55 protein-coding genes and 1 pseudogene (2 of these 56 only partly in view) are annotated in these 57,671 nt (G+C 51.2%); 27 read left to right on the top strand and 29 right to left on the bottom strand.

Features of this window, described 5'->3' with window-relative positions:
- The 4 genes from HFD87_RS08740 to HFD87_RS08725 all read left to right on the top strand — a co-directional run.
- Positions 1-3,623, top strand: the 3' portion of a protein-coding gene (locus HFD87_RS08740; protein ID WP_167423245.1) for a BapA prefix-like domain-containing protein. Its footprint begins 502 nt before the window's first position; only the last 3,623 of its 4,125 coding nucleotides appear in the window; the start codon falls outside the window, past its left edge; the stop codon is at positions 3,621-3,623.
- A 352-nt stretch (positions 3,624-3,975) separates the two neighbouring features.
- On the top strand, positions 3,976-4,323 hold the full coding sequence (locus tag HFD87_RS08735) for a cupin domain-containing protein (RefSeq protein WP_033761129.1): 348 nt from the start codon (positions 3,976-3,978) through the stop codon (positions 4,321-4,323).
- A gap of 200 nt (positions 4,324-4,523) precedes the next feature.
- Positions 4,524-5,129, top strand: a complete 606-nt coding sequence (locus HFD87_RS08730; protein WP_124890465.1) for a hypothetical protein — start codon at positions 4,524-4,526, stop codon at positions 5,127-5,129.
- A gap of 371 nt (positions 5,130-5,500) precedes the next feature.
- Complete coding sequence (locus tag HFD87_RS08725; RefSeq protein WP_167423244.1) at positions 5,501-6,505, top strand: DKNYY domain-containing protein; 1,005 nt, start codon at positions 5,501-5,503, stop codon at positions 6,503-6,505.
- A gap of 220 nt (positions 6,506-6,725) precedes the next feature.
- Here HFD87_RS08725 and HFD87_RS08720 read toward each other — a convergent pair whose 3' ends face one another.
- The 3 genes from HFD87_RS08720 to HFD87_RS08710 all read right to left on the bottom strand — a co-directional run bounded on the left by HFD87_RS08720 (position 6,726) and on the right by HFD87_RS08710 (position 10,057).
- Complete coding sequence (locus HFD87_RS08720; protein ID WP_060678909.1) at positions 6,726-7,139, bottom strand: hypothetical protein; 414 nt, start codon at positions 7,137-7,139, stop codon at positions 6,726-6,728.
- A 187-nt stretch (positions 7,140-7,326) separates the two neighbouring features.
- Positions 7,327-7,857 (bottom strand): GDYXXLXY domain-containing protein, encoded by a 531-nt coding sequence (locus HFD87_RS08715; RefSeq protein WP_060678911.1) that lies wholly within the window; start codon positions 7,855-7,857, stop codon positions 7,327-7,329.
- Entirely contained in the window at positions 7,850-10,057 is a 2,208-nt protein-coding gene (locus HFD87_RS08710) for a DUF4401 domain-containing protein (protein WP_167423243.1), read from the bottom strand. The genes HFD87_RS08715 and HFD87_RS08710 overlap by 8 nt, the downstream gene beginning before the upstream one ends.
- A 241-nt stretch (positions 10,058-10,298) precedes the next feature.
- Between HFD87_RS08710 and HFD87_RS08705 the strand changes: the two genes are divergently transcribed.
- Positions 10,299-10,391, top strand: a complete 93-nt coding sequence (locus tag HFD87_RS08705) for a hypothetical protein (protein ID WP_371742424.1) — start codon at positions 10,299-10,301, stop codon at positions 10,389-10,391.
- 347 nt (positions 10,392-10,738) lie between these two features.
- On the opposite strand, the gene HFD87_RS08700 is transcribed toward HFD87_RS08705, so the two are convergent.
- The 4 genes from HFD87_RS08700 to HFD87_RS08685 form a co-directional block, all read right to left on the bottom strand.
- On the bottom strand, positions 10,739-11,302 hold the full coding sequence (locus tag HFD87_RS08700; RefSeq protein ID WP_033786788.1) for a TetR/AcrR family transcriptional regulator: 564 nt from the start codon (positions 11,300-11,302) through the stop codon (positions 10,739-10,741).
- A 250-nt stretch (positions 11,303-11,552) separates the two neighbouring features.
- Entirely contained in the window at positions 11,553-12,254 is a 702-nt protein-coding gene (locus HFD87_RS08695) for a glutathione S-transferase family protein (protein ID WP_010670628.1), read from the bottom strand.
- Positions 12,255-12,776: 522 nt separating this feature from the next.
- Complete coding sequence (locus HFD87_RS08690; protein ID WP_163852227.1) at positions 12,777-13,823, bottom strand: bifunctional transcriptional activator/DNA repair enzyme AdaA; 1,047 nt, start codon at positions 13,821-13,823, stop codon at positions 12,777-12,779.
- The gene (locus HFD87_RS08685) at positions 13,807-14,583 is read right to left on the bottom strand and encodes an isocitrate lyase/phosphoenolpyruvate mutase family protein (protein WP_033768691.1); all 777 of its coding nucleotides are present in this window, start codon (positions 14,581-14,583) and stop codon (positions 13,807-13,809) included. The genes HFD87_RS08690 and HFD87_RS08685 overlap by 17 nt, the downstream gene beginning before the upstream one ends.
- Before the next feature lie 581 nt (positions 14,584-15,164).
- On the opposite strand from HFD87_RS08685, the gene HFD87_RS08680 reads away from it, so the two are divergent.
- The 7 genes from HFD87_RS08680 (at position 15,165) to HFD87_RS08650 (ending at position 22,613) form a co-directional block, all read left to right on the top strand.
- Positions 15,165-16,790, top strand: coding sequence for an ABC transporter substrate-binding protein (locus HFD87_RS08680; RefSeq protein WP_371742425.1), 1,626 nt, complete (start codon positions 15,165-15,167; stop codon positions 16,788-16,790).
- Between the two features lie 44 nt (positions 16,791-16,834).
- Entirely contained in the window at positions 16,835-17,794 is a 960-nt protein-coding gene (locus tag HFD87_RS08675) for an ABC transporter permease (protein ID WP_167423242.1), read from the top strand.
- Positions 17,794-18,741 carry an oligopeptide ABC transporter permease gene (gene opp4C, locus HFD87_RS08670; protein ID WP_033780026.1) on the top strand — a complete coding sequence of 316 codons (948 nt, stop codon included), beginning with the start codon at positions 17,794-17,796 and terminating at the stop codon, positions 18,739-18,741. Before HFD87_RS08675 ends, opp4C begins: the two co-directional genes overlap by 1 nt.
- The gene (locus HFD87_RS08665) at positions 18,738-19,718 is read left to right on the top strand and encodes an ABC transporter ATP-binding protein (RefSeq protein ID WP_157353320.1); all 981 of its coding nucleotides are present in this window, start codon (positions 18,738-18,740) and stop codon (positions 19,716-19,718) included. The genes opp4C and HFD87_RS08665 overlap by 4 nt, the downstream gene beginning before the upstream one ends.
- Positions 19,715-20,689, top strand: coding sequence for an ABC transporter ATP-binding protein (locus HFD87_RS08660; protein WP_033773706.1), 975 nt, complete (start codon positions 19,715-19,717; stop codon positions 20,687-20,689). Before HFD87_RS08665 ends, HFD87_RS08660 begins: the two co-directional genes overlap by 4 nt.
- A gap of 371 nt (positions 20,690-21,060) precedes the next feature.
- Complete coding sequence (locus HFD87_RS08655) at positions 21,061-21,987, top strand: hypothetical protein (protein WP_167423241.1); 927 nt, start codon at positions 21,061-21,063, stop codon at positions 21,985-21,987.
- A 173-nt stretch (positions 21,988-22,160) separates the two neighbouring features.
- Complete coding sequence (locus HFD87_RS08650; RefSeq protein WP_033760123.1) at positions 22,161-22,613, top strand: GNAT family N-acetyltransferase; 453 nt, start codon at positions 22,161-22,163, stop codon at positions 22,611-22,613.
- A 339-nt stretch (positions 22,614-22,952) separates the two neighbouring features.
- Here the strand turns inward: HFD87_RS08650 and HFD87_RS08645 are convergent, their stop codons facing one another.
- From HFD87_RS08645 to HFD87_RS08635, 3 genes are read right to left on the bottom strand one after another with little or no spacing between them, the layout of a single operon-like run.
- Positions 22,953-23,390 carry a hypothetical protein gene (locus HFD87_RS08645; RefSeq protein ID WP_364109860.1) on the bottom strand — a complete coding sequence of 146 codons (438 nt, stop codon included), beginning with the start codon at positions 23,388-23,390 and terminating at the stop codon, positions 22,953-22,955.
- A gap of 49 nt (positions 23,391-23,439) precedes the next feature.
- On the bottom strand, positions 23,440-24,828 hold the full coding sequence (locus HFD87_RS08640) for a HAMP domain-containing sensor histidine kinase (RefSeq protein ID WP_029519286.1): 1,389 nt from the start codon (positions 24,826-24,828) through the stop codon (positions 23,440-23,442).
- Positions 24,828-25,505: a response regulator transcription factor gene (locus HFD87_RS08635; RefSeq protein ID WP_010259845.1), complete on the bottom strand. Its 678-nt coding sequence runs from the start codon at positions 25,503-25,505 to the stop codon at positions 24,828-24,830. Before HFD87_RS08635 ends, HFD87_RS08640 begins: the two co-directional genes overlap by 1 nt.
- A 206-nt stretch (positions 25,506-25,711) precedes the next feature.
- Between HFD87_RS08635 and HFD87_RS08630 the strand changes: the two genes are divergently transcribed.
- Positions 25,712-26,548, top strand: coding sequence for a MipA/OmpV family protein (locus tag HFD87_RS08630; RefSeq protein ID WP_010259842.1), 837 nt, complete (start codon positions 25,712-25,714; stop codon positions 26,546-26,548).
- A 782-nt stretch (positions 26,549-27,330) separates the two neighbouring features.
- Here HFD87_RS08630 and HFD87_RS08625 read toward each other — a convergent pair.
- From HFD87_RS08625 to HFD87_RS08595, 7 genes and pseudogenes are all read right to left on the bottom strand, one after another.
- Positions 27,331-27,768, bottom strand: coding sequence for a GNAT family N-acetyltransferase (locus HFD87_RS08625; protein ID WP_064690675.1), 438 nt, complete (start codon positions 27,766-27,768; stop codon positions 27,331-27,333).
- 189 nt (positions 27,769-27,957) lie between these two features.
- Positions 27,958-28,362: pseudogene (locus HFD87_RS08620) on the bottom strand (GNAT family N-acetyltransferase).
- 392 nt (positions 28,363-28,754) lie between these two features.
- On the bottom strand, positions 28,755-29,390 hold the full coding sequence (locus tag HFD87_RS08615; RefSeq protein ID WP_029519731.1) for a DUF2268 domain-containing putative Zn-dependent protease: 636 nt from the start codon (positions 29,388-29,390) through the stop codon (positions 28,755-28,757).
- A gap of 252 nt (positions 29,391-29,642) precedes the next feature.
- The gene (locus HFD87_RS08610) at positions 29,643-30,065 is read right to left on the bottom strand and encodes a surface-adhesin E family protein (RefSeq protein ID WP_243207468.1); all 423 of its coding nucleotides are present in this window, start codon (positions 30,063-30,065) and stop codon (positions 29,643-29,645) included.
- Positions 30,066-30,114: 49 nt separating this feature from the next.
- On the bottom strand, positions 30,115-30,732 hold the full coding sequence (locus tag HFD87_RS08605) for a hypothetical protein (RefSeq protein WP_033760035.1): 618 nt from the start codon (positions 30,730-30,732) through the stop codon (positions 30,115-30,117).
- Positions 30,733-31,049: 317 nt separating this feature from the next.
- Complete coding sequence (locus tag HFD87_RS08600; protein WP_022624620.1) at positions 31,050-31,553, bottom strand: GrpB family protein; 504 nt, start codon at positions 31,551-31,553, stop codon at positions 31,050-31,052.
- A 31-nt stretch (positions 31,554-31,584) separates the two neighbouring features.
- Entirely contained in the window at positions 31,585-32,007 is a 423-nt protein-coding gene (locus HFD87_RS08595) for a DUF4440 domain-containing protein (protein ID WP_371742422.1), read from the bottom strand.
- Positions 32,008-32,152: 145 nt separating this feature from the next.
- Here HFD87_RS08595 and HFD87_RS08590 point away from each other — a divergent pair, with 145 nt between their 5' ends.
- Together HFD87_RS08590 and HFD87_RS08585 are read left to right on the top strand one after the other, a co-directional pair.
- On the top strand, positions 32,153-32,773 hold the full coding sequence (locus HFD87_RS08590) for a LysE family translocator (protein ID WP_167423240.1): 621 nt from the start codon (positions 32,153-32,155) through the stop codon (positions 32,771-32,773).
- A gap of 191 nt (positions 32,774-32,964) precedes the next feature.
- Positions 32,965-33,306: a hypothetical protein gene (locus HFD87_RS08585; RefSeq protein ID WP_022624624.1), complete on the top strand. Its 342-nt coding sequence runs from the start codon at positions 32,965-32,967 to the stop codon at positions 33,304-33,306.
- Between the two features lie 134 nt (positions 33,307-33,440).
- Here the strand turns inward: HFD87_RS08585 and HFD87_RS08580 are convergent, their stop codons facing one another.
- Entirely contained in the window at positions 33,441-34,355 is a 915-nt protein-coding gene (locus tag HFD87_RS08580; protein WP_243207467.1) for a LysR family transcriptional regulator, read from the bottom strand.
- 106 nt (positions 34,356-34,461) lie between these two features.
- On the opposite strand from HFD87_RS08580, the gene HFD87_RS08575 reads away from it, so the two are divergent.
- Positions 34,462-35,187, top strand: coding sequence for an SDR family NAD(P)-dependent oxidoreductase (locus HFD87_RS08575; RefSeq protein WP_167423239.1), 726 nt, complete (start codon positions 34,462-34,464; stop codon positions 35,185-35,187).
- 408 nt (positions 35,188-35,595) lie between these two features.
- Here the strand turns inward: HFD87_RS08575 and HFD87_RS08570 are convergent, their stop codons facing one another.
- A complete protein-coding gene (locus HFD87_RS08570; RefSeq protein WP_167423238.1) occupies positions 35,596-35,943 on the bottom strand; it encodes a helix-turn-helix transcriptional regulator in 348 nt (115 codons plus the stop codon).
- Positions 35,944-35,994: 51 nt separating this feature from the next.
- Between HFD87_RS08570 and HFD87_RS08565 the strand changes: the two genes are divergently transcribed.
- Both HFD87_RS08565 and HFD87_RS08560 read left to right on the top strand, forming a co-directional pair.
- Positions 35,995-36,987 (top strand): threonine/serine dehydratase, encoded by a 993-nt coding sequence (locus HFD87_RS08565; RefSeq protein WP_181955674.1) that lies wholly within the window; start codon positions 35,995-35,997, stop codon positions 36,985-36,987.
- 205 nt (positions 36,988-37,192) lie between these two features.
- Positions 37,193-37,633 carry a GNAT family N-acetyltransferase gene (locus HFD87_RS08560; protein ID WP_167423237.1) on the top strand — a complete coding sequence of 147 codons (441 nt, stop codon included), beginning with the start codon at positions 37,193-37,195 and terminating at the stop codon, positions 37,631-37,633.
- 103 nt (positions 37,634-37,736) lie between these two features.
- Here the strand turns inward: HFD87_RS08560 and HFD87_RS08555 are convergent, their stop codons facing one another.
- The 3 genes from HFD87_RS08555 to HFD87_RS08545 form a co-directional block, all read right to left on the bottom strand.
- A complete protein-coding gene (locus HFD87_RS08555) occupies positions 37,737-38,042 on the bottom strand; it encodes a cupin domain-containing protein (RefSeq protein WP_010259813.1) in 306 nt (101 codons plus the stop codon).
- Between the two features lie 321 nt (positions 38,043-38,363).
- Positions 38,364-38,984 (bottom strand): protein phosphatase CheZ, encoded by a 621-nt coding sequence (locus HFD87_RS08550; protein WP_010259809.1) that lies wholly within the window; start codon positions 38,982-38,984, stop codon positions 38,364-38,366.
- 328 nt (positions 38,985-39,312) lie between these two features.
- Positions 39,313-39,996: a hypothetical protein gene (locus HFD87_RS08545; protein ID WP_167423236.1), complete on the bottom strand. Its 684-nt coding sequence runs from the start codon at positions 39,994-39,996 to the stop codon at positions 39,313-39,315.
- 310 nt (positions 39,997-40,306) lie between these two features.
- On the opposite strand from HFD87_RS08545, the gene HFD87_RS08540 reads away from it, so the two are divergent.
- Positions 40,307-40,618: a cupin gene (locus HFD87_RS08540; protein WP_010259799.1), complete on the top strand. Its 312-nt coding sequence runs from the start codon at positions 40,307-40,309 to the stop codon at positions 40,616-40,618.
- Here the strand turns inward: HFD87_RS08540 and HFD87_RS08535 are convergent, their stop codons facing one another.
- Together HFD87_RS08535 and gstA are read right to left on the bottom strand one after the other, a co-directional pair.
- Complete coding sequence (locus tag HFD87_RS08535) at positions 40,619-41,356, bottom strand: alpha/beta fold hydrolase (RefSeq protein ID WP_022624634.1); 738 nt, start codon at positions 41,354-41,356, stop codon at positions 40,619-40,621. It abuts the gene before it with no gap.
- A gap of 171 nt (positions 41,357-41,527) precedes the next feature.
- Positions 41,528-42,133: a glutathione transferase GstA gene (gstA, locus tag HFD87_RS08530; protein ID WP_163641467.1), complete on the bottom strand. Its 606-nt coding sequence runs from the start codon at positions 42,131-42,133 to the stop codon at positions 41,528-41,530.
- A gap of 129 nt (positions 42,134-42,262) precedes the next feature.
- Here gstA and HFD87_RS08525 point away from each other — a divergent pair, with 129 nt between their 5' ends.
- Positions 42,263-43,153, top strand: a complete 891-nt coding sequence (locus HFD87_RS08525) for a LysR family transcriptional regulator (protein WP_181955673.1) — start codon at positions 42,263-42,265, stop codon at positions 43,151-43,153.
- A gap of 196 nt (positions 43,154-43,349) precedes the next feature.
- Here the strand turns inward: HFD87_RS08525 and HFD87_RS08520 are convergent, their stop codons facing one another.
- From HFD87_RS08520 to HFD87_RS08505, 4 genes are all read right to left on the bottom strand, one after another.
- Positions 43,350-44,867, bottom strand: a complete 1,518-nt coding sequence (locus HFD87_RS08520) for a hypothetical protein (protein ID WP_167423235.1) — start codon at positions 44,865-44,867, stop codon at positions 43,350-43,352.
- 247 nt (positions 44,868-45,114) lie between these two features.
- Positions 45,115-46,083 (bottom strand): YiiG family protein, encoded by a 969-nt coding sequence (locus HFD87_RS08515; RefSeq protein ID WP_167423234.1) that lies wholly within the window; start codon positions 46,081-46,083, stop codon positions 45,115-45,117.
- Between the two features lie 135 nt (positions 46,084-46,218).
- Positions 46,219-48,096, bottom strand: coding sequence for a M48 family metallopeptidase (locus HFD87_RS08510; protein ID WP_167423233.1), 1,878 nt, complete (start codon positions 48,094-48,096; stop codon positions 46,219-46,221).
- 358 nt (positions 48,097-48,454) lie between these two features.
- Positions 48,455-48,892 (bottom strand): DUF2628 domain-containing protein, encoded by a 438-nt coding sequence (locus HFD87_RS08505; RefSeq protein WP_167423232.1) that lies wholly within the window; start codon positions 48,890-48,892, stop codon positions 48,455-48,457.
- 401 nt (positions 48,893-49,293) lie between these two features.
- Here HFD87_RS08505 and HFD87_RS08500 point away from each other — a divergent pair, with 401 nt between their 5' ends.
- Positions 49,294-49,635: a hypothetical protein gene (locus HFD87_RS08500; protein ID WP_167423231.1), complete on the top strand. Its 342-nt coding sequence runs from the start codon at positions 49,294-49,296 to the stop codon at positions 49,633-49,635.
- Positions 49,636-49,665: 30 nt separating this feature from the next.
- Entirely contained in the window at positions 49,666-50,265 is a 600-nt protein-coding gene (locus HFD87_RS08495; protein WP_031594078.1) for a hypothetical protein, read from the top strand.
- A 244-nt stretch (positions 50,266-50,509) separates the two neighbouring features.
- Here HFD87_RS08495 and HFD87_RS08490 read toward each other — a convergent pair whose 3' ends face one another.
- Complete coding sequence (locus HFD87_RS08490; protein WP_010259154.1) at positions 50,510-51,628, bottom strand: ABC transporter ATP-binding protein; 1,119 nt, start codon at positions 51,626-51,628, stop codon at positions 50,510-50,512.
- 323 nt (positions 51,629-51,951) lie between these two features.
- Here HFD87_RS08490 and HFD87_RS08485 point away from each other — a divergent pair, with 323 nt between their 5' ends.
- The 5 genes in view from HFD87_RS08485 to HFD87_RS08465 are tightly spaced (at most 41 nt apart) and all read left to right on the top strand, a layout consistent with a single transcriptional unit that may run on beyond the window.
- Positions 51,952-53,172, top strand: a complete 1,221-nt coding sequence (locus HFD87_RS08485) for an extracellular solute-binding protein (RefSeq protein WP_010670651.1) — start codon at positions 51,952-51,954, stop codon at positions 53,170-53,172.
- 41 nt (positions 53,173-53,213) lie between these two features.
- Complete coding sequence (locus HFD87_RS08480) at positions 53,214-54,521, top strand: carbohydrate ABC transporter permease (RefSeq protein WP_060679388.1); 1,308 nt, start codon at positions 53,214-53,216, stop codon at positions 54,519-54,521.
- A 10-nt stretch (positions 54,522-54,531) separates the two neighbouring features.
- A complete protein-coding gene (locus HFD87_RS08475; protein WP_010259151.1) occupies positions 54,532-55,383 on the top strand; it encodes a sugar ABC transporter permease in 852 nt (283 codons plus the stop codon).
- Positions 55,384-55,386: 3 nt separating this feature from the next.
- The gene (locus HFD87_RS08470; protein WP_167423230.1) at positions 55,387-56,580 is read left to right on the top strand and encodes an arabinogalactan endo-beta-1,4-galactanase; all 1,194 of its coding nucleotides are present in this window, start codon (positions 55,387-55,389) and stop codon (positions 56,578-56,580) included.
- 41 nt (positions 56,581-56,621) lie between these two features.
- Positions 56,622-57,671, top strand: the 5' portion of a protein-coding gene (locus tag HFD87_RS08465) for a beta-galactosidase (protein ID WP_158132219.1). 1,026 nt of this gene lie beyond the right edge of the window; 1,050 of the gene's 2,076 nt are visible here — the first part of the coding sequence; its start codon is at positions 56,622-56,624; the stop codon falls past the right edge of the window.

Genomic DNA, 57,671 nt, shown 5'->3' with positions numbered 1-57,671 from the left:
CTGATTCAACCTTAACGCTTACGCCCCAGGTTGAGTCAGCAACAGCTTCAGATGCCCCCGCCACCTCCGACGCTATGAAGGCCAGCGCCATTCCATTACCGGCGCTGACTCTTGATCCGGTTACCGGCGACAATGCGGTCAGTTACCAGGAGGGGATATACGGCATTATCTTCACCGGCTCCGCCGCCCATCTCCCCTCCGGCACGCCGGTTGAACTGACCCTTGACGGCAGAACCTGGCAGGGCAGCGTCTACCAGGATCAGTGGCAGGTTCAGCTCTCTGACAGCGACGTGAAAACTATCAAGGATGGCAACTATACCATTCAGGTCAGTGCAACGGATCTGAATGGAAACAGTACCAGCCTCAGCCAGAATCTGCTGCTGATTACCCACTACAACAGCAGCAACCCAAAAGTCACCGTTAACGACATCACACTGGCGGATGCGGTCCAGCATGACGGTCAGACCTGGTACGTTATCAGCGGCACGCTTGAAGCGCCGCTGCCGCTTAAGACTTTTGCGGTGCAGGTTTCTGATACCTTCCACTGGAATTATGCCGTGGTAGAGGCAGATGGCAGCTGGCGCGCGGAAATCAGCGCGTCGGAGCTTTCCCAGGGCGGCAACTTCTTGTCGTTTGGCGTGCTGGATGGTGCCGGAAACTGGTTTGAGCAGAGTGGCAATGTCACAGCCGACCTTATTACGCCCGTTGAAGGCGGCAATGGGGTTCCGCCGGTTATCGATGACAATCCAACGGATGGTGGCAATACGCCACCCGCCGATGGTGGCACGCCGATTCCGCCTGTCAGCACGCCCCCTTCTTTAACCATTAACAGTTTTACTGGTGACGGCGTGTTAAGCGCTGAGGAGAAGCTCTCCCCACAGACGTTCAGCGGCACCACAGCGAACCTCGCCGCAGAGAGCACGCTGACCATAATGCTGAACGGTCAGACCTATACCACAACGCTGGCCGCTGACGGCAGCTGGAGTGTTACCCTGCCGTCTGCCGATCTGCAGGTGCTGCCGGAAGGGTCTAACCACATCAGCGTAACCTTTGAAAACAGCGTTGGCGGTACGACCACCGCAAACAAAGTCATTACCGTAGAGGCGTCAGCACCGCCATCAGACGCTATCCCGCCACAGCCGACTATAGACACGCCGTTTGTCGACGGGTTTATGAACGCACATGAACGCTTCGAGCCTGTTACGCTGAGCGGCTCCACTGGTGTGACCGGGGCGGGCCAGAAGATCGATCTGACCGTAGATGGTGTTCACTATGCGGGCGCTGTGGACAGTCTGGGCAACTGGCTTGTCTCACTCTCCACCGGGCAGCTGATGGAAGCAGATTTAGCCGAGGGGAGTCATTCCGTTACGCTGACCGCCACCGATCGCTGGGGCCAGTCCGGTATTACGGAGACGACGTTTATTACCGATACGCAGGATCCTCTTGTCACGATTAATACACTGGCAGGGGACGGGGTGATCGATAGTCATGAAATCAGCAGCCCGCTGGTGATCTCTGGCAGAGGCGAAGCCGGCAGCACGATTGAAGTTAATTTTGGGGCCTCCCACTGGAGCGGCATCGTCGATCAAAATGGCCAGTGGCAGTTCTCAGTTCCCGCGGAAACGCTGCAGGGAATGGAGGAAGGGAGCTACCGTGCTATTGCTGAAACAACCGACGAAGCGGGAAACAAAGGTTATGCCTCAGCAGGCGTGCAAATCTTCGCTACTGAGGCGTTGCCGCAGCTGACCCTTGATCCGATCACCGGCGACAATGCGGTCAGTTACCAGGAGGGGATATACGGCATTATCTTCACCGGCACTGCCGCCCATCTTCCCTCCGGCACGCCGGTTGAACTGACCCTTGACGGCAGAACCTGGCAGGGCAGTGTCTATCAGAATCAGTGGCAGGTTCAGCTCTCTGACAGCGACGTGAAAACTATCAAGGATGGCAACTATACCATTCAGGTCAGTGCAACGGATCTGAATGGAAACAGTACCAGCCTCAGCCAGAATCTGCTGCTGATTACCCACTACAACAGCAGCAACCCAAAAGTCACCGTTAACGACATCACGCTGGCGGATGCGGTCCAGCATGACGGTCAGACCTGGTACGTTATCAGCGGCACGCTTGAAGCGCCGCTGCCGCTTAAGACTTTTGCGGTGCAGGTTTCTGATACCTTCCACTGGAATTATGCCGTGGTAGAGGCAGATGGCAACTGGCGCGCGGAAATCAGCGCGTCGGAGCTTTCCCAGGGCGGCAACTTCCTGTCGTTTGGCGTGCTGGATGGCGCCGGAAACTGGTTTGAACAGAGTGGTTACGTCACAGCGGATCTGACTTCTCCGGTCAGTGATAACAGCGGCGATCCGTTGCCACCGGTCACCCCCGATAATCCCACCGATGGAAGCAATACTACGCCAGTGGTCGATATTCCAGGTCAGCCTGCACCTGAAATTGATACGCCATTTGGTGACGGCTGGCTGAACCGTGCGGAGAAAAAAGAGGGCTCGATGCTGACCGGCACAACGGGCGTCACCGGCAGCGGTCAGACGGTATCGGTGATTATTGGTGGTAAACATCACAATGCGGCAGTAAGCGACGACGGTCACTGGAGCCTGCCACTGGCGCCGGGGACGATGAAAACAGGTTTCGGCAAGGGGCAGCATGACATTGTCGTGACTGCTAGCGACGCGGCTGGCCATACGGCTACGATAACGACCAGCTATCAGGTGGATGTCTGCGCACCCAAAATCGCTTTTACTCACCTCACAGAGGGGCAGCAAATCAACCTTGCCTCCAGCCATGATCAGCATGTATCAGGTACGGGTGAAGCCGGTGATATTGTTACTGTCAGGCTTGGCGACCACCAGTGGCAAACCAGTGTGACCAGCAAAGGCACGTGGGCCGTGCAGCTTGAAACGCTGGACGCACTCACGCCTGAACCGGGCGAGCACAGGATTACCGCAACTATTCGTGATGCTGCCGGAAACGTTAACCACGTTTCGCAAAACGTCGAGCTTTATATGGCCGAGCCGCAGCCGAAGCTGAGTATTGCAACCGCAGCGCAGGACAACCTGATCAATGCCACAACTGTGAACAGCAGCAACACAGAAGATGGCAGCAATTCGGAAAGCCATAGTGCTATCACACTGGAGCACGCGTCTCTTCATCCTGATATGGCTGACAATCTCCATCTCTCTGGAACAGTAAACAGTGAAACGCTCTCGCTTTTATATTCAAATCTGCACACCAGCCTGAACGGTGCTGCCGATGACGATTCGTTTCAGCTGAATGGTGCGCATGAGGCGTTTGATTTTGCCACGCTTGGGCTGAGATCAGGCAACGCTGAGGTCATTAATCTGGGCGCTTTCAGCAGTAATAGCGTCAATCTGGGGCAAAAAGAGCCGTTGCCAATGAACGACAATGCGAGTGAGGCGCCGACGATAAAAGACGCGGACGGCAATGTGGTTACGCTAAGTAACATTGAAGGCGGCGTCTGGAGCGAGGATGGGCAGCGTATTAGTAACGGTCAGCAGTACGACCTGTATCACAATGCCTCTGCCAGCCATGAAGGTTCGCTGGCTGATATCCTGATGCAACATAATCTTCACTTACAACTGGCTTAAATCAGATGGCCGGGGCGGATTTTCTTCCCTGGCCATTTTCCGCAATTAAGATTGCCAGTGAAGCGCATACGAGTGCCCAGCGTAGCTATTCTCTAATGGCGTGCGAACCTACGCTGCCGGTATAGGGAAGACTGACGTCAGGCTAATTTCCGCTATGAGCGAAAAGCGGACATTATAGGCAGATAAAATTCTGCTTTCCCAATACATTGATAACTACCAGATATATTGAACGATGCAGTTCAGATCTTTAGGTAAATAATCAAAAGCATAACCTGTTGAGAATCGATACTACATCTCGGTATCACTTTCTTAAGATGTTGATAGATGGGCGCGTGTAAACAGGAGAAGGATGATGATTTCAAAGGAAAATGCAGAGCATTATTTCTGGGGCGACAATTGCGATGGTTGGTATCTGGTAAACCGTCAGGATATGCTGGTTATTCATGAGAAAATGCCTGCCGGCACTTCTGAAAAGCGACACTTTCACTCCGTTTCCAGACAATTTTTCTTTGTTCTCGATGGTGTTCTTTCAATGGAACTGGAGGGTAAGATGCATAATATTAAAGCCCTGCAGGGGCTAGAAATTCCACCGGGGTCAAAACATCAAGCCAGAAACGACACTGAGTTTCCTGTAGAGTTTATTGTAATTTCGCACCCAACGACGCGAGGAGATCGTTCTGACCTTCCTTCATCCTGCTGACGAATTATGAACACCGCAATGGCTTGTCTTAAGGTAAGGCCTGCGCGCCAGGTGTTAACTTAACTGAGTATTTGCAACGCCTGCTTCAGGCACAAACCTGACCTGCATTCCGGTAGGTCCGCTATGAGCGAAAAGCGGAACATTAAAAATAATGACATTGCTCAGACCCCATTTCCGCAGCTGACTAAAGTGAAAATAAAATGAACAAAAGCAGTCTTAAAGCGTTTTCCCTGTTACGTGTTCTGACGTTGACGTGTGTGCCCATGTTTTTACTGGGTTGCGCCAGTGCACTTTGCCCTTTTGGCACCACTGAAGGCACGGTACCGGACTTTAAAAATAGTTACTGGAGATCCACAGATAAAAAACCGGCTAAGACTAATGAACAAGTCCTGGAGGAATGCACCCATGCTGCCGATGCTGAGGAGCAACGGCTTTCGCAGATCTATCTGCAGATGTGTAAAACCGGACGTTTAACCGCAGAAAATCAACAATTTGCACAGAAATTACTCGGCAATCCACTCTATTCTGGCCTGGAACCAGTAAAAGCCGTCCCCCAGCATCAATCAGATGATTCAGTTGAAGCTCAGCTGAAATGGTCGATGTCTTATAGCGATAATCCTCAGGAGTTCAAAGAAAATTGTGGCTCTTACATTGAAAATAACGCAGCGGAACGGTCCAGCACCATGCTGGGTTTACAGGCGGGCCGTTACAAAGAGCAGGTTTTTAAACAGTGCATGGCAGAAAACCATATGGCGCTCATTGTTCCAAAAACTGAATTCAGTCAGTGCAAGTCGATAGGGTGGTAAGCAACCACAGGCCTGACCTCTATACCAGGCAAAATATAATGTGTCCGCTAAAACTCATCATCTATTTATGTCTGTAAACCGGGTTCATTAGCCGTGCCCAGCACACCGGGGTTTTTAAACCTGCGCCACCAGACAAGGAAGCATGGGAAGATGAGAAAATGATTACACTGAAGATTTACGCTCCGTACCCCAAAGAAACAGTGTTATGTGGGCAGATATAAAATTAAATGCGGGCTATGCTGCAGAATGCATGATCCCGGAAAAGCATTAATTATGTTGAATAGCGTTCATGCCAGGCGGCGCGCTTGCCGTTTACCTTCGGTCTGCACTATCTGATGTGATACCAGGATAGCGGTTAAAGGGAATAACACATGAAGTCAAACCATAGTATCTTTGTCAGGATAGGGTTAATTATTGGAGTGTTTCTGATTTTTATTTTCTTAAAATATATTTTCGATGCAAGTCGGCCAATGCAAAGCGATGTGCGTGGCAGGCCTGTCCTTAATGTCTGTAGCGAATCTGTTCATGGTAAATTTAACCAGAATGGTGAGAGAGATAACTTATTTCAGGTAAGTCAGCAATGTTCAAATGATATACGGCCTGTTTTCAGTAACTATGTATCCATTAAGAACAATATTTACTGGGTGAGTAAAATTAATTACGAACACTCTCCCTGCATTACTGGGACGGGCGATACTTCAGGTTTAATTTATAACATCACTTCCTGGGGTTGCTTAACAGCAAAGCCCATGCAGTTCAATAAAATAGAAAAGCGCGATCTTTATTTAGTGGCTAAATACTCCTCTACGTTTCGACCGGTTAATTACGTTAAGACTACCCGGCCATACTGGCAATCGGAACAATTAGCGAGCTACGCGCAAGATGAATCGTCTGTATATTTCCGGAGCGAGAAGATAAAAGAGGTTAACCCGGAAGATTTCCAGGTTATTTTTCCATTTGGAAAGGATGATAAATGGCGTATTTACAATGTCTTCAAAAGTAATGGCTCAACCTATGTCGGTGGCTATAATGTTAGTGATTTAGATCTGAGTAAATTTCATCTTCTTTCTGTTGTCTCCTGTCCGGAGCATGGGCTCACCAGATGCACGGGATATAGCAATCCAGATACCTTTTTTCGTGCGGGAAACTGGGGGCGCGGAGTGATTGGTCACATCGGGAATGATGTCATCTTTTTACAGCCTGAAGTGATCAGTCGCTTCTCAAATATGGCTTCACCAGACATGTTTATGTTTGCGTCATCCGAGCGTATTTATCTTTATAGTTACAGTAAATTTTACGAAGTGGTTGAAGGTGAGACAGGATTACAAAAGAAACTTGTCGAGATGGATAAACAGTATTTCGAGCAGAATCCATGATTATCTGGCAGGCAAAATGTGATCACGTGCTGCCACGTAAACATTATCTAATTAATATCCAGATGAGTCTGTAATTAAAACTGCTCACAGGGGGGCTGGAAAACATGGGGATTCCGACACCCTGGACTCACCTGTTTCCATATGTCTGGCTGAAAAATGATACCATTAGCTCTTTTCATTAACGGTCCTACTGCACCGATCCTGATTGATATAATACGCATTAATCCCAGTAAACCAGATAAGCAAGTGCGGCAGCTGAACAGAAGGCATAGGGGCTTAAAAGCAAAATATCCGAATAAGGCGTTTCACATATCCTGATAACAGGCCATGCCAGTACAACCAGCCACATGAAGAGCGCAGAGCACACGATAAAAAAGCTCCCCTTCAGGGCAGCGTCAGGATAAAATCGCTTTGAAATCATCGCTAATGGCATGCCGATTATCATTGAGCCCATCGTGGTGCCAATAATACTCACCATAACGATGAAAAAATAAGTAAAAATTAAACCCATTACGGGTGTACTGCTTTTTCCCAAGGAAAGATAGGTTAAAACCAGTAATGAACCCACGACACTACTAAATATTGCTGATATCACAGATATCCTAATCCAGTTGTCGTCAATAATGTTCGGCATAATTTTCTCTATGTCTGAGCAGCTATATTGATGCAGCTTACTCGCTTAAATTTTCGGCACGAGGCTTGATCGCAAAACAGGATGCCGGCGCAGCATCCTTTTGCCGACCTGTGACGGGCATCCGGCAATTAGGACATTAAGGCCGCCTGCCAGGTTTTTGGGGCAGGTCAGTGAGCGTCTCACATCCTTAAGGCTGAATCACCTTACCCTGCTCATCAAGCAGATCCGTCAGGAGTGCTGTGCCATCGCTTCCCACCCGAAATGCCCCGTAACGCGCCTGCGCGAATCTGTCGGCATGACCTTCCTGAAAGAAATAAGCGTTAGTACCGACGGTCAGCGAGCCATAATGTTGATGGTATTTTACCCGTAGCTGATTCGGCTGCAGAGGTTCACCCTGATCAAAACGGGCCTGAGTCGCATGACGCTGCGCATCGAGGTCAACAATCAGGGTTCCGCTGGTGGGCAGGCATGACGCTGACAGGGTCGCGCCACAGGACTCAGCCTGTTGATACAACGTCAGTTCCAGTGGGCGGGTGAGGGCATAATTCAGCGCCATGTAATCACCCTGCATCAGGGATCGCGGATCAACCGGGGCAAGAGGCAAAATCATGACCGCACCTTGCTTCAGCAACTGCTCTTTTTGCCAGATGCTGACATTGACGGCTATCAGCGCCAGCGCTATCACAGCGCCAGCCAGCCATCGGCTCTGTTTATGCATTCTCACGGGCACCTCCGATTTGTGCAGGTAATACTTTTTTGACTCCCCATGCCAGCCCCAGTAAAACCAGACCGCTGACCAGCAGCAGCAGGGATTTCTGCAGCAGAATTACCTCCAGGAAGTAATACCAGCCAATGACATACAGCACCATGAAACTGCCACTGACCACCAGCAACCCCAGACTTCCCTGATAACGTGCCATCAGAATTAACCACAATCCCAGCCCTATACCCGGTGCATAGAGGGCGGCAGCCCCGCAGATAAGTGCAGCGGGCAGCGTGATAATCGAAAACAGCGGCTGGTTGTGCCTTTTCTGACTGAGCGCACTCAGCACTAAGCCAGCCGCGATCCCTGGGCCAGTCGCAGACTGAATCGTGGAAAATTGCGATGCTGACCAGAGGAAATCCGTTAGATACGCCGCGTTTATACCGAGGAAACTCAGCAACATCAGACCACACGGGATGCCATACAGCAGAGGATGTACCGCGTCAGCATACGGCCCTGCCTGTAAACTCAACTGATGACTGACAGTCCACGTCCACAAAAATATGACCGCCGCCACCAGTACGGACACAACAAGGCGTGCAGCCATCGGAGACAGGCAGATCCGGGTCAGAGAGTAGCCCGCCAGCACCAGGAAAAAGGTCAGGGCAGTGATGGCCATAAACCGAAAAGTGCGGTCGGGCATAGCCATCGCCATTGCGGCCAGGATCGGCAAGGCAGTCAGTGAACTCAGCATAATAAAGCTGACGTCATTGCTCTGAATTTGCAGCAGAACACCGGTTATCAGCCCGCACGTTGCCGCAATCGCCCATGCCAGCCCGAGGTGATGTTTACCGTCACGCTGACTGCTTAACAGGCCACGTGCAATGGCGGCAAGCAGCAGCGAAGGAATAATAAGGGTGGCAGCATTCGGGTCTTCCAGCAGATCAGTGGCATAGAGCATCAGTATCATCAGTAACAGAATGATGATCGCTGCCACCCAGCCTCCGACGCTTAGCGCCAGCCTCAGATACCAGGGCAGGTCGGATGCGTGACCGCGTTGCTTAATTTCCTCAACCTGCGAGGCGCTCAGCAAACCGTGCTGACGCAAAGTGTCTGTCAGTAAGGTCAGCCTGGCCGGAGCCAGATCAATTGGCCCCTTTTCAACCAGTTTGCGTTGCCATTTCAGCAGAATTGAACCATTTACCGCCACCCAGAACGCCATCAGGATGCCGGTCAAAAACAGATCACCCGTATCGTAGGCTAAAAGAAATAACTGCATAATTAGCGCACAGCCAACAATGGTCAGGCTGGCGATGCCCAGCGTCAGCATGCATAGATCCGGATAGCGGTAACGGTACAGGTAATAACCTGCCAGCAGGGTGATCACCCAACCGCCCGTGATATAAGGAAGGTGGTCACCGCCGGCCCAGTCAGAGAGGTTCCCGGCCACAATGGCGGTCAGCTGAAGCAGTAAAAATCCCGCCATGACTCGCGAGAACCAGCGGCTTGCCAGCCAGCTCTCGGGCTGATGCGTTATCGCGCGCCACGCCAGCGCTTCCCTGACAATCAGGCAGGCTGCCAGCAATGCCAGATATCCGCAGAGCACAGCGGTCGGAAGCCTGGTTAAACTGTCAGACGCGGCGAGATCCAGCAGTGACGACGGCAGGGTGTTGTAATAGAGCTGGAATGCCAGGTTAGCGACCAGCCAGCTGCAAAACCACAGGCTGTTTTGCCGGGCAATCAGCGCCAGCGGCAGAAGAACGTATAACCAGGCCCGGAATAGCTCCCAGCTGTCAGCACCGGTCTGATAAATCTGTCCATACAGCGCAAAAAGGGCACCGAAGCTTAGCCCTGTCGCCAGTAATGCGTTGCGTGCCAGCGTGCTGTACCAGCGCCACCAGACAATCACCGCCAGCGCGACGATCAACAGCTCGGCCAGGGCAAATTTCGCCATTTTCGGCAGCCAGGCCCAGTTCCAGGCAATAAAGAACACCGCTCCGGCAACCAGTGATAGTAATCCCAGACAGGAAAGAACCGGGATAAGAAACTGACGCCACTGAGCATCTGACGGTCTGATTCCACAGAAAGCAAAGATACGCTGGCAGGTCTCCGGGGTCAGGTTTCCTCCTTTCAGCAGGCGTGCGATCTGGCGACAAAGATACTCTGCCGTCCGTGATGGCATCCCGGTGATGCCATCGGGTGCAAGCTCCCTCATTCTTTCCCTGCCTCTGTTAACGGTATGACTTTGATGATGAAGTTAACGGCTGTTCTTCCCTGCGATCAATCCGCGTGTCGGTCAGTGACGCTCTGCTGAGCGGCCGATAATTTTGCTGAACAAATGTAAACATCTTTTCCAGGATATAACAGCGTAAATTAAAGGCGAGGGGGGAACTCTGCGCAATCTGCCGCATTATTGTGATCAAGTAGTGTCGCGGCCGTATTTGTGCTGCGTGAACATGACATCCGCCCCCGACGAACGCGATCCCCGCAGGCAGGCTTTACTGCTGTACTCTCAGAGGTACCGCATCACCCGCATTGCTGAAAGGTAAGAAGCGTAAAGATTATCGGGTGACCGAGCAGGGGACGCTTACGGTTGATGATAAGTTGATTGCCAAGACTATTGGCCAGAAGCCTTTAAAGAAACCGCAGTCGGACAGCAAATTGTGGATTGTTAGCTGCCTGAACCGCTGAAATAAACGATTTCCTGAACCGAGGTTTCACCCCTTTATCGCAGGTGATGATGAGACACGGCGTAATACTTTTACCCTGGCCCGTCGCGCATTGATTCAAAGGGGTGAGTTCCTGAGTGGAAAAGCGCATACGCTACCGGACGCCGCGCCGTATTGGGCGAGCGTGCAGAAAACCGCCCATTCGCTGAATCGGATTGCGTCAGTTGCTATGCTGGCAGAGGTCCAAAGGCGCGGTATGAATCCACCAGTGAATCAAAAAGCGAGATATCTGAGCGACTTCTGGCGATAAGCTGGGCACCAGCAATGGCCGTGAAAATTGCACGTGCTCTGGATTCACTCTCACCTGAATCGCACACCTTCGCAGCCACCAGCAGTTTGTTCAGCCATGCAATGTTCACATCAGCAAACTTCTGTATTTCTGCATTCATTTCAGGAGGTAAGGTATCTTTTTCAGCGCCCATGAAACTGCCCAGGCAGAGACGATTTTCGGCCTCAAGTGATCTTCGGAAGATTTCAGGAAAGCGACGCAGCGCGTCAATGGGTGATGGGCTTTCTGATTCGATCATCTCGAGTGCGAGCGCACCGTCCTCCCAGTATCGTCTGGCAACGGCAATACCCAACTCGGCTTTGCCTGGAAAATAGTAGTAAATACTCGCCGCTTTGATACCCACATCCTGCGCGAGGTCGCGGAAATTCAAACCGTTATAGCCCTGAGATTGGGCAATTTTCCTGGCCGCCTGCAAAATGGCTTCCCTGGTGTTGACGCTCATCTTGATGCCTTTGGTATTGGGATGATCTCTTAAATAGAGAATGCTAATTTACAGCAAACGCTTACCGGGTGACAGGGTGATTGCCATGGAAAACAGTAAGTTCAATGCATCCAGGGTGCTCAGGCAGACGTCATTGCATCATGGTTTAGCAAGTAACATCGACAGCCGACGCTATCATAAGCACTCTGGTCACCGGGAAAGTCAGTAGATAACGAACCCGGCGTACCGGAGTTTACATCGAGTGGCGCTATTACCGGGCTGGCGAATCCAGCTCAGGAATGCCGCTGTTGCGATCGGCGTAGGCCGCCTGGAAGGCAGGACGTTTTGTCCAGCGCTGCCAGTAGGCATCTAAGAACTCAAAACGCTCGTCCAGTGGAGTGGCATTGACCGGGAATTTCGAGAAGGCGATCGCGGTTGCCAGAGTAATATCCGAGAAGGTCGGCGCATCGCCGCCGAGCAGCCATTCGCGGCCGTCTGACAGATGGCGATTAACCAGCGCGGCGTGAGCCAAAGCTTCTTTACGGCAGTGTTCACCCCAGGCCTCATTTTTGGTCAATTCCAGCTTGAAGCCGAGGCCGGTGTGCAACACGTGGAACGCTGTAACGATGCGGTACAGGATATGCACCCACACCCGGTTATCCCACATATTATCCAGCCCCTGTTCCAGTGCTGTTTCTCCCATAATCTTGCGGCCCGGATACTCCTGATCAAGATAGCGAACGATGGCAGCCGTTTCAGAAATATAACTCCCGTCAGCGAGTTCAAGGGTAGGCGTTTCGCCCCACGGATTCATATTTAAATGTCGCCAGCCACGCTGCTCTCCTCCAGGGGACATGTCATAGATGGTCTCGGCAAACTGGTCAGCGATGCCCTTTTCATGCATGAAAAGCCGCAGGCGCTGTGGATTAGGAAAGGCAGAAGGTGATGTAAAAAGCTGAAGTTTAGCAGTCATGGTCGATCCTACAGGTTGATGGTTGGGATATCTAACTAACGTTAGGTAGACAAACATTAGCGGGCAAATCAACACCCGTCAACCCCGGTCTAACACTTGTTAGTTTAATTTTTTGGTGACCTTCATGCTTGATACGTTATTTCAGCGGAGGCATAGCTGAAGGAGGGGGAAAATGACGCCGGAAGGTTGAAAAATGCAAATGAGTGGAGAGGCTCGATTCAAACGGGTTTTCAGGTGAGTTGCATTTTTGCAATTAATGTCGACTGGTTGCCATTCGGGCTGCTGGCCAACAGGAAGAGCCGGCTGATAGTCCGGAAGCGCAAGGGCCACGGGGTGAGTTAGTAGCGGTTAGATCAACCCATGAAGCCGACTGGTGTCGGCATCATCACTGGTCACAAAAATGAGCGGCCGCTGTGAGCGAAAAGCGGACGTGGGGATTTCAAATACCTTAAAACTGCATGTAAAAAGTAACAGGATCGGAAAAAGACTGTTTCATACAGCAAGCATTCTGTATTGACTCACTTAACTCTGATTTCTTTCATGTTCGATAAGCCACTCTTTACGCGATATGGCTCCACCATATCCGGTCATTTGGCTATTTTTACCGATAATTCTGTGGCACGGAATCACAATCGCAATCCGGTTGGCACCATTCGCAGCGGCAACTGCTCGTACAGCGCCAGTTTTATTCAGTCGCAGCGAAATATCCTGATAGTGTGAGGTCTCCCCATAAGGAACAGTACGTAGTGCATCCCAGACGGACTTTTGAAAATTACTGCCCGGGGCGTCCAGTAAGAGATCAAAGTGACGACGTGTTCCGGCAAAATATTCGCTGATTTCTTTTACTGTCTGCCGGGTATGACTGTTTTCTCCTGTGACAATCCTGGCGTTAAGTAAACTCTGAATGTCGCGAAATTCAGTTTCTAACATCCGGCGATCGGTAAACTCCAGCAGGCAGACTCCCTGCTCTGTGGCACATACAAACATAGGTCCCAGCGCAGTAGTAAACCGGTGAATGACTATTACCTGAGTGGTTCGAGTCGGAGCTGCGCCAGTTAGCCGCTTGTAGATGTAACCAAAGCCGCTCAGGGATTCGTAGCCATTGTCCAGCGCGACGTCAGTTGCTGCACGTCCGCTTTTCAGCTCCTGAAGGGCAATATTGACCCGCTGCATTCGCTGGAAGGCCTGAAAAGTGATGCCGTGATGTTGCAGGAACCATCGCCGCACTCGCTCCGGGCTGATTCCATGCTGACGAAGATCCGCGTCGGATACACGGGATTTAATATCGTGCCTGACAAGCGCAAGCGCCTGTTCGACAAATAATGGCGCGCTGTGCGCGTTTTCAGCAGGTCTGCAGACTTTACAGGGGCGAAAGCCGGCCGCCAGGGCAGATTTGGCATCTTTATAAAACTCTACATTTTCACGTTTGGGCTTTCGCGCCCGGCATATCGAAATGCAGAATACGCCAGTCGTTCTGACGCCAGCAAAAAACACACCCGTATATTCTGAAGCGCGTTCAAGTAATGCCTGATACCAGACGTCACAAAGATTCTTATCGATAACCTTCATTAACAAAAAGTCCTTCAAATGTCTGATGCAACCGGATCGCATGCATTAAATCAGTCAGCTTTGACTGAATGGCCGAATGAACAAAATTACCCATAGAAATGCGGCTTACCCCGGCCAGTTTCAGTCTATCGAACAAGGGAAGATCGGGCATACACATGACATTCAGAGGCAGATCAATAGCATTTGCAATAAGGCTGATATCTTTCTCTGAGGTCAGACAGGGAACAAACAGGCCGTCAGCACCTGCAGCTCTATAATATTGACCCCGTAATAATGTCTCCTCTAACGCTCTTTCATGCCCGAGCAGGTAAGCATCAGTCCGTACGTTCAGAAACAGGTTATAACCATCACTTCTCAGCGCATCGCATACTGCTCTCAGATTACGCGAAAATTCAGACACATCATCAAGCTGTCGAACCCGATTAATGACTCTGCTGTCTTCAAGGTTAACGCCTGATACACCTATCTGAGCAAGGCGCTTGAGATTGACTATTATCTCTTCGGCTGAATCACCATATCCTGCTTCCATATCAACACTTAATGGCAGGCTGCTAACTGCCCGGATACGAGTGACAATAAAAAATAATTCATCAAACGGCATGCCCTGGCCGTCTTCATATCCCAATGTGGCCGCTATTGCTGCGCTGGACGTTCCCAGAGCCTGATAGCCAGCTTTTTGCGCTGCGACAGTACTGACGACATCCCAGACGTTAGCGATAAGAAGGGGCTCATACTGGTTGTGGAGTTCTGCGAAGTTCATATCCATATCCTCTCAATTAGATTGAAAATGAATCTAAGCATTCAGCAAAAACGGCACAACCGAAAATCAGACGACCATTTTTTTAGCAAAATTTTATCGGGTCAGTCTGATATGCAGAGTGATACGGTCGTAGTGTTTCAGGGTCTGCCTCTGGCAAAAAGCGAACATTCCTAACCGCCGGATATAAGTATCAACGGGGAGCAAAGCAGATAGGTTTGTATGGTCATTTTGAGAAAAGGTCTTGTCAGAATTAATTTCTGATACTGACTGGCGTGGTTTTTCACATTATTGATTGTCAAACCCCTTACGATATCAGAACTCTTCGACTGCCCCGCGTAATGTCTCATCTTCTTTAGATAAAATTAAGCATTGCTTTCTCATAAATCTACTAATGATAATTTGCTATAAGCCAGATTGTTTCGTTGTTAGACAGGGTGCGGTGCGGCTTTTATCTTTCGTCATGATTTGTAAATTCCACACAAACATTTGATGAGGGAGCCGTTTTGTCCATCCTACTGAAAAGCATAAAAACAAAACCCACGCGTTTTACTCTGGCGCTTAAAATCGCGTTACTCAGCAGTATGGTGGCTTTCTCTTCAGCCTCTTTCGCCGATTTACCCTTAAAAGAGGGCATTACACCAGCCACCGATGCCAGCCAGATTCCGGCAGTGGCTAAGCTGCGTAAAGACACGGTGGTGGCTGGTATCTCTGAACCGCAGGGTATTTTTAACCCTTATTTCTTTGTTAACGGCTGGGACGAAAACGTCACCAACGTGATTTTCTCACGTCTGATTGACTGGGATAGCCACGGCAAGCTGGTGCCAGGCCTGGCCGAGAGCTGGAGCGTTAGTCAGGATAACAATGTCTACACCATTAAGCTGCGCCCACACCTGACTTTCAGCGACGGCTCGCCCCTCACCGCCGAAGATGTGGCGTTTACCCTGACCGTGCTGCATGACCCGAAATATGATGGCGATACTGACATCACCCTCGCCAACATTGTGGGCGGCGCGGAGTATAAAGCCGGAAAAGCTGATAGCGTCAGTGGCCTGAAAGTGATCGACCCGCTGACATTACAGGTCACCACCGGGCAGCCTGGCGCGACAACGCTGGCGAAAATTGGCGGGCCGGTGTTGTCGAAAGCGTATTATGGGAAAGGGTATCAGCGCGGCAATCTCGACTATCTGCGCATGTTGCACGGTAAACCGCTGGGCAACGGACCGTATGTCTATGACAAATATATTCCGGGCCAGGAGATTCGTTTCCACGCCAATACCCATTTTTACCGTGGCACACCACCGACGCCGCGCTTTATCTACCGCGTAACCAACCCGTCCACTAACTTCCAGTTGTTCCAGACCGGCGAAACCGATTACGACTCGTTTACTTCTCGCCCTGATGATATCGAACAACTGAAAATGCTGGGCTTCGCCAATATCAACCTGTTTGGCTCCAGTGACTACAGCAAAGTGGAATTCAACGTACGTCGCCCGGCGTTGCAGGACGTGAAAGTGCGACAGGCGCTGATTTATGGTCTCGACCGCCAGAAGTTGATTGATGTGGTTTATCAGGGCTATGGAAAAGTGGCAATTGAACCTATTGCCCCGATTTCATGGGCGTATAACACAGATGGCGTGAATCCATACAAATTTGACCCGGCACAGGCGAAGAAACTTCTTGATGAAGCGGGCTGGAAACCGGGGCCTGATGGCATCCGCGTGAAGGACGGTAAACGTCTGGAGTTGACGCTGCTGGTGAGCAAGAAAGTGCTGAATGATGCGCTGATCCCAATCGCCAAAGAGAACTGGCAGCAGATTGGCGTGCTGTTGAAGCCGCAGGTGGTGGATTTCAACGCCCTCATGGCACAGCGTAAAGCCGGTAACTATGACCTGGCCTCTTTCAGCACCAGCACACTCAACGATCCACATGATGGCGTGTGGGATTACTACAGCACGGAGGCGAAAGAGTCCGGCTATAACAATCCGCAGGTTGATAAGCTGATCAACGAAGGTAATGCGGTGCTGGATGTGGAAAAACGCAAACCGATTTATCACCAGCTGTATAAAGTGCTGGCGGACGATCCGCCGGTGATTCTGCTGGGTAACCGCGAGATTTTGTCGGCCAGTAGTGCCCGCGTCACCGGCTTTAAACCGGATATCTACAACGGGCTGACCGGTAGCCTGCCGGATGTGAAAATCATTAAATAACAGTAACAACTGCCGGGTCTCCCGGCAGTTGTCATGAGAAAGCTATGCGAAATTTTATCCTCAGGCGACTGCTGCAAACCCTGCCAATGCTGCTGCTCGCATCACTGATTATTTTTATGCTTTTCGCGAAAACGCCAGGCGACTTTATCGACGGTAACATTACCCTCACCGCTGCCCGCGCCGCCGAACTGAAAGCTATTTATGGACTCGATCAACCGATCCTTACCCGCTATCTGCATTGGCTCGGCCAGTTGCTGCGCGGCGATTTGGGGTTCTCGCTGCAATACCAAATTCCGGTGAGTCAGCTACTTAACCAGTACATCTGGAACTCTTTCCTGCTGGCAAGCGTTGCGCTGGTGTTTTACTGGAGCATCGGGCTTGCGGTGGGCATTGCCTCGGCGCTGAAACCCAATTCGCTGTTCGATCATCTGGTGAGCGTGTCGGTGTTTGCTGCCATGTCTTTCCCAACCTTCTTTCTCTGCCTGTTGCTTATTAAGTGGTTCGCAGTCGATCTGCACTGGTTGCCAGTGGGCGGCATGACCAACACCGGCAGCGACGATAACGGCTGGGTGTGGGTGATGCAGGTTGCGGCGCATCTGGTGTTACCGGTCATGGCGCTGGTGATGTTGCAGGCGGGCAGCCTGACGCGCTATTTCCGTGCCAGCATGCTTGACGTAGTCAAGATGGATTTTATCCGCACCGCGCGTGCTAAAGGGTTGCGCGGACGTACAGTGATCCTTAAACACGCGCTGCGCAATGCGTTGCTGCCAATCATCACCCTGTTAGGTTTTGAGCTGCCGGGGTTGTTTTCCGGCGCGATCATCACCGAAAAGGTGTTTAACTGGCCGGGCGCAGGGCATATTCATATTGATTCTCTGGCCGCCCGCGATTATCCGGTGCTGATGGGGTTCACCCTGTTTCTTGCGGTATTAACCATTGTGGGCAACCTGATTGCCGATATATTGTACGCGTGGGCCGACCCGCGCATTCGCGTGAGGTCGTGATGTTCGGTTCCCTTTTCTCTACGAATCGCCGCTTACGCAAGGCGGTAATTCCGGCGATGGCGCAGGCCACACCTTCTCCGTGGCACCAGGCGTGGAAAGCGCTGCGCCACAATCATCTGTCGATGCTGTGCCTGGTTCTGCTGGTAATCATGACCATCTGGTGCGTGCTGGGCCCGGTGTGGTCGCCGTGGAAAGATGACGCCACCGATGCGCTGATGATCAACAAACCGCCTGGCGCAGAACACTGGCTGGGCACCGATTTTCTTGGCCGCGATATTTATACCCGCCTGCTGCTTGCCGGTCGTATCTCGCTGATTATTGGCCTGATGACCATGCTACTTTCGGTGGCTCTGGGCTACCTGCTGGGTGCGGTATCCGGCTATGCCGGCGGCTGGACGGACAAACTGATTATGCGCATGGCGGATCTGGTGATGACGATCCCCAGCCTGCCGCTGCTGATTGTTGCCGGAGCGATGTTGTCTGAGCTGGATTTTTCGTCTGATTCGCGCATCTACATGGTAGTAGTGATGCTTAGCTTGCTGGAGTGGCCGAAGCTGGCGCGGCTGGTGCGCGGGCAAATCCTGTCACTGCGCGAACGCGATTTTATGCTGGCGACGCAGGTCCTGGGCCTCTCTTCGCGCCGCCGCCTGTTCGGTCATCTGTTGCCGAACACCATACCCATTCTGGTGGTGATGGCGACCATGGCGGTGGCCAACGCCATCCTGATGGAATCCGCGCTTAGCTACCTCGGCCTTGGCGTCGTACCGCCAACGCCCTCATGGGGCAATATGATGGACGCGGCCAACAGCCTGATCGACTTTCAGCGTCGCCCATGGCTGTGGATGCCGCCGGGCATTGCCATTTTTCTGACCGTCATCGCCATTAATGTGCTGGGCGATGGCCTGCGCGATGCGCTGGATCCGAAGATGAAACGGAGCCTGAAATGAGCGAGCCGCTAATTACCTTTAATAACTTATCCATCTCCTTCGCCAGCGAGCAGGGGCGTGTGCGCGCTGTACAGGATGTCTCCTTTACCATTCAGGCAGGGCAAACCATTGGCGTTGTTGGTGAATCTGGCTGCGGCAAAAGCGTTACCGCCATGTCGCTGATGGGACTGTTACCGCCGCAGGTTGCGCGTATCGACGGCGGAGAAATCCGCTTTGAGGGCACCGATCTGCTTGCTCTGAAGCCGTCGAAAATGGCCGATCTGCGTGGTAATCAATTAGCGATGATCTTTCAGGAGCCGATGACAGCGCTCAATCCGGTGCTGACCATTGGCGAGCAGCTTTGTGAACCGCTGATACGCCATCGCGGCGAAACACCAAAAGCGGCCTGGACGCACGCCACGCAAATGATCAACGATGTCGGACTCGGGCGTGCGGAGAGTCTGATGGGTTGCTATCCGCATCAGCTTTCCGGCGGCATGTTGCAGCGCATCATGATTGCCATGGCGTTAAGCTGCCAGCCGAAGCTGCTGATTGCCGACGAGCCAACCACGGCGCTGGATGTCACCGTGCAGGCGCAAATCCTGCGCTTACTGCGCGACCAGGCGCGGGCGCAGCAGATGGCGCTGATGCTGATCACTCACGATTTGGGGGTTATCGCGCAGATGGCGGAACATGTCGTGGTGATGTACGCCGGGCGCATCGTTGAGCAAGGCCCGACTGCCGATGTGCTACACAACCCACTGCACCCTTATACCAAAGGGCTTATCGCATCGCGCCCTGTTCCGGGCGAGCGCCGACGCCGCCTCTACTCCATTCCCGGACAGGTGCCTGACCTGGCCGAACTGCCGCCGTACTGCGCGTTCTATGATCGCTGCGAACGCAGAACCGCGCAGTGCCACGCGGTCATTCCGCCGCTGATCGGGCATACGCGGCAAGCCGCATGTATTCACAGTGAGTTAGCGGAGCCGATCGCATGAGCCAGCAATATGTTATTGAAGTGGACGAGTTGAAAAAGCATTTCTCGCTACGCGACGGGCTTTTTGGTCAGGAAACAGGACAGCTACGCGCTGTGGACGGCGTCAGTTTTAACATTCGACCTGGCACTATTTTTGGCCTGGTGGGCGAATCCGGTAGCGGTAAAACCACCGTAGGACGCACGCTGCTGGGGCTTTATGACAAAACGGCAGGTAGCGTGAAGTATCGTGGTCAGGAGTTGCAGGATCTGACGCCGAAACAGATGCGCGCGCTGCGCCCGAAAATCCAGTTGGTATTTCAGGATCCTTACAGCTCGCTGAATCCACGCATTCGAATAGGTGATGCAATTGGGGAAGCAATGCTGGAACACACGCTGTGCAGCAAAGAAGAACTGCGCGACAAAGTGCTGGAGGTAATGAAAATCTGTGGACTGGCGCCGCAGCATTACAATCGCTTTCCCCATGAGTTTTCCGGCGGCCAGCGCCAGCGTATCGGCATCGCCAGAGCGCTGATTCTCAACCCGGATTTTATTATTGCCGACGAACCCATCTCGGCGCTGGATGTCTCTATTCAGGCGCAAATCATTAACCTGTTTTCCGATTTGCGTGATGACCATGGCGTCACCTTCCTGTTCATCTCTCACGATCTCGGTGTCGTGGAGCATTTGTGTGATGACGTGGCAGTTATGTATCTGGGGAAACTGGTGGAAACTGCCAGCCGCGATGCGCTGTTCAGCCAGCCGCTTCACCCCTACACCCAGGCGCTGCTAGCGGCGGTGCCAACGCTTGCCCCTGGAAGCTTATCCGTGCCGGTGGTGCAGGGGGAAATTCCGGATCCTTCGCGCCCGCCCTCTGGCTGTCGCTTCTCTTCTCGCTGCCCGCAGGCAACAGTACGCTGCCGCACAGAAATTCCGGAACTTCGCGAAATGCGCCCCGGCCATCAGGTGGCGTGCCACTGGGTGCAGCTGACGTAATAAAAAAGAGAGGATTCATCCTCCCTGGTTGATGGAGTCTGACGTTCAATGATGTAAAAAACCACGCCTGTCAGTATCAGAAATCAATCCTGATACGACCCTGTCTGAAAAGGTCATAAAAACCCTATCTGACCTGCTCCCAGCAAACTGACATAGCAATGTAAGCAAGTTCCGCTTCTGGTACAAAGCAGCCGGTTTTGCCTTCTTGACTGAAGGGGTAATTATCTAAGAGCCTTCTCAACTTTTTTAGACTAACGCCCTACAATCGTTTTATCATTTTTAAACTTATCGGGCCGTAAGTTTAGCAACGCTCAGGTGTGGAAAAGCGTAAAACAAGCAAGATACATAAGGAATGAAGATAAGGGACAGGCATGACTGCATATTCAAACTCTGATGCGGCAAGGGACTTACGCCCGGCATTAGACAAGGCACCCATTGGCGCTGTGAACGGTGAATGGTTCTTTATTACGGAACAGGCTGGTGTTTCCTCGCAATATGGAGGTTACATGTATGCTGATGGGAGTCACGTTACTGCTGGTGACCATGTTTTTCAGAGGGTCTGCAACGTTGTAGATAAACTCGAAGCATTACAGATACAGTCCTTTAATAAGGTTATTGTTCGCTGGACTAAGTCTAAAATACCGTTCATGCGCGGGCGCGTTACGGTTGACACAATTTTCGATGAGACAATAGTGCCGCGCGGTCCTCTGAGTCCGATGTATGAGGCTGCCGCTGTCGCAAGGCGAGCATTCTGGAAAAGGTATGGCGACGTGTCAGATAGCTTTATTGCTGAACGAAATGACGCAAACGTACACAACCAGACGAAGTGGTTCGGGCCCCATCGCCGGGTACTCAGTACCAAAAGCAGCACCAAATTAACGCTGGCTACCGATGGTCTCTCGACGCCCTGGGCCGGCATTTCAGACCCGGAAAACGGCGTAAAATGCGAACTTTTCATGGAGCTGGATGCTTCAGATAATACCAGCCAGGAGATTGATGATTGGGCTCATTTGTTAATTAGCTTGGGGGATCTCGTTGCCGACGGCTATCAGGTCGCTGCCGATGTTGAAAAATATAGAGCCATACTGTTTTGCTCTCTTACCGACGACTATAAACCTATGTCCCGCATCATTCTCAGCCGTGATGCTCGTCAGATTGAAGGTTTGCCTTTCGGTTCAGTTCCGCTGATCCGTGTAACGCCGATAGCAGAGGCAGAGATTGAAAATCATGACCAGTCAGATGGATGGGCATCAAACGCAGCAAGGCATGCACTCGCGGAACGGCGTATAGAAACGTAGATAATTATCACATGGTTATTAACGTCTTCTACAGAGAAGAGTGAACCGGTCACCTTTGTTGAGGAAGATCAGCATCAAATTATCAAAATTTGTTCTGCTTTAAGTAAAGAGCAGACGTTTCACACAATCATAATTCTGTCCAGACTATGCAGATTGAAATCACTGGAAAAATCATGGATATCCAACTCATAAGCGTCACCCCGGACAGCCCAGGATTTGCTGAGTTAAGATCGCAGAGCATGGCTGAAGGATTTAACATGTTACGCCGACTGGAAGATAACTGGCTTAGCGGACAGAACCGCTTTGATAGACCCGGAGAAAAACTAATTGGGGCTTCAGTAGATGGAGTAATCGTTGGCGTTGGTGGACTCAACATCGACCCGTTTACGCTAAAAAATGGCATCGGACGTCTGCGACATCTCTACGTAGACTCAGGATGGAGGAAAAGGCAGGTTGGCAGCGCCCTGCTCAGTGAGATACTTAAGGATTCTGGCCACTGGTTTGATTTTATCAACACAAACGCTCCTCAATCGGCATTCACTTTCTATGAACGAGCTGGCTTTGTTGCTTTGACGGGCATAGAAAAAGTCACGCACCATCTATGCCTCAGAGACCCAGCGCGTTGATATAGTCACGTCATGGATAGACCGCATTTTCTGTCCACTGAACCACTTTTCAGGAACGCCTGCCGAGATACAGCCCTGACTTAACCAAACCGAACCAATTTCAGGGAAATCAGAGCCATTACAGTTAAATCCGCACCGCCCTGGACACACTGCGTTTCTGACCAGGCATTCAGAACGGCGGCTTAAACATCTTCAGGAAATCAAAGGAACTGACTGGCAGCTTTGAGCGAATAGCGGAAGTTTGAAGTGGCTCTCACCTCTGATGAAGGTATTACTTAGAATTGCGGTGTTAATCAATGTGGCGCAAGTCATATAACTGGAATGCTTCGCGGTGTCGCGCTAGCACGTTTTATCGCCGTCAGCCCAGCGCTTGATATCAATTATCTTTGGTGACCGGATTCCCGTGCTCAAGACGTTCTTGGTTGTATAAAGGGAGACCTGTGCGTTGTCACCATGCCGACTTTCGATCTCAATTAGCGTGTTATTTATCAACAATCCCTGTGAAAGGAACTTTTGATTAATCTCCCCTGCTTTGCGTTCACCATCAAATTCGCTCAGTACGATGACCGGATTTCCTGAATATGCCTCATATTCGAGGCACTGTCTTGCCATGTACCTTAGGGTTCGATAAGTATCAGATGAGCCTGCCTTGCTCACGAAACTGCCGTCAAAAGAGGATTGGCTGCTTTTTAGTTCACTGACCGTAATAGCGCACCCGCTTAGTGAGAGCGAAATTAACAGGCTTGCAAGAACAACGTATTTCACGTTTAACTCCATCATTCAGGTAACGGCCATTCGCCGGGGCGGATCAACGTTGTCCTTGCTTTCAGGCGGACTTGTGATTTGGGAAATCAACCGAAACCATCAGCCCACCTTCTGCCGACGTACTGAGGCTTACGCTGCTGTTGTGTTGCTGCGCAACGGCTTTAACGATGGCAAGCCCCAGCCCACTCCCGCTTTGCAGCTGGTTAGGATCACGAAAAAATCTGTCAAACACGCGCTCCCTCAATTCAACGGGAATGCCAGGCCCTGCATCTGAAACACGTAACTGCGTGGATTGATTTAAGGATCGTAATTCCACCTCAATCCTCCCGCCCCAGGGGCTATACTTCACGGCATTTTCGACTACGTTATCGATAAGCGACATTAACCGTTCCCTGACGCCAGTCACCCAGATTTCCTCTTCGGCGTAAAATTCAAGTTCAATCCTGCGTTCCGCCGCGAGCGGTGCCAGCCCGGCCATACGTTCTTGTATGAGCGTTGTCAGCGGCAAAGGCTCCATAACCATGTCAATGCGCGCTTCGCTGTGCATCAGCAGCAGCAACTGATTGACCAGACGAGCCGCACGGCTGTTGCTGCGAACAATGCCCGCAAGCAACTCTTTTTGGCTGTCACTGCTCACATAAGATTCCAGCGCCTCAACATTGATTCGCATCGCCGCCAGGGGGGTACGCAACTCGTGAGCGGCATCGGCAATGAAAACGCGTTCCCGTTCAGTGCTTTCCCGCACCCTGGCAAGAAATCCATTAACCGCGTCAACCATCTGGCGAAGCTCCCTGTGCTTTGGCACTGCTTTTAAGGGCGAGAGATCGTCCGGCGTGCGTAAGGACACTTCATTTACCACTTTATTCCATGGGCGCATTGCTATGCGGATCGACAGCCAGGCAGGGAACAAAAGAAAAGGAATGCATACCAGCAGCGGCATCACGTAGTAGCCACGCGAGTTCAGATAGATAAAGAAATTCCAGCCTCCAGCAGGGGTGATAAGCGTGACCTCTGTGTCGGCGTTCCCGGACTTTAAGGTACGGCTGTTCCAGGCGCGACCATCACTCTCCACGCGCTCAATTTTTCCATAACGGCTGTTTATCACTCCGACTGGCGCACCATCAGAGGCATAAATTATCTCTTTATTCTCGCGTACGATAAGGCTGATTGAGAGTGCTGGATCTTCACCGCCGCCATAATTTTCCCGTACTGCCTTACTTAATGCAGCCAGCACATGCGTTCGCTCCTGCGGGCGATCGTCCATACTCTTAACCACAGTAAAAATGGTTTCGTACGTCTTGCTGCCCGTTAATATCGCCGGACTACGTAAGTCCTCCCACAAAACGTAAGTCAGAAAAAGACACCAGAGCAGAGTGAGCAATAGCATCTGCGCTACCATAATTCGCCGCACGAACGTTGGGGTTCTCAGATGGCGCCAGACATTTCGCATCAACCTGCTCCCTTCTGAATGGGTACGGTATCAATGACATACCCAACGCCCCTCACCGTTCGTACATAGCCTTCGCCGATTTTGCGACGCAAATTCCCCATATGCACATCAAGCGCATTACTCATATTTTCTTTTGCGCCGAAGATCCTTTCTTCCAGAAAACTGCGAGTAAGCACGCGGTCAGTGCGTAACATCAACGTTTCAAGCAGCGCGTATTCACTTGCCGTCAACTCAATATGCCGTGCATTCACGGTCACGCGTCGTGTGGGCACAAAAAGTGATAATCCCCGAAGTTCTATCGCCTCGTTTTGAAAACCATAACTGCGGCGCGCAAGCGCTCTCACCCTCGCCAGCAACTCGGCGAGAACAAACGGTTTGACGAGATAGTCGTCTGCACCCGCGTCCAGCCCGGAAAGGCGATCGTGCAGTGTGCCTCGCGCCGTCAGGATGATCACGGGAATGCCCTTGTGCTGCTGACGCAGGCCCACCATCAGACTCATGCCATCGCCGTCGGGTAATCCGAGGTCGAGCAACACAAGTTCAGGCACGCAGACATCAAGCTGATGCAGCGCATCCTCTTTGCGGCGAACCCATATAACATCAAATCCTTGATCTGCAAGGGCAATACGTATGCCGTTACCGAGATCCAGGTCGTCTTCAATCAGGAGTATTTTCACAATGGTTACGGTATCAGCAGTGAATGAAGAACGTCTGAAGAAAAAAACGGTATCAGGAAATCTATCAGCTTTGCAGCATCTGTGGTTGCTTCACCCTTTCTTCATTTTTGGCTCATGAGAACTTTAGCGGGCGCATTCAAAATGAACGTTCTGGCGTTTACAACCCGCTTGCATCGTAATCATTTGAATGCATAAGGACTTCTTTAATGAGAAATAACACACTGCGTCATAAGTTCCCCCTTTCACTCACGGGGTACAGCCTGAAAAAAATGTTGTCGGGCGCAGTCCTGGCGTTACTGACCACCCCGATACTGGCGGCAGCACAGAATCAGGGCAACGCGTTGACGGTGGGAGGCGGCGCGAACGTGACGCCACGTTATTCTGGTTCGGACAAAAGCCGCGTCACGACTTCCCTGGTGCTTGATTACACCATGGAAAATGGTTTCTTCGTCAGCTCCACGCGGGGCATCGGTTATGGCAATAACATCGGCAAATTCGATTACAACGCTGCGGTGAGCTATCGCGCAGGCCGTAAGGATCGTGACGTGGACAGTGACTCCCTAAGCGATGGCAGCGACTATTTGCGAGGTATGGGGGATGTCAAAGGCTCGGCTCTCGGTGTATTTGGCTTGGGATACGGGGTGACCGACTGGCTTAATTTGCAATTGCAGGCTGAAGTGCCATTTTCTGAGCAAAACAATGGCACGGCATTGCATTTTGGCATTAATAGCCCGCTCTATACCTCACCGAATAATACAGTAACGCTGGCGCTGACCGGCAGCTGGGGGACGGACAAATACATGCAGACTTACTACGGAGTCAGTGCATCTCAATCGGCTGCATCAAGGTTTATCCGATATGATGCCGGATCGGGAATTTATGCCTGGTCGATGAATCTTGACTGGACACACAAGTTCAATGAGGACTGGAGCGTGATTGCCGCAGCAGGCGTTACGCAGTTAACGGGAGATGCGCGCAATAGCCCGATTGTGCAACGAGAAATATCACCCACAGGAAGCCTGCTGGTGACATACCACTTCTGATCGTTATTCAATGTGTGTTTCCCGCCAGCTTATGGCTCTTCTATGCCAATAAACACGCTTTCTAATCCACCCTCTTTTCAGCTAACGGGGCAGTACGCAACAGATTGCAAAACCTAAAGCTTCAGCCCCGAACATGTATAACATCTGTTCACCTCCGCTGGCGCAACAGCAAAAGCGCGCGCGCCGAAGAACATGCCTACCTTGCTGGTGTTGCGGAATTCGCCAGCAATGCATCGGCGATATCCAGTATGGACCGCAGCGATCGATATGCCGGAGATAATAGTGACATCCCTCGGCGGCATTTGAATACTCTGCAATCCGGCGATGGCGTCGCCATGAGTCCCTGGCAGCATGGCGGCAATCCCTATTCCCCGATGGCACATCTGCGCCTGAACGTCCCGACAGGTGCTGGTGAACATGCACCGCGATTGAGGGAATCTATCGGGCAACCAGGCGACGTAAAAAAAGCGGGATGTACCGTATTAATAAGAATAAGCCCAGTGTCGTACCTACAATGAAGCGAGCATGCGATAGAGCGAGTTGCCTGCCTCCGCCACGGTGATGGATTAAGACTCGGAGTAAAGACGGTCACAAGGATAATGCCGACTACTTACTTTTTGAGAACAGTCTCGGACATAAGCTTAACTATACCCACTCAGAAAATGATATGGCTGTAGATTGCTCCCTGCATATGAGTACATCTTGATGTCAGTAATGTCAGCTTATGGCACCAAGCGGACTAACGGCCGGCTGATGTCCGCTATGTGCGAATAGCACACTTTTTATAAAGACTTTTTCATAAAGATACGGCTTGTTCCTTCGGGTTTGCAGTCAATACGTCCGAATTCTTCCCAACCATGCTTTTTGTAGAAGTCAGGGGCCTGAAAGCTAATTGTGTATAAAAATGCTGCGGTACAGCCCCTTCTTCTTCCTTCCTCCTCGAAGTGTAAAAGGATTTCTGTACCAATCCCTTTACTCCGCAATTCCGGTGGAAGATAGAACAGATCTATAAAAAGTAGACCCAACGAAGAACGCCCCTGCATCCCTCCGAGTACCTCACCGTTTGTCTTTGATTTTATTAATACAGATAATGGCAGACGATCACTCATTCCCGTCATTAAATCATTGAAATCGTTAAGACCTTCTTCAATCGGAATCAATTGCTTAGCGTTAGGATTTTCGCAGACCTCTAAATTTAACCCTTCAAAAATGCCATTCATTTGAAATGTCCTTAAAAATTAAAGTGGTGTTTAAATATACAGCTCCTTGATACAGGCACAAGAGTCTTGTCATTTATGGTTTGCGTTCAAGCCGCATGGTCAACTTCCGCTTCTGGCACAGAGCGGACACGGCATCAACATTCTGCAGATTTCCTCTGCCTCCCTGGCAAGCCAAATCAGTGCGATAGCTTAACCAGTACAGCCGCTAGGCTCTGCCGAACTGTCGGAAGCTAGTTTACGCAGGAGTTCACCATGAAGATAATAATTCACAATACCGTCATTTATTGTGCCCCCTAAAGACTGATAAAAACGGTTTGCTCCGGCGTTTGATTTCTCGGCATTCCAGCTGAGGCTACGACACTCATGTTCAAGAGCGAGTTTCGCCATAAAACGCATTATGGATTACCCTATGCCTTTACCTCTCTCACTCTGGGAGACATAAAGCTCTTTGATATGCAGCTGGCCACTGTACCGGGGAGAAGGGTAGAGAATACTGCAACACGCCAGCCCAACGATATGAGCGTCGTAGCGAGCCCTGAGCACCAGAGTACCGGAGAGCTGACTGAACAGTCGATTGCGGAGGTAATTCTTCAACAGTGGTTCCTGAATGATGCCCTTACCATAATAGTGTTCTTCCATTTCGGTAAAAATTTTCACCATGGATTCCCATTCATCTGGCGGACACAGTTCTACCCTTACTTCCATGTTTACTCCTTTTAGCTAACAAAACGCTACAGCTGAGGTAGGATTTAGTATCATTGCAGCCATTAACAATTCAGCCCGATTCTTGGATTAAATCTGCCGACACACCAGAAGCGTCGTTTCAATCGTGTCTTATAGCGTACAACTTGGTCAATCCTGCGCTTTTCAGATGTTAACACTCACAATTAAGGAATTCAGATATGTACGCTATGAGCGAAAAGCGGACCATGCGACTTTCGCTTATAAGTTGAATAAAAGCTTAAGAGAAATAAAAAATATGTATTTCATATAAAAGCCTTTAACTCCTCAACATTTATGTTCGCCAGCATTGATGCTTTCAAGTTTGGAGATGATGCGAGATACTTGGATATCAAGTTGAAACCTGCCGTATAACCCAGCCACCTTGGTAAATCTCCTGTTCCGAAAAACCAGGCATTATGGTCGTAATCAGCGCGATGCCAGTTTTCAAGCATGAGTGGATAGTAGGGCTTAACAATATCGGACTTGAGGCTTTCCCAAGGCTCAAATTCACCACCCAAAAGCTCAAGAGAAAAATGCCCTGCTAGTCCTTCAGAGACTAGTGCTTCTCCCAGCGTTGAGCCGTATCCCGGTCCTGCCCACCTTGCAGCATGGTGAAGTTCATGAGCAAACATACGCTCAATAGAGTGCGCAACGTTTTTGCAGAATGCAGGGTTTTCAGGATCGACGGTTATATAGATAACACCAGCTTCAGGACAAAAACCAGCATGCCCTTTTTCAGGGATAACAAACTTCCCGGCCTTAACTACGACATCTACTGAAGGAGTCGGCATCAACCTTGTGACTTGTACGTAGGTATCGGTCAGTTTAGTTCGCAGCCATTCACTGTGAACAGTGAGTTTTTCCTGAGCATTCAGAATATGGATGGTTATTTGAGACATGTCAGTCTTACCCAGAAACATTAGTAATGTGCGGATACTAACAGACATATATGGCATGTTATGTTGCTGCTCAGCAAGTGGCCGACCAATGATCACTAATGTCCGCTTCTGGCACTAAGCAGACGTTGTGCAGGCCCATGTCCGCTATGAGCGTGAAGCGGACATAGTTACAAGCATTCTGTTAAAATTAACAGGAAGCAGGTTAATCCGCGGCTTCAATTATGCTTAATTATCTAATAAAGGCTTACGTATTTACTCATCAGGTTCCGGCTTCAGCCGGTCGGGAGGTATTTTACACAGTAACTGAGCTATCATGCCGATAATTGATTGGGGCGGGAAACTCTCCCATTGCCCAATATCAGGTTTTGCGTAAATGATATCGCCTTCGGCATAAGGTTTAGTAAACAGAGTCCATCCCATGACGGAACGTTGATTTTTATCACAATTAATAATATTGATTGTTCGTGAGCTGTTTGCGTAAACGGGAGGATGAGAACTAATACGCTTCGTTTCTTTATAATTATTGATCATATAAAATTTGCGCAAATGATTGTTTCCTTGATACATTGAAACCATCCGCAGGTCCGCATAGGAAATGGCATGATCATCTGTCAATACTTTAATCAAGCCTGCAGGTTTTTTTGCGGATGTATCAGGTGATGATGTATTTTTCAAAGCACATCCTGATAGTAAAAAAAACATAAGGCATAGTAGAGTTTTCATATTAATTTTTCACCTTCAAATCAGGTCTAAACTCTGCAAGCATATCAGGCGTGACATAACCTTGAATTGAGCAAAGTAATAACGAACCATTCTTATCTTTGCTCAGAATCAAAAGCTTCTCAGTACTTTCTTTAGCGGGTGCAATACCACTTACAGCTTGATTATTGATTTTCCAGTTGCTGTCAGGCCCTTCTTTTATCATTGCCTGAGAAATAGAGTCATCGCCTGTTTTTACCCACTTCAGATGGTTAAGTGCGTTCATCACTTCTTGAGGCGAATTTTGCAAAATCATGCCCCAGTAATAAAATTTCCCGTCATTAATCACGTCGAGATCGCTGGTTTGAAGATAATAGCCTGAAATCGTCAGATTTAGTTCTTTCAAAGGCTGGGCGAACCATATTCTGCCATTACCATCGGCTGGCCCTTTGAACCATGCCAGATGATGCTCGCCTATAGCGAGAGGAACCAAACCTTTAAATTTACTTTTCTGATGATAGATTTCTTGGAAAAAACTCGCGTCGCAACGTGAAAGGCTTTTCGTTAATGTGCTGGCCTGAACAGAAGATACTGCGCATCCCATACTAAGTATCATGGCGGTTATGTATACAATTTTACTCACGTTATATCCTTATTTAGAAAAAACATTTTTTATTATCGGCACGAGTTGATGAAACTTTACAGTTTTCAATTAAATGTCTTTCATGTTGATTTTGTTAGTGCAATAACAGTAAGTCTGGATCGTCATTGTCAGACTGTGACCTGCTCCCGGTAAACTAACTTACCATGATCCAAGCAAAGTCCGCCCTTGGCACATAGCGGACTGTGTATAGGCCAATGTCCACTATGAGCGAACAGCAGACGTTGACTGATGACTACTCAGTGAATTCATCGTTATTGAACATACCCTCCCGGCAACGAACTCAATCTCAATCGTTCTCAGACAGCTAGCGCTAGTTGTTGATGACGCTCTATAAATTTCGCTTTGAGGGCGCTATAGCGATGAGCATCGTTCCTGCTGACTAACACAACTGCGTGTTTTATCTCAGCATACTCTTCTGCAATGTCTTTGTTTCTTCGAAGATAATCACGGAAAGCAAGGTGTCTCAATACCTGCATATCTCCGACTGCAAACGCATGGACTTGATGACTACGCTGATCACCACCTTTAATGAAATATCTGCGCCCCGCAATCCCGTTCTCACCGCGAGCAACATACCCGGCGTGGGCCATTGCTGAATGGTACTTATCCAGTTCATTGATGTCTGAAACTTCAAGTAGCATATCAATTACGGGCTTTGCTGAGAGACCAGGAACTGACGTGCTTCCAATATGATGGACATCCTTAGCCATTCCACCGAGCAATGTTTTTATCAGTAAACTTTCAGCTTCAAACATCTCAGGCCATCTATCATCGTATGGCACAACAATAATCTTCCGCATAAACCCATTCTCTCTGTCCTAAGTGTGCAACTCAACCCTGAACCCCGGCATTGCCTGCAGCCGGCGTTCCCTGGTGAAAAAACAGAGTCCACTGGCCCTCATCCGAACAAATCCAGCAAGAGGAACGTAATGCATGATGGCTACCATCAGCGTAAAACGTCCGATAGTTAAGCAGAGCGTAACCGCAGCCCATCTCCGTAAGACAGAAATCGCTGCTGAGAATATAAGGTGCAGCCTTTTCACTTAGCAGCGACGCAATGGTCTCTGACCGGTCGACCGTCACACCTGACCGGGTGATTTCACGGAATTCAGGATGAAGAATCAGTTCCAGCCACTCCGGATCATTGCGCCTGCCGCCGTGAAGGCTGCACTCAAGCAATCTGAGCTTCTCCAGAAGCACTCTGCTTATCCTCAAGTGATTAAGCCGGACGTTCAAATTACCATAACAGTTCATGCGCTACTTCCGCTTCTGAGACGAAGCGGACTTAAACGTTGGCCTATGTCCGCTATGAGCGAGAAGCGGACTTTTAAAAAGTAATATTTGATAGATTGATTGCAGGGAACTAAATGATTAGCATCTGCTCTTTCGGACAAAGAAAATGACTGTTAACGATTCCCTCTTCGCATTCTCTCTCGCAGCACTGTTACTTACCCTGACTCCCGGCCTTGATACGGCACTTATTCTCCGCACCGCTTTTGCTGAGGGCGGCAAAAAGGCTTTTCACGCTGCGCTTGGCATTGATGCTGGCTGTTTTGTATGGGGCGCGCTGGTCGCGTTAGGTCTTGGTGCTCTTCTGGCGGTTTCAGAGATGGCTTACACTGTGCTCAAAGTTTGTGGCGCGGTCTACCTGAGCTGGCTGGGCTTACAACTGCTGATACGTCCTCGATCTTCTTTCAGTAATGGTGATGACAACAACGTTTCACAGGGGAGCTGGTTTATCAGAGGAATGCTGGGGAATGTGCTCAATCCCAAAATGGGCATTTTCTATGTCTCTTTTTTGCCGCAGTTCATACCAGCCGGTCACTCACCTTTAATATGGACTTTTATCCTGGTCAGCATCCACGTTGCTATCGGGACTATATGGTCAGTCACTCTCATTTTATCCACGCATTTTGCGTCAGCCGTATTGAAGAAAAGTCGCGTTGTCCGGGTGATGGACAGAGCAACAGGGGGCTTATTTTTATGCTTCGCGGCTAAACTTGCTATTAGCACGAGATAGCCCTGGACTGGCTGGCGTCGTACGCTTCTGGCACAAGCGGATTAGCGTCTGGCTAACGTACGATATGAGCGAAAAGCGGACGTCATCATATACCGGAGTTTGCATGTAACTCGCGTAAAACAATCCCCAGTGTTAATTTGTAAGTGAACCTGTTAAGCAAAACCAATGTTTGAATGGTTAGTGGATAGATCATGGGCGTAGAGTTATATATAACACGGGCTGATTTTTGGGCTGAAAATGAAGAAGCAAAAATAACTCCTGAGGAGTGGCTTTCTCTCATTGATAGTGATAACGAATTAACGATAGACCTTAAAAATGGCGATTATCATGCTTTGTGGTCGGGTGCTTCATCGCATGATGAGTCATGGCTTGACTGGAACGATGGCAATATTTACACCAAATGGCCAGACACGCATCTATATAGAAAAATGTTAGACATTGCCGGGTTCCTCGGCGCTCGGGTAATGGACGACGATGGTAATATTTACAGCGATCCATCTGCCTGGGAATATGACCCTCCTTCTACTCCTTAACGTCCGCTTCTGGCACAAAGCGGTCTGAAACGCGGACCCATGCCTCCAGTGCGTTTTAACCTGCCACAACCTGTCAAAAAAGAGGTGAGCTTGTTAGCCGAGCTCAATATCGACTGGCGGGCCTGCTACTGCACTCAATCGAGCGGTTCAGGCATTGACTGTACCTCTTTCAGGAAATCCACAAAAGCGCGCAGAGGTGCTGACATAAAGCGGCTGGGAAAGTAGAGCCAGGGACCTTCAAATTCGGGCCACCACTCCGGAAGCACAGGCTGCAGTTCACCCGTCGTAAAGCAGGGCTGCAGCCAGTTTTCAAAGACGGCGATAATGCCCTGACCCTTTTTTGCCAACTCAATTGCGCCTGATGCGCCATTGACACCGATAGTCAGGCGACCAGCAGGGTTGACGCTGACGGTTTCTCCGTTGCGTTCAAATTCCCAGGGTATCAGCGCGCCGCTGGAATACTTAAGGCGGATGCAGTGATGTTCGGCCAATGCCGTCGGGTGAACGGGGAGACCGCGCGAAGCAAGGTAGTCGGGTGCCGCCGCGAGAGCCAGACGCTGGCGGCGTGGGCCGACAGGAACGGCAACACTGTCCCGGGCCAGATGTTCGCCATAGCGTATGCCTGCATCGCAGCCTTCCGCCGTGGCATCAACAAGGCGATCGTCCACCATAATCTCCACCCGCAGCAACGGATGGCGATCGAGAAATTGCTCAAGCAGGGGCGGAAGAATATCGACCATCACCGCACCCGTCACGTTCAGCCTGAGTAGCCCGCGCACCTCCCGTTGAGAACTTGCCACGTCATTCATCACCGATCTCATTTCGCTCAGCAGAGGTGCCATGCGCTCGGCCAGCATCCGGCCTGCTTCGGTGGGCGTTACGCTGCGGGTTGTGCGGATAAACAGCGGAACGCCCAGACTGACTTCCAGCGCGGTAATCCTCTCACTGATCGTTGAGGGTGCCAGGCCTAACGTTTTAGCAGCGGCCCGGAAACCCTGACCCCTGAAGACGGCAAGAAATATCGCGACATCATCCATCTCAACTTCCATTACTGTTCGCCTTTCCGAACAGCGTATTCGTATTGCGGCCTCTTATCAAACAGCTCTGAGAGATTTATAACTCAGATACACCTGCATAAATCACTGAGGCGACAACATGAAGAAGAGAACGGTTTTAATTACCGGCGCAAACAAAAGTATTGGTTTTGAAACGGCCAGACTGATGGGGAAACTGGGATTTAATGTCTGGCTGGGTTGCCGCGATGGGGGGCGCGGTCAGGATGCTGTCAGCCGGTTGCTGTCGGAAGGCATTAAAGTGCGGCTGGCTATCATTGACGTGACAGACCAGAAAAGTGTTGATGCGGCCGTCGGGCAGATAAAGTCAGAAGATGGAAAACTAGATGTGCTGATCAACAATGCGGGTATTCCCGGAACCTGGCCCATCGCGCCTGAGTCGCAGAGCATCAGCGATATTATGACGGTGTATAACACCAACGTTTTCGGCGTCATCAGAGTAACGCAGGCTTTTCTGCCGCTGCTCAAACTGGGTGAGGAACCCCGGATTATCATGGTCAGCAGCGGGCTGGGATCGCTGGAATGGGTATCTGACAAAGCGCATCCCTACTCTCAGGTAGCGGCACTGGGCTATACCAGTTCCAAAACGGCATTAAATGGCGTTACGGTGGCATTTGCCAATTCACTGTCTGAGTATGGCATCAGCGTAAACGCAGTTGACCCGGGATATACGGCCACCGATTTTAACGGACATACCGGTTATCGAACTGTATCCCAGGCGGCCAGGGGGATCGTCTGGCTCGCTGCTGAAGTATCCCAGACAATCACCGCAAGATTCTTTTTGGATGGAGAGCGTGCACCCTGGTGAATCTCGTCTAATAAAAGCATTCCACCTGCCTGAATGGGGCAGGTTGGTTGACGGGTTGCGGCAGAACGCCAGGCGTGTCGTGCGCAGTCGGTTCTCAAATATGTCCGAATCATCCTGAAGGAAAATAAGCGGCTCAATGTTTCTTAGCGCATCTGAATGTAATTAATGGCCGCCTCAGGCACGGATCGTACAGAAAGTTAGGTCATAAGGTCCGCTTTGAACGAAAATCGGACCCAGACCTACAGGCTGGTCATCAGCCGGGGTAGTTTCTGAATTTAAACGGCAGTTTTGCAGAAGATGACAACAGATATCGATGACCGAATAAATTTATCTGAAAGGCGGTAACGCCAGGAGCGAGATATACACACACACTGGATTTCCTGCCCTGTAAATACACATACTGACCAATTATGGCTGTTCAGGTGAATCAGTCGCCTGCTTCCCATATCCAGACAACATTGACGTAGCTTCATCCATCCGTTGACGATCAAGTTTATAGAATACCCAGTTCTTGATACGTTTCGATGTCACAATTCCGGCCTTAGCAAGAATTTGCAGATGGCCTGTCACGGTGGGCTGACTCAGACCAATTTTTTCGGTGATAAATCCGACACACACACCATCCTTAACCAGATCGCCGTCCTGCTGCACCGGAAAATGTGACTCTGGATCGGACAGCCATTCAACAATCACGAGCCGATGCTCATTACCGAGGGCACGAAAAATATCGGCCATTAATGTCTTTGAGTTGTGCATATAGCCAATCGCCTATATAGTCATTTTCTTATATAACTTTAGGGGCATACTATGACAAACCACAGACAAAGGCTAACAGACCGTGTCACGCTGAAAGATATTTATGCCGCTTCCGGGCGAATTAAATCAACAGTATGCAAAACTCCACTGGAGCCTTCCCACTCGCTGTCTGCTCTTGTCGGGACGGAGGTCAGGCTTAAGATGGAAAATCTTCAGCATACGGGTAGCTTTAAGCTGAGAGGTGCTGCAAACGTTCTTGCCAGTCTTAATGCAGACCAGCGACGTGCCGGCGTCATCGCCCCGACGGCAGGGAATCATGGTTTAGGGCTTGCCTGTGCGGGACATGCGGCAGGCATACCCGTATCCATATTCTTACCGTTTTCAGCAGACCCGATTAAGGTTTCTGCGATGAAGAGTTATGGTGCGCAGGTTACGTTTTTTGACAACATTGAAGATGCAAGGCAGGAAGCCATTGTTGCAGCGCAACAGTCCGGCGCTACGTTCGTCTCAGCCTATAATAATCAGCAGATGATTGCCGGAGGCGGCACCGTCGGTCTGGAAATCATGGAAGACTGGCCAGACGCTGACGTTATTCTCGTGAACATTGGCGGCGGCGGGCTGGCCTCCGGTATCGCAACAGCCATCAAGGGCATAAACCCTGCAGCCGAAGTGTGGGCAGTGCAGAGTGAAGCAAGCCCGACGTTTGCGCGCTGGAAAGAAGCTGGTGAGGCGATCCCAGTGGAAATATCGTCGTCAATCGCCGAAGGCATAAGTGGCTATATAGAGCCTGAAGCGATGACCTGGCCACTTATACGCGATCGTGTCGATCGTGTTCTTCTGGTTTCAGAAGCCGAAATTAAAGCAGCGATGCTGTTAATGCTTAATCTGCACAGCCATGTTGTAGAGCCTTCAGGCGTACCCGCAGTTGCGGCAGCCATCGGTTATGCAAAAGAACTGAGCGGGCGTAAAGTTGTCTGTGTGGTGAGCGGTAGAAACATATCGGGTTCCCGCTATCTCAAATTAGTTAATGAGGCGTCACTATGAAGAAACAGAGCGGAGTTAAGGTCGGCTGAGCTCATATTGCACAACGTTCTTATCATAACGGCTTCATTCATTACGCAGGCTTTGAGGTAGTGCCGCCTTTGACGGCCTGCCGTTTAACAGCCTTTTCGCTTAAAATTCTATGGTTCGTTTAAGGGAATGTCAGGCATCATCAAAAAATATTTTTGTCATACAAGGAGTAAGACTAATGAATATAAATATAAGAACAGCCCGGGCTTCTGATGTTGACAGTATTTTCGAAGTCAGAACCTCAGTGCTCGAGAATTATTTGAGTCGTGAAGAAATGCGTCAGATGGGGATCACCGAAAGCGTCGTGGCCGATATGATTGAAAAGAGTCTTTGCGCCTGGGTTGCGGCTGAAAGCGAAAAAATAGTCGGCTTTTCAATGGTTTTACCGGATGAAGGCTGTCTTTTTGCGGCCTTTGTTCTCCCGGAATATGAAGGCCAGGGGATAGGTCGCAGGCTGGTTTTTCTCGCCGAGCAGGAATTATTCAAACATCATGAGATTGCCTGGCTGGAAACTGATAAAAATAGTCGCGCGGCGAAATTTTACATGCAGCTCGGCTGGGGTAATAAAAAAGAGATTAACGATACCGATATCAAACTGGAGAAACATCGCAGCGCGTAATCCACTGCCATTTTCATAAACGTCCGCTTATGGCATAAGGCGGACATCTGCATCAGGCAAATTATCTTCTGATCAAATATCTGACAAACTATCGTTAGGCTACTCATGTTTCTGGCAAATCTATGATAACCAGTGTGCCAAAACTGCCTTTTTTTACATTATGAGGAATCCCAGCCTTGGCTACGTAAAGCTGGCCAGAAGTTACAGAGATTTGTTTTCCTTTTACGCTCAGTTCAAGACGACCGTCAATGACCAGTAACCCTTCATCATACTCATGTACCTCTTCAATAACAGAGCGTTCATCCATTCGTAAAACTTTGAGATTCGCTGTGCCAATGTGGCCTAATACCTGAGAGTGCCAGGCCTCTGGTAATGCATGTGATTCAATTCTAAGGTCATAAAGCGACATAACGTCACTCCTTTGAGTGTTCTTTTAATGCTCTTATGCCATATATATTTCCTACCGTCATATAATAAATATGGGAAAATAAATCGAATAAGAGACTATACCCTTCCTCATTATGCTCTTATTTCTGAAATGCCAGATTCTGCAATCTGGCCTGGTCAGAACCTTGTTTATCAACGGGCCGATAGCTAAATCGCGTCAGCTAATAGCGCAAAGCGGACATTTAGCCGCAATAGCGTGTTTGCTGTCAGACGAACTGTTTGTCCTGCGCAGACCTTTAATCATTAATCGTCATTTTAAATCGCGTATTTTCTTCGGGTCGGCTTACATTCCCAGACTGGCCAGCAGGTCGTCCACATCATCCTGACTGGCAGGAGTCTCTGGTGCGGAGGAAGGTTTAGACGGCGCAGTGCGCTCGGCGGTGCTGTGTGAGCCGGTATTATCGCGGATGACCTGTATCAGCTGCTGCTCAGCCTGATTCAGCACGGCCATCATAGCCTGCACAATCTGTCCTGTGAGGTCCTGGAAGCCCTGTGACATCATAATCGCGTGCAACTGCTGTTGCGTCAGACCCGTGACGCGGGGGACATCATTCAGCAAGGCAACGGTATCTGCCGCTAATGCCTGGGTCTGTTCTTTGTCTGACAGCGTACCGGAAGTGGCATCCCAGCGTTGCGAGAGTTTCTCCGCTTTTTCTCCCAGATCGGTTTGCAGAGGCTGCGTGATTTCCACGCTGTTGATTACGCCCTCTGCTGCTTCGCGGGTCATTGTGACGACATAACCCAGCCTTTCACGGGCGTTTGGGATGCTTCCCGCCACATCGGCGATGGTTTTATCAAGCCCCAGCTGTTGCAGACTGTCGCGAAGCTGCCGCAGGATGAAGCCAGCACGCGCCGTAATTTCGCCAATTTCCTGATGCTTACTATGGGTGTCGGATGGTGACATGGATGTTGTTTCCTGCGTACAGAGTTTCGATACCTGAGGTTATCGGCAGCTCGCGGCGGTTTTTTAAATTTCCTGAGGTTTTTACTCGTGTAAAAAGTGACATGATGTGAATGAGACACCCTAGAGCTAACGACATCAGGGTTGTAATAGGCAGAAAGTGTTGCGCGCAGGCCCTGTTTTTTCAGCCGGAGGGGGTTGTCAGGTATAGAGCGGAATGTGTGCGGGTTAATGACTGTTATGAGCGAAAAAAGGGGCGTATTACCCACTTCTGAAACGTTTACGCGAGGGCAGGCAGTATCTTATTTATCATGTAATTTCTTCGTCTTAATTAATCCGCCAACGAATAACATTTTGTCCAGTTGTAGTTAACCCTCGCCAGTTTTAATTCTCCATCTACATCCCCAAAATTAATGGTCTGACGTTCAAAAATAAACTCACGCACGGGTGCATGTAAAAAATCAGCGCCGTAGCGCAGAATCGTGCTGTGCCAGAAGGGTGCCGGTAATGGGCTGCCGGTATGACGCATCAGCAACTCATTTTTCCAGTGCGAATCCAGAACTTTTTCGCAGAATGAGTGGCGCATGGCTATTGCCGAACTATCAGGGATCCCCGCAAGCAATAACTGACTGGGCAAAGCAACTAAATGCAGATCTCTGATAACAATTTTTATCGCATCAAATTCGCTCCAGATATTCGTCAATTCATCGATTTTTTCGGGCAATGACTCGTTATCGTTATAGAGCGGCAGAGTCAGGGGCAGGAAGGTAAAATGGAAACCCTGTATGGGCAGAATATCGGCAAGGGGATCATCCTTTGTGAGCTGCTGTAATTCACAAATAAGACGTGAGACATCAAAGGTCACCGGCGGCTGAATGCCCGCTGCAAGAGCCAGCCTTACAGGATCGTAGTAGTTCCCCTCTTTAACAGCCCCAACTCCTGCATTTTCCGACCAGATGGAGAGGGTGTTCTCGTTGGCAGAGCGATACAAGCTTTCCAGATTTATCGATTTCATTACAGACCTTTTGCACTGGTATGAACAGAGGCGATTCGTCATCCATGCGATTTCAGCCCATAACTGTTCAGAAGTATCCCTGTGGCTAATCGTGAACACATTACCATACGCTCAACGCCTGCTCTGGCATAAAGCGGACATGTGCGGTGCCGGGTTTGCCTGAAAAGCATTGCGACCTTCCCGCTCTGCCCCTAAACGGACAACCAGAGGACAGATCAGGACAACAGATGCCTGACGTATAGAATCGATCAACTCTCTCTGATATTGATGATGTCGATGGCGTTAAATCACTCCTGTTGAGAGAGCTAAAATGAATTTTTATTGCAGTAAGGAATTTACCGGCTCGAAGGCCTGGGACTCACAGCATATTGCCAGCTTCGATAATGTCAGCGTGAAACTTCACTGGACCGATCAGCCTTATAAGTGGCACATCAACGATGGTCAGGAGGTTTTTGCTGTCATGGATGGATGCGTTGAAATGCAATATAAAGAGCAGGGCGAAGTTAAAAGCCGGGTACTCAACGCTGGTGATATTTTTTATGCCAGTGAAGGGACAGAACATATTGCGCGTCCACAGGGCGTCGCCCGCGTGCTGGTGATTGAAAAAGAGGGATCGGTTTAATTAAGGTGATTCATTATCTGGCTGAGCCAACAAGCCAGTGACAAAACGGGCGATCTCTTCTCCCAGATTGAGAAGAAAGGCGTCGCGTGATGGGTGGGTGTCAGTGATATGCGGCGGCAGGATGTTCATGAAGGTGAAATGCCCGGCATCTTTAACCACGCAAAGTTTTGTCTCAGTTCGATTATCTAATTCTTCTTTGATGAACAGCGCTTGCGATGGCGGTGTCAGGGTGTCCTTCTCGCCAGTCCAGATCCTGACAGGCACTTTCACGGAGGCGAGGGCCGAGGGTGCTCTGAAAAAATCCGCAGGTGGCGCTAACAGCACCAGTTGATTCAAATCCTGTCTGCCTGCATATGTCACCTTCTCTCTGGTGCGAGTCCAGGCCGTCGCCCCGGCGTGCATCAACAGAATCACGGTGCCGAGTGAGTGCCCGACGCCGGTAATCGAGGCATAATGTTGACAAAACGCATCGCGGGCGAGGACAAGCCTTTGGCTGCGTTCCAGTAAGTCAGCCTTTGAGGGCGTGGAAGAGGTTAACCGTTCGAAATGGGGCGCTACCACTGAAATACCATTGCGGCTAAAGGTCTGCAGAAGCTCAAGATGACGCAATGGACTTCCGCCAGCACCTGCTGCAAAAAGGATACACTGGCTGGCCTCATTCACCTTCAATAACGTGACGTCAAAATTCCTGTCGGCATGCCTGATGACAGAGGTTTCCGCCCTGGTATTGTTAATCATAAAGCCGACTCCCCGCTAAAAGGTCAGTCTGGAGATACTAACCTGTTCCCGGTGAAACGATAAATTTCCGTCTGCTTCTGGCTCCAGACTACTGTTATGCAAGGTGTAAGCAGCAAATCAAAGCGGACCGGTTATTCATACTCTGGCGTCAGGCCACCAATCTGTCCGCGCTTACTGCGTCGCCTCTGCCCATAATGCCGCCTGTACAGCAGGGCGCGCATTGATATTTGCTCTGTACGCCAACAGCGCAGGCCAGCGATCTAGTTCAATGCTGAAGAACTTACACCAGCCCAGTACAGTGAAAAGGTAGGCGTCAGCAACGCTGAATGATGGCCCCATCAGAAACGCTTTTTCGGCGAGCGTATCCTGCAGAAAGTCGAACCGCCGGAAGAGCTTTTCACGAAACAGTGACAGGACAGCGTCGGGCAGTGCCTGGTTAAACAACAGAGCGGAACCCGCGTGGATTTCACTGGTAATGAAGTTCAGCCACTCCTGCAGTCGAACACGCGCCCAGCTGCCTGCTGGCGGTGCCAGCCCGCTTTCCGGCCTCAGGTCGGCGAGGTACTGCACAATCGCCGGCCCTTCAGTCAGTATCTGCCCGTCGTCCAGTTCCAGTGCAGCAACATAGCCCTTGGGGTTGATAAGGCGAAAGTCGCGTCCGTCAGAGGTGAGCTTGCTCCTGTTATCCACTTTAACCAGCTCAAACTCCAGTGCGAGTTCACGCAGCACGATATGGGGTGACAGCGAACAGGTATCCGGGGCGTAATAAAGTTTCATGTCTTCTCCGTTAACATTGAAAGCGATGTGAGATTCTCTTTGTCGTTACGGAACAGACTGTGCTTAACGCAGAGAATTCTGTAAAATTAATGCTTCAAAAGTTAACTATTAGCTGAGCTACTGATAACCATGATGAATCTTCTGCACTGGCGCTTGCTGGTGGCGGTGGCCGATGCCAGCAATATTTCGCGTGCTGCTGAAACGACAGGCATGACACAGTCCGGTGCCAGCCAGGCTATCGCCCAGTTAGAGTCATCACTCGGGTTCCCGGTATTCGTGCGTGAGCGCCGGCACATCGGTGTTACCGCGCTGGGAGAGCAGGTCATTGAACATGCCAGAATTATGCTGTCGCAGCTCAGCGCGATCCGCGTGCTGGCTGATGAGAGCCGGGGTTTAAAGGGCGGACGCATCTGGCTTGCCAGCTTTCCCTCTGTGACGTCCACTCTCCTGCCTGGCCTGTTGCGTAACTTCCGGCGTCTGCATCCGGGCATTGAAGTGGTGGTGCTGGAAGGGACGGATGAAGAAGTTGAGGAGTGGCTTGCAGCGGACACCGTTGAGCTGGGGGTGGTAATGAACCCCACACCCGGACGTGCTGATGTGATACTGGGACAGGACGCATGGGTCGCCGTCATGCCAGCCAGCGCTCCGCACATCGGTCAGTCAGGCGCGAACGGTATAACCCTGCAGGAACTGGCAGACCAGCCCTTTGTGCTTGCAACAGGCGGATGCGTCGTTAATGGCAAAAGCCTGATGGAACAGTCAGGATTCCACCTCTCTGACGTGCGCGTAAAGGTCCGCGACTGGATCAGCGCCTGCATGCTGGTGCGTGAAGGCATGGGTGTCGCGCTGGTGCCGGAATCAGCCCTGCCAGCGGAACGGCGCGGCCTGTCAGTGATGCCGGTCATCCCGCCTCTGCACCGTGAATTCGGGCTGGTCTGTTCGCCTTCCGGAAAAGCTTCTGGCGCGACGCAGGCGCTCCTGAACGGACTGCGTAAAGGGCAGGGTAATATCTCCGGATAAACCCACTGCACAGCTGACTTTATCCGCCGTTACCCGATCATAAACAACAGAATGGCTGGCTGGGAAAGAGAGATCGGCAGACTCTCCCGACCGCGATCCTTTCTCAACTCGCGTCTTAACGCTTTGCCGCATAGGGTGATCGGGGCGAATAACGGTTTTATGGCGTGGCGGAACACGCCTGAATCATCGGGATGGCTCAGAATTCGCGTAACTGGTCGAACAGCTGATACAACCGCGGCTGATCCACAAGCGTGGCGCCTTGCTCGCCCAGTTTCTGCTCCAGCGGGTTCAGAACATCGCACAGCACACTGTAGATCTCCTCACGCTCGACCGTCTCAATCGTCTTTGAACGCCGGTCGATGAGATTAAAGGCTTCGGTGTAGGCGGTTACAGCGGCGGTTAACAGGCTCGCCACATCCATGCTGCTATCGATGATGTTCGTGGCAGCCCGCAGGTTTTTGTAAGCCAGCGCTGCTTTTTTGGCATAAGTGGCCGAAATATGTTCGCGGCCATCCCAGTCCCGGAAAGGATTGTGCAGATTCTCAGCCAGCCATTCCGGCTTGCGTGCTTTACTCAGCGAGAGATCCAACCCCTGAGTTGTCGCCTTTTTATAAGCGGTTCTGACAGAGCTGATCACGTCAAGCGGGACGCTGGTCATCCACAGGCATGAGAGATTGGGCAACGCTTCTGGTGAGGGAAAGTCAGCCGCGCTGAAGCCAAACAGGTCGAAGAAGGTCAGCATCTGCAACTGTGGCAGTGCGGCAATACGATGCATATTGCTGGCTACGCCGGGATTTCCCCAGATGCGCAGCTCAGTTAAGCAGGTAAAGCGCTCAACGACTGACGCCAGGTCAATCTCTTTAACGCCTGTCAGTGACAATGCCCTGAGCCGGTCAATACCCTGCAGCACAGGCAAAGTCTGCGAACATTGCAGGCACAGATTGCGTCCCTCCTGATCGGCCTCTACCTGAAAACCTGAAGAAGGCGTTGCGGTGAGTGACAGCAGGGAGAGATCAGGATTCAGACGCACGCAGCTGACGCCTTCAGGGTGCAGAATAAAACGCGACAAACGAGTCGCCCCGACATCGATTTCGCTGACGACAGCGGATTGCCAGTGCAACTCATTAATGAAGTCATGCTGCTGTATATAGGCCATCAGTTCCGGGGTGCCATGGCGGGTTTCGATGGTCATCAGGCAGGGCAGGCGATCCAGTTCAGAGAGATCGGTCAGGGTTTGCAGGAGGTGGTCATTGATACGGGTGGTGTCCTGGCGAAGTGTCTGGCCGCCGACAACCACGTTGTGCGCGCCTGAAGCAGCCTTGAACCGCGCACGGCTGGCCGGGTCGATCTTCTCCCAGTTTCGCTGACGAACAAGACTGTCTCCCACGTCCCAGCCGAACTTGTAGGCGTTTACTTCCTGATCTGCCAGCGGCGGCAGGTTGGTAATTAATACCTGTCCCGGTGGGACATTGGCGGAGACATAACCGTGATCGAAGCTGTCTTTGACAAAATAGTAGCTACAGCGCAAAGGCTGCATACGGCTGGCTTCCGCCCTGTCAGGCAAATGATCACCTGCCCAGTCGAGCTGGAGTATGGCTGCAAGGACTTTGCCTCTGGCATTAGCAGGCTGCTGAAGGTGTGTCACCTGACAGGCGACGTACTGCTGCAACTGCGGGGAATACACGCTGTAGATATCGCCGACCTTTGCTTGCACTCTCGCTCCTCTCAGTCAAAAATTTTACAGTCAGAAAATCTGATGCAGCGGGCATCCTGCAGAGGGACGCTCTTTACCGCGGGTCTCAGATCCATCCAGCACACTAGCCTGGCATAACGTTTTAACGAAATGCTGGCGCGTGAACATTTTTATCTTTTTTTCGCGGCAGGTGACAGCGTCAGTCGGGTTGCACGCAGCAGCCCGACTGACGAAGCCTGCCCGGAGGCATGCGGGGCAGGTATTCAGCTTACAGGCGGTTACCGGCCTCAACCAGTTCGTTATAGGATTTTAAAACACGCATCGGTGAACCCGATACCATCCAGCCTGAATTGCCGCTTCCTTTCAGCAGACTCTGCTCACCCGTGCTGTAAGGTGTTTTATCGCGAATCCGACGCATGCGATCCTTGCAGTCTTTAAGGAAGGTTCCGGCATTATCCTGGAAGATGGACCAGGTTAATGGCTTGCCCGCTTCGCTGGCCGTTGCCTTTTCTGCCTCACTCAGCAGCGTACTGTAAGCATCAATCGCTTTTGTCATCTCTGTCACGTCGGGAGCGGAAGAGGTAAACAGGGTCGCCAGCGGTTTGGCCTGTGTGACTAATGCCAGGCGGTAGTAGCGACTATGACGGCCCTCAGACTTTTCAATCTCAACGAGTTGCGCAGCAACGACCTCATTGTTCTCTTTTTCAACTTCGGCACCGAACTGGTCGCTGGATTTCATAAAGCTGTTAAACGCCTTCATGAGTGGCGGATGCATTTGTTTGGCTTTCGCGAAGCCATCATCCTTATAATCTTCCTGACTGTAGTAAAGATGAGCCTGCGAAACCAGCGGCTGCAATGTCGTTAAATCCGCCAGATACTGTGTTGCTGCAGCATCCAGCGCCGGTAACGTCGGTTTAGCTTTCGATGCCTGGTTGATGGCTTTAGTGCAGCTCTCCAGTTCATAAGGCGTGACCTCGCCCAGTACGTTGACGCTGCGCTCTTTGCCGGTTGGCCCCTTTTCAGCATTCGCCATCCAGCTCACATAGCGCAGGGAACTATCGCGAACCGATCCATCCGTAGTGTTAAAGCAACCCACATAGGCGTTTAATTTTGTGGTGAGTTGCGCAGCGCTATCCTCCGCAACAGCCTGGGGTTGACTCTGCGGGGCGGGTTTTGCATCCGCTTTGTCACTGTTGTCACATGCTGCCAGCGGCAGCACAAGGGCAGTCACCAGCATCCCGGGTATCATGGCCCTGCTTGCTCTTTTAAACACAATCGTTCCTTTATTTATGTGGTCAGAAATAGAGAATGAAAATAAATGTTCGCATTGGCTCCCTTTTCAGCTGCGAGGAGGGAGCCGATGACAAACGGGTTATGCGCTTTGCGTCGCTGCCGCCGTTTCTTCTTTCAGCAACGCCCTGACTGTCTGATGACGATGCCAGTAATAGCCGAGGGTGTTTTTAAAGGCTTCAATCTCCTTTTTCAGGCCCGGCAGAGGGATCTCACTGCGTTTTTTTCCCTGCGAGTTTGGCTGCACATGTTGCACGTAGAGCTTATCCCGGCCGAAGCTACGAATGACGTTGATGTTTTTAACGTTATCCCACTCCAGCACTTCGCCGGTTTTCGGCGACACGATGCCCTGCCAGGTGATGACGATCTGCGAGCCATCTTTCAGGGTATAAGGAACATTGGGGAAATGCTTCAGCACCAGCGCGGTTTCCATTTCACCGTCAGGCTGATAGCGCCAGGCCAGGCTCTCTTCATGCACAGAAGAGAAGTCGCGCTCATATTTCTGCCATAACTGCTGTTCAATCTCGTTGGCAACCGGCATCAGATCGACCCAGCTCTGGGCCGGGTAATCGGCGGCGATCGCTGCATAGTCAGCTTCGTTAATCTCATATCCTACGTTGCGCATCCTTTCCGCCAGCGGCGGGTGTGAATCAAACGGGTGCGGCACATTCTGCTCACGGATGACGCTGATAAAGTCCGGAGAGGCGACATGTTCTGGCAGACCGGCAGCAATAGCTTTACTGATCCCCAGTTCATTTTCGTGCAGCGTCTGATTATTAAAGAAGTTTCGTTCAACTTCATTCCGGTAGCTGGCATACGCAGATACTTTGATCAGTGATTCGATAATCGCGGCAGGGGAGACCAGCGTTGATGCATTGCGATCCGCGACAAACTCACGTTCACGGCTGTTACGCTGCCACGCCAGTTCAAAAAGCATGCGATAAAGATAGAGCGGATAGAAGACGATCAGCGTGGCCACATTCTGACCCATCAGCTGCATATAGAGATCAAACCGATGCAGTTTCGGTCCCAGTAATGCGCCGGAGGCGGTGTCGCCTTCATGCAGGTGGGTCAGCTCATGGACCATCACGCCATCAGCCTGCGCAACGGTGAGCTGACGCAGGAGCGGAATACTGACATAGAGCTTACGGCCGGTGAGCGGATTCCCATTCACGTTCAGCGGAGCTTCAGTCACATAGAAGTTGGTGTCGATACCCGCAACAATATGATCGGGTGGCGTGGTGCCCACTCTGGCGGCCAGCATATCAATCTGTGACCAGAGTGCCGGTGCCGCTTCGCGGGTCACGACTTCGCCTTCAATACTCTCTTCCGGTGGGAGTTTTTTGAAGATGCCTTTAATCATGTAATACATACCGGCCAGCACCAGCAGTCCTACTGCCATCACCAGTTTGGGATAGTAGGTTTGTGTGAAGAAGGCGGTGCCCCAGAATGAGAGCCATACCAGCATGCCGCCCTGTACCATGACTTCCAGCGAACAGGCCAGCATCAGGAACTTGCGGGCCAGCGCCAGACTGATAACCTGTCCCTGGCGGCTTTTAAAGGCCAGCGCACTGAACAACAGCACCATCAGCAGGACAGCGCCGCTGCCGATCAGCGTCCAGAATGCCACTTTATCCATCATGTAGAACTGCCACAGTTCGGAGTGCGGTTCGCAGACGGCGTTTTTGTAATCCTGCAGATTTTCATCTACCGGACCGCAGACACTGGAAGGCGGGTTCTGCTGCAGAAACGCCTGTAGTTTGTCCGTATCCTGATGTTGTTCCCGCGCATCGTCCATGAAGAACTGCGTGTATTGCTGATCAAGTTGTTTGTTGCCATATTCAGCAAAAAACAGGGTAATGACAGGGACGAGAAACAGTGTGAACAGCAGCCAGAAAAATACCTTTAGATAACCCTTTTTCAATTCCGTTAATGTATTCAAAATAATAACATCCTGCATGTCTATGAAAGGGAGAAGCTGCTGCTATCAGGAAATTCCGAAAAGAATATCCTGGCCCCGGTTAAACGGTGCGGAAACATTTATGCGAGCTTCACGATATTATAATTATTGCAGAGCGATTATAAGCCAGTCTGAACCCGTTTTGAAAAGGTATAGACGGATATTTTCGGCGATTTTTTCCTTTTCCGTCAGGTTATTTTTCTGGCGGCTTCCGGTGGTTCTGCCACGACAGCACTAATTTGAGTTAGTGCTCATCACTTATTCTGTCCGATCTCCTGACCGATGGCTAATCCCCGCCATCTGTCTGCATCAGATACACCATAATCCTATATTTTACCATCAGAGCGGTGCGAAAAAATTACCAGCGCATCCCTTTGAAGGGATTCCAGCCGTTATCGCCTTTTTTCTCTTTCAGGTAATAACTGTAATTGGTGCTCATGCCGTACAGGGCATTAAAGCCATAGCCCAGGCCAACCTGAAGATACCGTGGAAATTCCATGCCCGCTATCGCTAAGGCGATGATCAAAATAGTATAAACAACTACCATAATTAAAATCAGCATGATGTTCTTCTTCCACAGGCCGAGTACGAACAGATAAATCGGGCCGAAAAGGAAGGCAATTAAATTCATGTTCACTTTTAATTTTTGCCTGAAAGGCAGTTGTTTCAATGCCTGTCTGAAGCCTGGTGTACTGGGAGCACCATGAAGGTCGAAAAAATCAAATCGGGTCTGCCATTTCGCACTGTACTCTTTAGTTGAGTTTACTTTATTATGATTTTCAATAGGTTGATTCATGGTTGCCTCAATATCCTGCGCAGAAAACTACAGAGACCGACACTGTTTCAGACGGATGACAGCCGCATGAATGGTGCTTATCGACCGCCAGAACAGCGCATACGAATTTTAAAAACAGGAAAGCCGTGTTAATTTGCACCAAAATAATATCGGTACGGTACAAATAGCCATGCTGCACCCTGGGTGCGCTATTAGCTGCACGGGTGCCGAATTCAGGTTAAACAACAATATTTGAAAATAAATCCATCAGAATCAGTAATGTGAAAATTGCACAGGCCGGACATCTCCTGTGGCGGATGTAATTGATATTAGCACCAAAGAAAATATCGCCACAATGATAAAAATATGTTAATTTTCAAAAAAAATATTCCTCGTTCCTCACACCTTAGAAGGATATAAAGATGATCGCATGGAGCGGAGTGGGTTTTTTCGTCGCAGTAATAATTTCTGCCGCCTACCTCCTGTGTAAATGGCTGTTAGATATTTATTACTACGACGGTTTCTTTGTCTCCCATCTATGGGCGACAGGGGCTACGCTGATCGTTTCTGCCCTTTTTTGTGCTGCCTTTGTCTGGGTGCTCCGGCAGGAAAAATGGCTGGACTCCCTTGCACAAGCAACGAAAAGCCAGCCAATGATGGCCCCCGAAAAAACCCACAACTTCTTTTTTATTCCCGTTCTCTACTGGCCGATTATTCTGTTTCTGCTCGGCTCAGGGATCTGTATTTACGACCTGACCCGATAACACTTCACATCACTGATACAGGCCATACTGATGCTGTATCAGCGAAATGGAAATATCATCAATACGAAGGAGTTCATGGTGAAATTAAGAAAATCATTAAACATTATGGGTGCGATCTGCCTGGCAACTGCCATCGGCGGTACTTCTCTGATGGCATCAGCCGCTGAGACAGCACCAGCTGCAAACACGCAGACTCAGACGATCTCTTTGCTGGATGGCAAACAGACGTTCAAACTGCAGGGCTATGAAAAGCAGCCTGTGCCGGGCGGCGGACCAGGCACCATGTATGTGAACAAGCAGGAAAAACGCGTATTGATTATTGGCGAAGAAGAGATCCCATTGATTGCGCGCGGTGGCAGTGACGCTGATTTTCTTGAAGGCGGGAAGTCTATCAAAGACAAGCAGAAGCAGGCTTCACCTTCTTATACGGTGATCAGTGAGAAAACTGAAAATACCAACGGTTTGCCGGTTTATCATATTGAAGCCACCGACAAAATGGGTGGCAACGATGTGCAACAGGCGACGCTGCTGGCGGTCGCCAACAAGAAATTCACCGTTATTCAGGTGGTTTCAAACCACAAAGACAAGGCTGGCCACCTGAAAGCAGTAAACAATATCCTCGGTAAGTAAGGCCTCAGTCGATAAGCCCGGTTAGCTGATCGACCCGGATAAGGGGTTGCCGGTGGGGTTCATGAGTTTACTCAAAACACACCTGCAATGCCTTGTCTGAACAATGCTCAGGCTGTCGCGTCTGCGCGTCATCACGGCTTGCCCGCAAACCCCTTTCCTGACCTCTTTCTTCAGGCGTTATGCCAGGCCTGAAAACAGAAAAGGCCGTCTCCGGCCTCTCGTTAACTTTATGCAAACATCTACTTCAGGCTGCGCGAACCTGCGGCATCGCTATATCCGCGCTGATACGCGCACCTTCAGCATCAAATACCATGCAATGGTGCGGATGGAAGGTGGGGCGCAGCGTCTGATAAGGACGGAAATGCACATCGCCGGGCAGCAGCATCTTGAAGCCGTCGTGGCCGTGGCTCTGACCAAACAGATAGGTGTTGTTGCCAAGTCGCTCAACCACTTCGCAGTGGAAGTTGATATTCAGTGGCGCATCGCCGTTGATCTGCAACTGCTCCGGCCGGATACCCAGCGTGATCTCATCACCAGGCTGCAACTGGCGGATGGGCGAGGGGAGCTGCAGCCGATGTTCGCCGTCATTGATCAGGGCGACAAGGCCAGCAGGGCCGCACTGCTCCACGCGCGCAGGCAGGAAGTTCATCTTAGGTGAGCCGATAAAACCGGCGACAAAGCGGTTAATCGGGTTGTAATAGAGCGCCATCGGTGAACCCACCTGTTCAACCTTGCCGTAGTTCATGACCACAATCTTATCGGCCAGCGTCATTGCTTCCGTCTGATCGTGCGTCACATAGACCATGGTGGTTTTCAGCTCCTGGTGCAGCTTCGCAATGTGCAGCCGCATATCGACACGCAGCTCCGCATCCAGGTTCGATAAGGGCTCATCAAACATAAACACCCGGGGATTACGCACGATTGCGCGACCAATGGCGACACGCTGACGCTGACCGCCGGAAAGCTGCTTTGGTTTACGATCCAGCAGATGCGCAAGCTGTAGCGTCTTCGCCACCATCTCTACCTGATGCTGAATCTGCGCTTTCGGCACGCCGTTCACCTTCAGTCCGTAACCGATATTTTCCGCCACCGTCATATGCGGGTAAAGCGCATAAGACTGAAACACCATTGCCACTCCGCGGTGCGAGGGTGCGACATCATTCATGATCTCATCACCAATCAAAATCTCACCGTCACTGATCTCTTCCAGCCCGGCGATCAGCCGCAGCAGTGTGGATTTACCGCAGCCTGACGGACCGACGAAGACCGCAAACTCACCGGCCTCAATATCAAGCGCGATATTTTTCAGCGTTTCTGTTTTACCAAAGCGTTTGGTGACGTTTCTCAATCTGATGCTGGACATGCTGATCCTCATGGCAAGGGATTTGGCGGCTGAAATGTATGACGTATAACAGTTTGTCTTTTTACACGTCAGCCCTGATGGTGCCTGCGCTGACTATATCGCTCCGCCAGAGTGCGCCCTACCGCTGATTTTGATTTCTGTAATAGCGATCACACATTGATGCGAACGGGCTGGAGCGCGGTACGCATTCCGCGTAGCGTATGGCTCAAATGCGATACGTTACTCACACTGCATATGCTCAATAATTCCTTGTTCAGCAAGTGCCTGAAAAAAATATCAGCAAATGACAGCTTAAAATGTTATACCTTCACATGAGGCCAGTAATGAAAATCAAAATCAGCGTTACGCTACTTCTTTCCGCATTGATGCTTAATCAATCCGCCTGGGCCGCTCAGCAACTTACCGTCTGGGAAGACATTAAAAAATCAGACGGCATCAAAACGGCGATCGCCGATTTTCAGAAACAGTTCGGCGTTGAAGTAAAAGTTCAGGAGATGCCGTTTGCACAGCAGATTGAGAAGCTGCGTCTGGATGGCCCGGCGGGTATTGGCCCGGATGTCCTGGTGATCCCTAATGACCAGCTCGGTAGCGCGGTCGTACAGGGATTACTGGCACCGCTGAAAATAGATGCAGCAGAGCAGAGCGCTTACACCCCCTCAGCAATGGCGGCTTTCACACAGAACAGTGTGGTCTACGGCGTACCCAAAGCGGTGGAAACGCTGGTGCTGATCTACAACAAAGATCTGCTGCCGTCGCCGCTGAAAACGCTGGAGGAATACCGTGCCTTCTCCCAGAAGCAGCGTGAGGCGAAGCAGTATGGCCTGCTCGCTAAGTTTGACCAGATTTATTACAGCTGGGGCGTGATGGCTCCGATGGGCTCTTACATCTTTGGCAAAGACGCCAAAGGCGCCATTAACACTCAGGATATTGGTCTGAACACCCCAGGCAGCGTGGAAGCGGTGACTTATCTCAAGCGCTTCTTCAGTGAAGGATTGCTGCCAGGCGGCATCATGGGCGACAACGGTCTCAACGCCATCGACTCGCTGTTTACCGAGAAGAAAGCGGCGGCGGTGATCAATGGGCCGTGGGCATTCCAGCCTTATCAGGCTGCCGGAATCAACTATGGCGTGGCACCGCTGCCGCTGCTGCCTAACGGCAAGCCGATGAGCTCCTTCCTGGGCGTCAAAGGCTATGTGGTCTCTACCTGGAGTAAAGATCAGGCGCTGGCGCAGAAGTTCCTCACCTTCATCAACCAGCCGCAGTACGTGAAAGAGCGTTATCAGAAAACCCAGGAGATCCCACCGGTCACCGCGCTGATGAACGATCCGATTATCAAAGATGATGAGAAGGCCAACGCGGTCGCGGTGCAGGCGGCGCGTGCGTCAGCGATGCCTGGCGTGCCGGAAATGCAGGAAGTGTGGGGGCCAGCCAATGCTGCGCTGGAGCTGAGCGTATCCGGCAAGCAGGAGCCAAAAGCGGCACTGGATAATGCAGTGAAGCAGATCACCATGCAGATTGAAGCGATGCAGGCCAGCAACCAGTAATGCAGGTTCACGGGATAACCGTACAGGATAAGGATCAGGGTGTGGCTATATCTTCCGATGAAAATCTGGTGACGGCTAAGCGTCCGCGTCGTCATGCGACCACCGGTGCGCTGTTGGCACTGCTGCCTGGCTTCGGCCAGTTTTACCACCGCCAGTGGGCTAAAGGGCTCTGTTTTCTGATTTTGCTCAGCAGTTTTACCGGCGTCTTCCACGATTTTCTGCGTGAGGGATTCTGGGGGCTCTATACGCTGGGCGAATCGGTGCCGCGTGATAACTCCATTTTTCTGCTGGCAGAGGGCATTATCAGCGTACTGATTGCCGCCTTCGGCGTGGCGGTCTGGGGAGTGTCAATGCGCGACGCCTGGGTCAATGGCGTTAAGCGCGACAAGGGCCAGCAGCTGAACAGCGTGCGCCAGCAGTATCAGTTACTGCTGCGCGATGGCTTCCCCTATCTGATGATTTCGCCAGGCTTTATTCTGCTGGTGTTTGTAGTGGTGTTTCCGATTCTGTTCGGTTTCGCCATCGCCTTCACCAACTACAACCTCTATCACACGCCACCGGCGAAGCTGGTGGACTGGGTGGGGTTCAAAAACTTCATCAACATTTTTACCCTGTCGATCTGGCGCTCCACCCTCTTTGATGTGCTGCAATGGACGGTGGTCTGGACACTGCTCGCTACCACGCTGCAGTGCACCGTGGGCGTCATGCTGGCGATTCTGGTCAATCAGAAAGACCTGCGCTTTAAGCCGCTGATCCGCACCATCTTTATCCTGCCGTGGGCGGTGCCGGGCTTCGTCACCATTCTGGTCTTCGCCGGAATGTTCAACGACAGCTTTGGGGTGATCAACAACGCTATTCTCGACTTCTTTGGCATTGCACCTAAAGCGTGGATGACCGATCCATTCTGGACCAAAACCGCGCTGATTATGATGCAGACCTGGCTCGGTTTCCCGTTTGTGTTTGCGATGACTACCGGCGTCCTGCAGGCGATCCCTGACGATCTCTATGAGGCGGCGATCATGGACGGTGCCAGCGCCTGGACGCGGCTGAAAACCATCACGCTGCCGCTGGTGCTCTACGCCATTGCGCCGATCATCATCACGCAATACACCTTCAACTTTAATAATTTCAACATCATCTATCTGTTTAACAACGGCGGTCCGGCTGTGGCGGGGTCGAATGCCGGAGGAACCGATATCCTGGTGTCGTGGATCTACAAGCTCACCATGTCGTCGTCGCAATATGCTATCGCCGCCACTATCACCATTTTGCTGTCGATTTTCGTGGTAGGTCTGGCGCTGTGGCAGTTCCGCGCGACCCGGTCGTTTAAACAAGATGAGATGGCGTAAGGAAGCAGTTATGGCGAAGTCCGGCAGTATTAAACGCGAAAGGTGGATACGCCTGTCGCTGACCTGGCTGGTGGTGCTGGCCGTCTCGGCCATCATTATCTATCCGCTGGTCTGGACAGTAGGAGCATCCCTGAATGCAGGTAACAGCCTGCTCAGCAGTTCGATCATTCCGGAGAATGCGTCGCTGCAGCACTACCGCGACCTGTTCAATGGCACAGTGCCTTACCTGACGTGGTACTGGAATTCGATGAAAATCAGTTTCCTGACCATGGTGCTGACGTTGATCAGCGTCAGCTGTACCGCCTACGCTTTTTCCCGTTTTCGGTTCAAGGGGCGGCAGAACGGACTGATGCTGTTTCTTTTGTTGCAGATGATCCCGCAGTTTTCGGCGCTGATCGCGATTTTCGTGCTGTCGCAGCTGCTGGGGTTGATCAACAGCCATCTGGCGCTGGTGCTGATCTACGTTGGCGGGATGATCCCGATGAACACCTGGCTGATGAAGGGGTATCTCGACTCGATTCCCAAAGATCTGGATGAGTCGGCGCGCATGGACGGTGCAGGCAACTTCCGCATCTTTGTTGAGATCATTATGCCGCTGTCGAAGCCGATTCTGGCGGTAGTGGCGCTGTTCTCCTTCACCGGTCCGCTGGGTGATTTCATCCTCTCCAGCACCATTCTGCGAACGCCAGAGCAGTTCACGCTGCCGATTGGCCTCTATAACCTGGTGTCGCAAAAAATGGGCGCCAGTTACACCACCTATGCCGCCGGTGCTGTGCTGATCGCCGTGCCGGTGGCGGTGTTCTATCTGGCCCTGCAGAAATACTTCGTTTCTGGCCTGGCCTCAGGCAGTACTAAAGGATAAATCATGACGCCAAAAACATTGATTCTCGCCCTGGCACTGGCCTGGGCGACACCGCTGCTCGCCGCCGATCAGCCTGTCATCGGCTCTGCCGGGCCGTGGCCAGCCGATTTTATCAAAGGTGCGGATATCTCATCGCTGGCTGAACTGGAGAAGCAGGGTGCGAAATTCTACAACGCAGATAACCAGCAGCAGGATGCCATCGCCATCCTGAAAGCCAGCGGCATCAACACCATCCGGCTGCGGCTGTGGGTGGATCCCCGCGACGACAGCGGTCAGACCTACGGTGGTGGCGGCAACGATCTGGCAACCACGCTGGCGCTGGCGAAGCGCGTTAAAGCGGCGGGCCTGAAGCTACTGCTGGATATCCACTACAGCGACTTCTGGACAGACCCAGGCAAGCAGTTCAAGCCCAAAGCCTGGCAGTCGCTGCCTTTTCCGCAGCTGGAAACCCAGGTTCATGACTACACCCGTGACACCATCGCCCGTTTCAAAGCGGACGGTGTGATGCCGGATATCGTGCAGATTGGCAATGAACTTAACGGTGGCATGCTCTGGCCGGAAGGCAAAAGCTGGGGCCAGAACGGCGGTGAGTTTGATCGGCTGGCCGGTCTGCTGAAAGCCGGGATCAGCGGGGTGCGTGAGAACCTCAGCGACCCGCATCAGGTGAAGATCATGCTGCACCTGGCTGAGGGCACAAAGAACGACATGTTCCGCTGGTGGTTCGACGAGATCGTTAAGCGTGATGTGCCATTCGATGTGATTGGCCTGTCGATGTACACCTACTGGAACGGCCCCATCAGCGCCCTGAAAGCCAACATGGATGATATCTCCCGGCGCTATGACAAAGACGTGATGGTGGTGGAAGCGGCCTACGGCTACACGCTGGAAAACTGCGATAGCGCGGAGAACAGTTTCCAGGCCAAAGAGGAGCAGGCGGGCGGCTATCCCGGCAGTGTAGCGGGCCAGGCGGCTTATCTGCATGACCTGATTAAAGCGGTGCTGGCGGTGCCGGACCATCGCGGCAAGGGTGTCGTCTACTGGGAACCGGCGTGGATCCCTGCGCCCGGCAATACCTGGGCGACGCCCGCTGGCATGAAATATATCCACGACGAATGGAAACAGGGTAACGCCCGCGAAAACCAGGCGCTGTTTGACTGTCACGGCAAGGCGCTGCCTTCGCTGCAGGTTTTTCATTAACCATTAGCGCAAACGCTGATGTCTACCTCTGAGGAACAGGTATGAATAAATTTCCGCCGCTCAGCGCCCGGGTTAACCGGCTGCTGCATGGTGCTGACTACAATCCCGAACAGTGGGCGCACCAGCCGGGCATTATTGATGACGACGTCATGATGATGAAGCAGGCGAACTGTAACGTTATGTCGGTGGGTATTTTCAGCTGGGCGAAGCTGGAGCCGGAAGAGGGGCGCTATGAATTTGGCTGGTTGGATGAGGTGATTGATACGCTCTGGCTGCAGGGGATTTCTGTGTTTCTTGCTACACCAAGCGGGGCCAGGCCAGCCTGGATGTCGCAGGCGTATCCGGAGGTGCTGCGTGTGGGGCGCGATCGCGTGCCGGCTCTGCATGGTGGTCGTCATAACCACTGCATGACCTCGCCGGTGTATCGCCAGAAAGTGCAGGCGATGAACAGCCGGCTGGCGGCGCGCTATGCGCATCATCCGGCGGTGCTCGGCTGGCATATTTCCAATGAGTATGGCGGAGAATGTCATTGCGATCGCTGTCAGCAGGCGTTTCGCAGCTGGTTGCAGCGCCGTTATGAGACGCTGGAGAACCTGAATCTCGCCTGGTGGAGTGATTTCTGGAGTCATACCTACAGCGACTGGTCACAGATTGTGTCGCCAGCGCCACAGGGTGAGATGTCGATTCACGGTCTGAATCTGGACTGGCGGCGGTTTATGACCGATCAGGTTACTGACTTCTGTCGTGAGGAGATTAAACCGCTGAAGCAGGCCAATCCCGATCTGCCTGCGACCACCAATTTTATGGAATATTTCTACGACTACGATTACTGGAAGCTGGCACCGGCGCTCGATTTTATCTCCTGGGATAGCTACCCGATGTGGCATAACGAGAAGGATGAGACCACGCTCGCCTGTTATACCGCGATGTACCACGATTTGATGCGCACCCTGAAGCAGGGCAAGCCTTTCGTGTTGATGGAGTCGACGCCGAGCGCCACCAACTGGCAGCCGACCAGCAAGCTGAAGAAGCCGGGGATGCATATTCTGTCGTCACTGCAGGCGGTGGCCCATGGTGCGGACGCGGTGCAA

This window comes from Pantoea sp. EKM21T, assembly GCF_011800405.1.
Taxonomy (GTDB): domain Bacteria; phylum Pseudomonadota; class Gammaproteobacteria; order Enterobacterales; family Enterobacteriaceae; genus Pantoea; species Pantoea agglomerans.
Note: the sequence above shows the minus strand (reverse complement) of the source record. Positions and strands in the feature narration are given on the sequence as shown.

Coding starts and splice junctions, on each gene's coding strand:
- HFD87_RS08735 (WP_033761129.1), top strand. CDS start 3,976: ATGATTTCAAAGGAAAATGCAGAGCATTATTTCTGGGGCGACAATTGC.
- HFD87_RS08730 (WP_124890465.1), top strand. CDS start 4,524: ATGAACAAAAGCAGTCTTAAAGCGTTTTCCCTGTTACGTGTTCTGACG.
- HFD87_RS08725 (WP_167423244.1), top strand. CDS start 5,501: ATGAAGTCAAACCATAGTATCTTTGTCAGGATAGGGTTAATTATTGGA.
- HFD87_RS08720 (WP_060678909.1), bottom strand. CDS start 7,139: ATGCCGAACATTATTGACGACAACTGGATTAGGATATCTGTGATATCA.
- HFD87_RS08715 (WP_060678911.1), bottom strand. CDS start 7,857: ATGCATAAACAGAGCCGATGGCTGGCTGGCGCTGTGATAGCGCTGGCG.
- HFD87_RS08710 (WP_167423243.1), bottom strand. CDS start 10,057: ATGAGGGAGCTTGCACCCGATGGCATCACCGGGATGCCATCACGGACG.
- HFD87_RS08705 (WP_371742424.1), top strand. CDS start 10,299: ATGACATCCGCCCCCGACGAACGCGATCCCCGCAGGCAGGCTTTACTG.
- HFD87_RS08700 (WP_033786788.1), bottom strand. CDS start 11,302: ATGAGCGTCAACACCAGGGAAGCCATTTTGCAGGCGGCCAGGAAAATT.
- HFD87_RS08695 (WP_010670628.1), bottom strand. CDS start 12,254: ATGACTGCTAAACTTCAGCTTTTTACATCACCTTCTGCCTTTCCTAAT.
- HFD87_RS08690 (WP_163852227.1), bottom strand. CDS start 13,823: ATGAAGGTTATCGATAAGAATCTTTGTGACGTCTGGTATCAGGCATTA.
- HFD87_RS08685 (WP_033768691.1), bottom strand. CDS start 14,583: ATGAACTTCGCAGAACTCCACAACCAGTATGAGCCCCTTCTTATCGCT.
- HFD87_RS08680 (WP_371742425.1), top strand. CDS start 15,165: ATGGTGGCTTTCTCTTCAGCCTCTTTCGCCGATTTACCCTTAAAAGAG.
- HFD87_RS08675 (WP_167423242.1), top strand. CDS start 16,835: ATGCGAAATTTTATCCTCAGGCGACTGCTGCAAACCCTGCCAATGCTG.
- opp4C (WP_033780026.1), top strand. CDS start 17,794: ATGTTCGGTTCCCTTTTCTCTACGAATCGCCGCTTACGCAAGGCGGTA.
- HFD87_RS08665 (WP_157353320.1), top strand. CDS start 18,738: ATGAGCGAGCCGCTAATTACCTTTAATAACTTATCCATCTCCTTCGCC.
- HFD87_RS08660 (WP_033773706.1), top strand. CDS start 19,715: ATGAGCCAGCAATATGTTATTGAAGTGGACGAGTTGAAAAAGCATTTC.
- HFD87_RS08655 (WP_167423241.1), top strand. CDS start 21,061: ATGACTGCATATTCAAACTCTGATGCGGCAAGGGACTTACGCCCGGCA.
- HFD87_RS08650 (WP_033760123.1), top strand. CDS start 22,161: ATGGATATCCAACTCATAAGCGTCACCCCGGACAGCCCAGGATTTGCT.
- HFD87_RS08645 (WP_364109860.1), bottom strand. CDS start 23,390: ATGGAGTTAAACGTGAAATACGTTGTTCTTGCAAGCCTGTTAATTTCG.
- HFD87_RS08640 (WP_029519286.1), bottom strand. CDS start 24,828: ATGCGAAATGTCTGGCGCCATCTGAGAACCCCAACGTTCGTGCGGCGA.
- HFD87_RS08630 (WP_010259842.1), top strand. CDS start 25,712: ATGAGAAATAACACACTGCGTCATAAGTTCCCCCTTTCACTCACGGGG.
- HFD87_RS08625 (WP_064690675.1), bottom strand. CDS start 27,768: ATGAATGGCATTTTTGAAGGGTTAAATTTAGAGGTCTGCGAAAATCCT.
- HFD87_RS08615 (WP_029519731.1), bottom strand. CDS start 29,390: ATGTCTCAAATAACCATCCATATTCTGAATGCTCAGGAAAAACTCACT.
- HFD87_RS08600 (WP_022624620.1), bottom strand. CDS start 31,553: ATGCGGAAGATTATTGTTGTGCCATACGATGATAGATGGCCTGAGATG.
- HFD87_RS08595 (WP_371742422.1), bottom strand. CDS start 32,007: ATGAACTGTTATGGTAATTTGAACGTCCGGCTTAATCACTTGAGGATA.
- HFD87_RS08590 (WP_167423240.1), top strand. CDS start 32,153: ATGACTGTTAACGATTCCCTCTTCGCATTCTCTCTCGCAGCACTGTTA.
- HFD87_RS08585 (WP_022624624.1), top strand. CDS start 32,965: ATGGGCGTAGAGTTATATATAACACGGGCTGATTTTTGGGCTGAAAAT.
- HFD87_RS08580 (WP_243207467.1), bottom strand. CDS start 34,355: ATGGAAGTTGAGATGGATGATGTCGCGATATTTCTTGCCGTCTTCAGG.
- HFD87_RS08575 (WP_167423239.1), top strand. CDS start 34,462: ATGAAGAAGAGAACGGTTTTAATTACCGGCGCAAACAAAAGTATTGGT.
- HFD87_RS08570 (WP_167423238.1), bottom strand. CDS start 35,943: ATGCACAACTCAAAGACATTAATGGCCGATATTTTTCGTGCCCTCGGT.
- HFD87_RS08565 (WP_181955674.1), top strand. CDS start 35,995: ATGACAAACCACAGACAAAGGCTAACAGACCGTGTCACGCTGAAAGAT.
- HFD87_RS08560 (WP_167423237.1), top strand. CDS start 37,193: ATGAATATAAATATAAGAACAGCCCGGGCTTCTGATGTTGACAGTATT.
- HFD87_RS08555 (WP_010259813.1), bottom strand. CDS start 38,042: ATGTCGCTTTATGACCTTAGAATTGAATCACATGCATTACCAGAGGCC.
- HFD87_RS08550 (WP_010259809.1), bottom strand. CDS start 38,984: ATGTCACCATCCGACACCCATAGTAAGCATCAGGAAATTGGCGAAATT.
- HFD87_RS08545 (WP_167423236.1), bottom strand. CDS start 39,996: ATGAAATCGATAAATCTGGAAAGCTTGTATCGCTCTGCCAACGAGAAC.
- HFD87_RS08540 (WP_010259799.1), top strand. CDS start 40,307: ATGAATTTTTATTGCAGTAAGGAATTTACCGGCTCGAAGGCCTGGGAC.
- HFD87_RS08535 (WP_022624634.1), bottom strand. CDS start 41,356: ATGATTAACAATACCAGGGCGGAAACCTCTGTCATCAGGCATGCCGAC.
- gstA (WP_163641467.1), bottom strand. CDS start 42,133: ATGAAACTTTATTACGCCCCGGATACCTGTTCGCTGTCACCCCATATC.
- HFD87_RS08525 (WP_181955673.1), top strand. CDS start 42,263: ATGATGAATCTTCTGCACTGGCGCTTGCTGGTGGCGGTGGCCGATGCC.
- HFD87_RS08515 (WP_167423234.1), bottom strand. CDS start 46,083: ATGCTGGTGACTGCCCTTGTGCTGCCGCTGGCAGCATGTGACAACAGT.
- HFD87_RS08510 (WP_167423233.1), bottom strand. CDS start 48,096: ATGCAGGATGTTATTATTTTGAATACATTAACGGAATTGAAAAAGGGT.
- HFD87_RS08505 (WP_167423232.1), bottom strand. CDS start 48,892: ATGAATCAACCTATTGAAAATCATAATAAAGTAAACTCAACTAAAGAG.
- HFD87_RS08500 (WP_167423231.1), top strand. CDS start 49,294: ATGATCGCATGGAGCGGAGTGGGTTTTTTCGTCGCAGTAATAATTTCT.
- HFD87_RS08495 (WP_031594078.1), top strand. CDS start 49,666: ATGCTGTATCAGCGAAATGGAAATATCATCAATACGAAGGAGTTCATG.
- HFD87_RS08490 (WP_010259154.1), bottom strand. CDS start 51,628: ATGTCCAGCATCAGATTGAGAAACGTCACCAAACGCTTTGGTAAAACA.
- HFD87_RS08485 (WP_010670651.1), top strand. CDS start 51,952: ATGAAAATCAAAATCAGCGTTACGCTACTTCTTTCCGCATTGATGCTT.
- HFD87_RS08475 (WP_010259151.1), top strand. CDS start 54,532: ATGGCGAAGTCCGGCAGTATTAAACGCGAAAGGTGGATACGCCTGTCG.
- HFD87_RS08470 (WP_167423230.1), top strand. CDS start 55,387: ATGACGCCAAAAACATTGATTCTCGCCCTGGCACTGGCCTGGGCGACA.